The organism is Phytohabitans sp. LZ39, from assembly GCF_059359075.1.
This window is the reverse complement of record NZ_JCADBM010000029.1, coordinates 57,672-114,686: the sequence shown is the minus strand read 5'-3', so window position 1 is coordinate 114,686 and position 57,015 is coordinate 57,672. Positions and strand designations below refer to the sequence as shown.

The 57,015-nt window shown below is 69.9% G+C and carries 50 protein-coding genes, 1 tRNA gene and 5 pseudogenes (1 of these 56 cut by a window edge); 26 read left to right on the top strand and 30 right to left on the bottom strand.

Annotated elements, in window-relative coordinates; genetic code table 11:
• Positions 1–467 (top strand): annotated as a pseudogene (locus tag AC5L36_RS39480) (ABC transporter ATP-binding protein); its annotated part reaches 178 nt to the left of the window's first position; the annotation flags it as partial.
• 53 nt (positions 468–520) lie between these two features.
• Positions 521–1,255 (top strand): ABC transporter permease, encoded by a 735-nt coding sequence (locus AC5L36_RS39475; RefSeq protein ID WP_441223804.1) that lies wholly within the window; start codon positions 521–523, stop codon positions 1,253–1,255.
• A gap of 696 nt (positions 1,256–1,951) precedes the next feature.
• On the opposite strand, the gene AC5L36_RS39470 is transcribed toward AC5L36_RS39475, so the two are convergent.
• Together AC5L36_RS39470 and AC5L36_RS39465 are read right to left on the bottom strand one after the other, a co-directional pair.
• Positions 1,952–2,524, bottom strand: coding sequence for a hypothetical protein (locus AC5L36_RS39470; RefSeq protein ID WP_441223803.1), 573 nt, complete (start codon positions 2,522–2,524; stop codon positions 1,952–1,954).
• Positions 2,524–3,555, bottom strand: a complete 1,032-nt coding sequence (locus AC5L36_RS39465; protein WP_441223802.1) for a LuxR C-terminal-related transcriptional regulator — start codon at positions 3,553–3,555, stop codon at positions 2,524–2,526. The genes AC5L36_RS39470 and AC5L36_RS39465 overlap by 1 nt, the downstream gene beginning before the upstream one ends.
• A 355-nt stretch (positions 3,556–3,910) precedes the next feature.
• Here AC5L36_RS39465 and AC5L36_RS39460 point away from each other — a divergent pair, with 355 nt between their 5' ends.
• A complete protein-coding gene (locus tag AC5L36_RS39460) occupies positions 3,911–4,321 on the top strand; it encodes a VOC family protein (RefSeq protein WP_441223801.1) in 411 nt (136 codons plus the stop codon).
• A gap of 104 nt (positions 4,322–4,425) precedes the next feature.
• On the top strand, positions 4,426–4,719 hold the full coding sequence (locus AC5L36_RS39455) for a YiaA/YiaB family inner membrane protein (RefSeq protein WP_441223800.1): 294 nt from the start codon (positions 4,426–4,428) through the stop codon (positions 4,717–4,719).
• A gap of 81 nt (positions 4,720–4,800) precedes the next feature.
• Here the strand turns inward: AC5L36_RS39455 and AC5L36_RS39450 are convergent, their stop codons facing one another.
• Together AC5L36_RS39450 and AC5L36_RS39445 are read right to left on the bottom strand one after the other, a co-directional pair.
• On the bottom strand, positions 4,801–5,307 hold the full coding sequence (locus AC5L36_RS39450) for an NUDIX hydrolase (RefSeq protein ID WP_441223799.1): 507 nt from the start codon (positions 5,305–5,307) through the stop codon (positions 4,801–4,803).
• A gap of 4 nt (positions 5,308–5,311) precedes the next feature.
• The gene (locus AC5L36_RS39445) at positions 5,312–5,833 is read right to left on the bottom strand and encodes an AAA family ATPase (protein ID WP_441223798.1); all 522 of its coding nucleotides are present in this window, start codon (positions 5,831–5,833) and stop codon (positions 5,312–5,314) included.
• Positions 5,834–6,018: 185 nt separating this feature from the next.
• Between AC5L36_RS39445 and AC5L36_RS39440 the strand changes: the two genes are divergently transcribed.
• Complete coding sequence (locus AC5L36_RS39440; protein WP_441223797.1) at positions 6,019–6,411, top strand: effector-associated constant component EACC1; 393 nt, start codon at positions 6,019–6,021, stop codon at positions 6,409–6,411.
• A 31-nt stretch (positions 6,412–6,442) separates the two neighbouring features.
• Entirely contained in the window at positions 6,443–9,355 is a 2,913-nt protein-coding gene (locus AC5L36_RS39435; protein ID WP_441223796.1) for a caspase, EACC1-associated type, read from the top strand.
• 333 nt (positions 9,356–9,688) lie between these two features.
• On the opposite strand, the gene AC5L36_RS39430 is transcribed toward AC5L36_RS39435, so the two are convergent.
• The 7 genes and pseudogenes from AC5L36_RS39430 to AC5L36_RS39400 all read right to left on the bottom strand — a co-directional run bounded on the left by AC5L36_RS39430 (position 9,689) and on the right by AC5L36_RS39400 (position 19,331).
• On the bottom strand, positions 9,689–10,345 hold the full coding sequence (locus tag AC5L36_RS39430; protein ID WP_441223795.1) for a DUF3159 domain-containing protein: 657 nt from the start codon (positions 10,343–10,345) through the stop codon (positions 9,689–9,691).
• A gap of 38 nt (positions 10,346–10,383) precedes the next feature.
• A pseudogene (locus AC5L36_RS39425) lies at positions 10,384–12,655 on the bottom strand (transglutaminaseTgpA domain-containing protein); the annotation flags it as partial.
• Positions 12,603–13,733, bottom strand: a complete 1,131-nt coding sequence (locus tag AC5L36_RS39420; RefSeq protein WP_441223794.1) for a DUF58 domain-containing protein — start codon at positions 13,731–13,733, stop codon at positions 12,603–12,605. The pseudogene AC5L36_RS39425 and the gene AC5L36_RS39420, both read right to left, overlap by 53 nt.
• Before the next feature lie 194 nt (positions 13,734–13,927).
• Positions 13,928–14,929: pseudogene (locus AC5L36_RS39415) on the bottom strand (AAA family ATPase); the annotation flags it as partial.
• On the bottom strand, positions 14,929–17,523 hold the full coding sequence (locus AC5L36_RS39410; protein WP_441223825.1) for a fibronectin type III domain-containing protein: 2,595 nt from the start codon (positions 17,521–17,523) through the stop codon (positions 14,929–14,931). The pseudogene AC5L36_RS39415 and the gene AC5L36_RS39410, both read right to left, overlap by 1 nt.
• Before the next feature lie 263 nt (positions 17,524–17,786).
• On the bottom strand, positions 17,787–18,875 hold the full coding sequence (locus AC5L36_RS39405) for a fibronectin type III domain-containing protein (protein ID WP_441223793.1): 1,089 nt from the start codon (positions 18,873–18,875) through the stop codon (positions 17,787–17,789).
• Between the two features lie 54 nt (positions 18,876–18,929).
• Positions 18,930–19,331 carry a RidA family protein gene (locus AC5L36_RS39400; RefSeq protein ID WP_441223792.1) on the bottom strand — a complete coding sequence of 134 codons (402 nt, stop codon included), beginning with the start codon at positions 19,329–19,331 and terminating at the stop codon, positions 18,930–18,932.
• Between the two features lie 167 nt (positions 19,332–19,498).
• On the opposite strand from AC5L36_RS39400, the gene AC5L36_RS39395 reads away from it, so the two are divergent.
• Positions 19,499–19,582 (top strand) — tRNA-Leu (locus AC5L36_RS39395).
• Here the strand turns inward: AC5L36_RS39395 and AC5L36_RS39390 are convergent.
• The 3 genes from AC5L36_RS39390 to AC5L36_RS39380 form a co-directional block, all read right to left on the bottom strand.
• A complete protein-coding gene (locus AC5L36_RS39390; protein ID WP_441223791.1) occupies positions 19,564–20,049 on the bottom strand; it encodes a hypothetical protein in 486 nt (161 codons plus the stop codon). The genes AC5L36_RS39395 and AC5L36_RS39390 overlap by 19 nt on opposite strands.
• A 370-nt stretch (positions 20,050–20,419) precedes the next feature.
• Positions 20,420–21,436, bottom strand: a complete 1,017-nt coding sequence (locus tag AC5L36_RS39385; protein WP_441223790.1) for an alcohol dehydrogenase catalytic domain-containing protein — start codon at positions 21,434–21,436, stop codon at positions 20,420–20,422.
• A 341-nt stretch (positions 21,437–21,777) separates the two neighbouring features.
• Positions 21,778–22,338 (bottom strand): SAM-dependent methyltransferase, encoded by a 561-nt coding sequence (locus tag AC5L36_RS39380; protein WP_441223789.1) that lies wholly within the window; start codon positions 22,336–22,338, stop codon positions 21,778–21,780.
• 1,078 nt (positions 22,339–23,416) lie between these two features.
• Here AC5L36_RS39380 and AC5L36_RS39375 point away from each other — a divergent pair.
• On the top strand, positions 23,417–23,953 hold the full coding sequence (locus AC5L36_RS39375) for a tyrosine-type recombinase/integrase (RefSeq protein ID WP_441223788.1): 537 nt from the start codon (positions 23,417–23,419) through the stop codon (positions 23,951–23,953).
• Positions 23,954–24,155: 202 nt separating this feature from the next.
• Here AC5L36_RS39375 and AC5L36_RS39370 read toward each other — a convergent pair whose 3' ends face one another.
• Together AC5L36_RS39370 and AC5L36_RS39365 are read right to left on the bottom strand one after the other, a co-directional pair.
• Positions 24,156–25,364: a chymotrypsin family serine protease gene (locus AC5L36_RS39370; protein WP_441223787.1), complete on the bottom strand. Its 1,209-nt coding sequence runs from the start codon at positions 25,362–25,364 to the stop codon at positions 24,156–24,158.
• A 592-nt stretch (positions 25,365–25,956) separates the two neighbouring features.
• Positions 25,957–26,244 carry a hypothetical protein gene (locus AC5L36_RS39365; RefSeq protein ID WP_441223786.1) on the bottom strand — a complete coding sequence of 96 codons (288 nt, stop codon included), beginning with the start codon at positions 26,242–26,244 and terminating at the stop codon, positions 25,957–25,959.
• On the opposite strand from AC5L36_RS39365, the gene AC5L36_RS39360 reads away from it, so the two are divergent.
• From AC5L36_RS39360 to AC5L36_RS39350, 3 genes are read left to right on the top strand one after another with little or no spacing between them, the layout of a single operon-like run.
• Positions 26,146–26,763: an nSTAND1 domain-containing NTPase gene (locus AC5L36_RS39360; RefSeq protein WP_441223785.1), complete on the top strand. Its 618-nt coding sequence runs from the start codon at positions 26,146–26,148 to the stop codon at positions 26,761–26,763. The two genes, AC5L36_RS39365 and AC5L36_RS39360, sit on opposite strands and share 99 nt — an antisense overlap.
• Before the next feature lie 20 nt (positions 26,764–26,783).
• Positions 26,784–27,626: an AfsR/SARP family transcriptional regulator gene (locus tag AC5L36_RS39355; RefSeq protein ID WP_494909515.1), complete on the top strand. Its 843-nt coding sequence runs from the start codon at positions 26,784–26,786 to the stop codon at positions 27,624–27,626.
• Positions 27,611–28,381 carry an AAA family ATPase gene (locus AC5L36_RS39350; protein ID WP_441223783.1) on the top strand — a complete coding sequence of 257 codons (771 nt, stop codon included), beginning with the start codon at positions 27,611–27,613 and terminating at the stop codon, positions 28,379–28,381. Before AC5L36_RS39355 ends, AC5L36_RS39350 begins: the two co-directional genes overlap by 16 nt.
• Positions 28,382–28,470: 89 nt before the next feature.
• Here AC5L36_RS39350 and AC5L36_RS39345 read toward each other — a convergent pair.
• Positions 28,471–29,009, bottom strand: a pseudogene (locus AC5L36_RS39345) (IS5 family transposase); the annotation flags it as partial.
• An 89-nt stretch (positions 29,010–29,098) separates the two neighbouring features.
• Between AC5L36_RS39345 and AC5L36_RS39340 the strand changes: the two are divergent.
• The gene (locus AC5L36_RS39340; protein WP_441223782.1) at positions 29,099–29,242 is read left to right on the top strand and encodes a hypothetical protein; all 144 of its coding nucleotides are present in this window, start codon (positions 29,099–29,101) and stop codon (positions 29,240–29,242) included.
• Positions 29,243–29,338: 96 nt separating this feature from the next.
• Here the strand turns inward: AC5L36_RS39340 and AC5L36_RS39335 are convergent.
• Positions 29,339–29,467, bottom strand: a pseudogene (locus tag AC5L36_RS39335) (recombinase zinc ribbon domain-containing protein); the annotation flags it as partial.
• 251 nt (positions 29,468–29,718) lie between these two features.
• Between AC5L36_RS39335 and AC5L36_RS39330 the strand changes: the two are divergent.
• A complete protein-coding gene (locus AC5L36_RS39330) occupies positions 29,719–30,621 on the top strand; it encodes a hypothetical protein (protein WP_441223781.1) in 903 nt (300 codons plus the stop codon).
• A gap of 260 nt (positions 30,622–30,881) precedes the next feature.
• On the opposite strand, the gene AC5L36_RS39325 is transcribed toward AC5L36_RS39330, so the two are convergent.
• Both AC5L36_RS39325 and AC5L36_RS39320 read right to left on the bottom strand, forming a co-directional pair.
• The gene (locus AC5L36_RS39325) at positions 30,882–31,079 is read right to left on the bottom strand and encodes a hypothetical protein (RefSeq protein WP_441223780.1); all 198 of its coding nucleotides are present in this window, start codon (positions 31,077–31,079) and stop codon (positions 30,882–30,884) included.
• Positions 31,080–31,455: 376 nt separating this feature from the next.
• Complete coding sequence (locus tag AC5L36_RS39320; protein WP_441223779.1) at positions 31,456–31,761, bottom strand: hypothetical protein; 306 nt, start codon at positions 31,759–31,761, stop codon at positions 31,456–31,458.
• Between the two features lie 481 nt (positions 31,762–32,242).
• Between AC5L36_RS39320 and AC5L36_RS39315 the strand changes: the two genes are divergently transcribed.
• Positions 32,243–32,797, top strand: coding sequence for a hypothetical protein (locus AC5L36_RS39315; protein ID WP_441223778.1), 555 nt, complete (start codon positions 32,243–32,245; stop codon positions 32,795–32,797).
• A 298-nt stretch (positions 32,798–33,095) separates the two neighbouring features.
• Complete coding sequence (locus tag AC5L36_RS39310; RefSeq protein WP_441223777.1) at positions 33,096–33,287, top strand: hypothetical protein; 192 nt, start codon at positions 33,096–33,098, stop codon at positions 33,285–33,287.
• A gap of 340 nt (positions 33,288–33,627) precedes the next feature.
• Here AC5L36_RS39310 and AC5L36_RS39305 read toward each other — a convergent pair whose 3' ends face one another.
• The gene (locus tag AC5L36_RS39305; RefSeq protein ID WP_441223776.1) at positions 33,628–34,632 is read right to left on the bottom strand and encodes a LacI family DNA-binding transcriptional regulator; all 1,005 of its coding nucleotides are present in this window, start codon (positions 34,630–34,632) and stop codon (positions 33,628–33,630) included.
• An 81-nt stretch (positions 34,633–34,713) separates the two neighbouring features.
• Here AC5L36_RS39305 and AC5L36_RS39300 point away from each other — a divergent pair, with 81 nt between their 5' ends.
• From AC5L36_RS39300 to AC5L36_RS39260, 9 genes are all read left to right on the top strand, one after another.
• Positions 34,714–36,003: a polysaccharide pyruvyl transferase family protein gene (locus tag AC5L36_RS39300; RefSeq protein ID WP_441223775.1), complete on the top strand. Its 1,290-nt coding sequence runs from the start codon at positions 34,714–34,716 to the stop codon at positions 36,001–36,003.
• Positions 35,996–36,907, top strand: a complete 912-nt coding sequence (locus tag AC5L36_RS39295) for an ABC transporter permease (RefSeq protein WP_441223774.1) — start codon at positions 35,996–35,998, stop codon at positions 36,905–36,907. The genes AC5L36_RS39300 and AC5L36_RS39295 overlap by 8 nt, the downstream gene beginning before the upstream one ends.
• An 11-nt stretch (positions 36,908–36,918) precedes the next feature.
• On the top strand, positions 36,919–37,875 hold the full coding sequence (locus AC5L36_RS39290; RefSeq protein WP_441223773.1) for a carbohydrate ABC transporter permease: 957 nt from the start codon (positions 36,919–36,921) through the stop codon (positions 37,873–37,875).
• A gap of 32 nt (positions 37,876–37,907) precedes the next feature.
• On the top strand, positions 37,908–39,530 hold the full coding sequence (locus AC5L36_RS39285) for an extracellular solute-binding protein (protein ID WP_441223772.1): 1,623 nt from the start codon (positions 37,908–37,910) through the stop codon (positions 39,528–39,530).
• A 181-nt stretch (positions 39,531–39,711) separates the two neighbouring features.
• Entirely contained in the window at positions 39,712–43,206 is a 3,495-nt protein-coding gene (locus AC5L36_RS39280; protein ID WP_441223771.1) for an alginate lyase family protein, read from the top strand.
• Positions 43,207–43,421: 215 nt separating this feature from the next.
• On the top strand, positions 43,422–44,465 hold the full coding sequence (locus AC5L36_RS39275) for a hydroxyacid dehydrogenase (RefSeq protein ID WP_441223770.1): 1,044 nt from the start codon (positions 43,422–43,424) through the stop codon (positions 44,463–44,465).
• An 85-nt stretch (positions 44,466–44,550) separates the two neighbouring features.
• A complete protein-coding gene (locus tag AC5L36_RS39270; RefSeq protein WP_441223769.1) occupies positions 44,551–44,958 on the top strand; it encodes a trimeric intracellular cation channel family protein in 408 nt (135 codons plus the stop codon).
• A gap of 160 nt (positions 44,959–45,118) precedes the next feature.
• A complete protein-coding gene (locus AC5L36_RS39265) occupies positions 45,119–45,913 on the top strand; it encodes a site-specific integrase (RefSeq protein WP_441223768.1) in 795 nt (264 codons plus the stop codon).
• Between the two features lie 31 nt (positions 45,914–45,944).
• Positions 45,945–46,130: a hypothetical protein gene (locus AC5L36_RS39260; RefSeq protein WP_441223767.1), complete on the top strand. Its 186-nt coding sequence runs from the start codon at positions 45,945–45,947 to the stop codon at positions 46,128–46,130.
• Here the strand turns inward: AC5L36_RS39260 and AC5L36_RS39255 are convergent.
• The 3 genes from AC5L36_RS39255 to AC5L36_RS39245 form a co-directional block, all read right to left on the bottom strand.
• A complete protein-coding gene (locus AC5L36_RS39255; RefSeq protein WP_441223766.1) occupies positions 46,127–46,258 on the bottom strand; it encodes a hypothetical protein in 132 nt (43 codons plus the stop codon). The genes AC5L36_RS39260 and AC5L36_RS39255 overlap by 4 nt on opposite strands.
• Before the next feature lie 223 nt (positions 46,259–46,481).
• Positions 46,482–47,195, bottom strand: coding sequence for a DedA family protein (locus AC5L36_RS39250; RefSeq protein WP_441223765.1), 714 nt, complete (start codon positions 47,193–47,195; stop codon positions 46,482–46,484).
• Positions 47,196–47,462: 267 nt separating this feature from the next.
• Entirely contained in the window at positions 47,463–48,293 is an 831-nt protein-coding gene (locus AC5L36_RS39245; protein ID WP_441223764.1) for an SDR family NAD(P)-dependent oxidoreductase, read from the bottom strand.
• Positions 48,294–48,428: 135 nt separating this feature from the next.
• Here AC5L36_RS39245 and AC5L36_RS39240 point away from each other — a divergent pair, with 135 nt between their 5' ends.
• Positions 48,429–49,052 carry a TetR/AcrR family transcriptional regulator gene (locus AC5L36_RS39240; RefSeq protein ID WP_441223763.1) on the top strand — a complete coding sequence of 208 codons (624 nt, stop codon included), beginning with the start codon at positions 48,429–48,431 and terminating at the stop codon, positions 49,050–49,052.
• Between the two features lie 323 nt (positions 49,053–49,375).
• On the top strand, positions 49,376–49,795 hold the full coding sequence (locus tag AC5L36_RS39235) for a YfbO family protein (RefSeq protein ID WP_441223762.1): 420 nt from the start codon (positions 49,376–49,378) through the stop codon (positions 49,793–49,795).
• Between the two features lie 284 nt (positions 49,796–50,079).
• On the opposite strand, the gene AC5L36_RS39230 is transcribed toward AC5L36_RS39235, so the two are convergent.
• The 6 genes from AC5L36_RS39230 to AC5L36_RS39205 form a co-directional block, all read right to left on the bottom strand.
• Entirely contained in the window at positions 50,080–50,577 is a 498-nt protein-coding gene (locus tag AC5L36_RS39230) for a hypothetical protein (RefSeq protein ID WP_441223761.1), read from the bottom strand.
• 118 nt (positions 50,578–50,695) lie between these two features.
• The gene (locus tag AC5L36_RS39225) at positions 50,696–51,931 is read right to left on the bottom strand and encodes an FAD-dependent monooxygenase (RefSeq protein ID WP_441223760.1); all 1,236 of its coding nucleotides are present in this window, start codon (positions 51,929–51,931) and stop codon (positions 50,696–50,698) included.
• Entirely contained in the window at positions 51,928–53,322 is a 1,395-nt protein-coding gene (locus tag AC5L36_RS39220) for an MFS transporter (RefSeq protein ID WP_441223759.1), read from the bottom strand. Before AC5L36_RS39220 ends, AC5L36_RS39225 begins: the two co-directional genes overlap by 4 nt.
• A gap of 18 nt (positions 53,323–53,340) precedes the next feature.
• Positions 53,341–54,045, bottom strand: a complete 705-nt coding sequence (locus tag AC5L36_RS39215) for a YoaK family protein (protein ID WP_441223758.1) — start codon at positions 54,043–54,045, stop codon at positions 53,341–53,343.
• A 14-nt stretch (positions 54,046–54,059) separates the two neighbouring features.
• Positions 54,060–55,847 (bottom strand): gamma-glutamyltransferase family protein, encoded by a 1,788-nt coding sequence (locus AC5L36_RS39210; protein WP_441223757.1) that lies wholly within the window; start codon positions 55,845–55,847, stop codon positions 54,060–54,062.
• A gap of 19 nt (positions 55,848–55,866) precedes the next feature.
• Complete coding sequence (locus AC5L36_RS39205) at positions 55,867–56,979, bottom strand: DUF3500 domain-containing protein (RefSeq protein WP_441223756.1); 1,113 nt, start codon at positions 56,977–56,979, stop codon at positions 55,867–55,869.
• Positions 56,980–57,015: the final 36 nt, after the last annotated feature.

Sequence of the window (57,015 nt, the reverse complement as noted above, 5' to 3'; positions counted from 1 at the left end):
TCGACGGCACCCGCTACCGCGACCTGCGCCGGCCGCTGACGAAGGTCGGCGCGCTGCTGGAGGCGAAGTCCACGCACGGCGGGCGGCGGGCCTACCACCACCTGCTGTGGCTGGCGCGGACCAACGGCATACCGGCCTCGCGCGTGCGTGCGGTGCTTTCGCTAGTGGGTCTTGACGCGGTCGCCGGGCGGCGGGCCAAAGCCCTGTCGCTGGGGATGGCGCAGCGGCTGGGCATCGCGGCCGCGCTGCTCGGCGACCCGCCGGTGCTGCTGCTCGACGAGCCGGTCAACGGCCTGGACCCGGAGGGCGTGCGGTGGATCCGCGGCCTGCTGCGCGGGCTGGCGGGCGAGGGGCGCACGGTGTTCGTCTCCAGCCACCTGATGAGCGAGATGGAGGTGACCGCCGACCATCTGGTGGTGATCCATCGGGGTCGGCTGCTGGCCGATACGCCGCTGCCCGAGTTCGTGGCCGCGCACGGCTCGCTGGAGGCGGGTTTCCTTTCCCTGACGGCAGGTGTCCGATGATCTCCTTCGTTTCCGCCGAGCTGACCAAGCTGCGGACGGTGCGTTCGACGCCGTGGACGCTGGCCGCGTTCGTGGTGGTGAGCGCCGGCCTCGCGTACCTGCTGGAGCTGTCGCTGCGCGACGCCGAGCGCCGGGTCAACTACGACCCGCTGTTCGCCACATTTCTGCCGCTGACGATCGGGCAGATGGCGCTGGTGGTGTTCGGCGCGCTCGCGGTCACCGGCGAGTACTCCTCCGGCACCATCCGCGCCTCGCTGGCCGCCGTTCCCGACCGTGCCCGCTTCTACCTGGCCAAGCTGGCCGCCGTCACCGCGGTCGCGGCCGTCGCGTCGGTCGTGACGGTCGCGGCCACGCTGGCCTCGTCGCGGGTGTCGCCCTCCTCGCCCGGTGCTCTGCAAGCGTCCGCCGGCGCGTGCGTCTACCTGACGCTGATGTGCGCGTTCGCGTTCGGGGTGGCGGCGATGGTGCGGCACACCGCGTTGGTGCTCGGCGGGCTGTTGCCGGTGCTGTTCCTCGGCTCGCAGGGCCTCGGCAACATCCCGGTGATCCGCAAGGTGACCCAGTTTCTGCCCGACCAGACCGGCTGGGTGGTCATGCACCTGGCCGGCCCGCAGGACGAGGCCCGCTGGGCCCGCGACTACGGCGCGTGGACCGGGCTAGGGCTCCTGACACTGTGGACGGTCGCCGCGCTGCTCGGCGGCTACCTTGTGCTGCGCCGCCGCGACGCCTAGGAAGCCCCGCGACCACGATGTGCGTCGTGGTCCGGACCGTTGCTCCCGCGGCCTCACCCGTCCGCCGCTGGTCGCGCCGGTGGTAGACGTTTGTCCACAATGTCTGTTCCCGGATCGGCGCTCTGGGAAAACTCCGGGTTTCGTCGCCGCGGGTAACCGCTGCGGTGGTGTGAGCGGCGCGAGATTCGAGATCTAGGAGAGTTGGGGCGCTATTTCAACCCTAGGTCTCCTAGATCTCGAAGTCCCGATCGCTGGGCTGGTGACGCTGCGTCAGGATGGCGCCCGGTAGGGCCTGCGAGGGCCGCCTTCGGGGCTTGTTTCGCGGAGCTGGCAGTGGACGGCCGGGGTTTCGGCGAGCGCTGCGAGCCGCCGGCCGGGAGTGGTGCCCGCGGGAAAGCACCCCAAGAAAACGCTCCGCCGCGCTCCACATTTTCCCCGGGGACCCCGCGCATACGGTCCGCCGCTGACGCGGACATGGGCAAATGCGGGGTGGCCCCTCCAGGGAAGCAGAGCAAATGCATCCCGAGCGCACCCACCCCAGGCCGGGGCCGCAAGGGCCCGGCGCAGCCGCCGGGGTGAGCGTGACCCACGGCGGATGGGTGAGGCCGCGGGAGCGACGGCACGGACCACGACGGGCATCGCGGTAGCTCACATCTTTTGTCCAAGGCCGAAGCAACCCCGGCTCCGAAAGCTCTCCTAGATGCAGTTTCCACAGTGCTGGGTGATCGGTGCGATGTCGCCGGACTCGAGCTGGCCGGTCACCGGGATGGACCGGACGCGTTCGTCGTCTACCGGCAGGGGAGTGACCACCGGCGCCGCGTCCGGGGTCGGCCGGTCGACGGCGACGCAGGCGAGCCGGGCGTTGCGGTCGCGGATGAGGCAGATGGCGGTGAGCTGGCCGAGCTCGCTTTCCAGCTGGGTGTGTGCGGTGCTGGTCAGGTCACTGGTGACGGTGAACTCGGTCCTGCCGGCCAGCACCTTGTAGTCCTTCAGCCCGGTGCCGATACTGTCGTCGATCGGCAGCAGCGCCGTCTGCTGGTAGTAGTGCACGAAGCCGAACTTGGTGCCCGAGGGCGTCAACACGCATGGCCTGGCCCAGCCGCTGAGCACGACCAGTGGCCTCTTGCCGTCGAGTGAGCCGGCGTAGCCGGTGAACGCGCCGGAGGCGCAGGGTGCGGCGTAGTAGACGGTCTCGGCGGCGGCCGCCGGCGTGGAGGGCAGCAGCAGCGCGGCCACCGCGGCGACGGTGAGGAGCAGGCGGCGGGTCATCACTCTTCCTCCGCGGCGGCGGCCGGGCGGGCGGCGGGTTCGGCGGCCCGCAGCGCGCCGAGGGTCAGGCCGAGCTGGAAGCGGTTGTCGACGCCGAGGCGGTCCATCAGGCCGCGCAGGATGTTGGAGACCGAGCGGGTGCTGATGTGCAGCTCGCGGGCGGCGCTGGCGTCGGTGTGTCCGTTGGCCAGCAGCGTGATCAGTGTGTACTCGCGGGGGCTCAGCGCGGTCTGCGGCACTGCCCACTCCCATGGATCACGGGCTGCCTCCCAGTGGCGTTCGAAAAGGCTGACGAGCGCGGACACGACCGGGGCCTGCGCCACCTCGAGGTAGCCGTGTTCGAAGTTGTCGGGGTCGACGGGGAAGAACGCGACCTTGCGGTCGACGACGATGAGCTTCATCGGGACCGTGGCCACCTCGCGGTAGTCCGGTGTGCTTTCGGTGGGACGGCGTCCGTGTGGCAGCAGCGGGTCCGAGCGGGCCGCCTGCACGCCCAGGACCCGCATGTGTACGCCGCGGTTGAGCAGCATGCGGTCCATCGGCACGGCGGCGCGGGCCACCTCGGCGGTGAAGGCCTGCTCCGGGTTCATGGCCAGGTGCTCGTGGGTGGCCACGGCGTTGAGCTCGGCCACCCGGGCCCGGGTGAGGGCGCGGGTGCGCAGGTGTCGCAGCCCTTGGCCGTGGACCAGGTCTTCGACGGCGGTGCGCGGGCCGCCCGGCGGCGGGCTGGGTTTGCTGACCTGGCCGCGGCGCAGCGAGGCGAACACCTGTGCCGGCGGGGTGGCCCGCCAGAGCTGGCCGCGGCGGGTGGAGGCCGGGCCGAACCCGACCGCGTCGATCGCGGCCAGCTCGTCGAGGGCGCTGACCACCCGCCGCCGGGACAGGCCGAGGTCGCGCTCCAGGTCGGTGGCCGTGACCGGCCCGAAGGTCACCAGTGTCCGGTAGACCAGATCGGCGTCGGCGGACCGTCCCCAATGGACAAGGGACGGTATCGGCCGTCCCACGATCACCGCATCTCGCGAACGATGCATTTGCCCCCCTTGATGGGGTCCGGCCTGCCGCCGATGCCCCCGCGCATGCTTCGTAACACGCTGTCACGCGGTTGGACAAGAGCATCGTCCGAGTACACGGAGGGCGATGTGGGGTGCCGGGCGATGTGGGTGCGAAACCTGGCAACGCGGGCATGCGTAATCGCGCAACGGGGCTCCGCCGCCGCGTCGGGATCGACGCCAGTAGATCGGTGGGTGGCCGCGGGGGTCAACGAGAATGCGCATTCCTGTATCGCTTCCGCGCTGACCCGCGCAAGGGGGCGCCGGGGGCCCGACATTCGCCATACAGGCAGGATTCGAGAAGCACGGCTCGGCGCGGCGTCGTAACGTCCCGGTCATGACCATCTCAGTCCGAAGCATGTTTTTGGAAGTTGACGACCACGAGGCCGCGCTGGCCTTCTACCGCGACGCGCTGGGCTTCGAGGTCCGCCTCGACGTCGCCATGGAGGACGCCCGCTGGCTGACCGTCGGGCCGCCGTCCCAGCCCGAGTTCGGCATCGTGCTGACCACCGTCGGCGTCGGGCGCCCGCCCGAGGACGCGCAGGCGCTGCGCGAGCTGCTGGCCAAGGGGTCGCTGTCCGGCCTGCTGCTGTCCACCGACGACCTCGACGCGACGTTCGAGACGGTGCGGGCCAGCGGCGCCGAGGTGATCCAGGAGCCGATGGACATGCCGTACGGTCCGCGGGAGTGCGAGTTTCGTGACCCGGCGGGCAACAGTGTCCGGTTCAGCCAGCCGCCCAAGGAGTAGGCGCCACGCGGGTGTGGGTGCTCCGCGGTGATGAGTGTGGGTGCTCCGCGGTGCTGAGTACGAGAGCTCTGGGCCGCGGAGCCGCCCACGGCGAGCATTTACGCATGACCGCTCCAGTGCCCCGCAAAACCACCACCGCGTTCTTCGTGCAGGCGGGCCTGTCGTTCGGCGTCGCCCTGTTCGCGGCCTGTGTCGCGATCATCTACCTGCCCGTCGGCGTCTGGATCCGCGCGTTTCTCGGCCTCGCCCTGCTGTATGTGGTGACTTCCGCGTTCACGCTGGCCAAGTGCATCCGTGACCACCAGGAGACCACCGAGGTGGTGGGCCGCGTCGACCAGGCCCGCCTGGACAAGCTGCTCACCGAGCACGACCCGTTCAAAGTCCACACGGCGGCCTAGCGCGTTTCCGCGTCCGCTAGTGCGGTGGCCACAAAGGTTGGCCGGTTTCGCCGGCTCGGGTGAGCGTTTGTGGCCACCGCACTAGCTTTGCCGCGGGTGTTCGCGGAGGCGCCGGTAGGCCTCGAAGCCGTCCGGCACCCACTCCCACTCGTCAAGGCGCCGGTGCAGCTCGTCTTCGGTGAGGAAGGCCCACCAGTCGACCTCCTCCGGCTGCGGCCGCACCGGCCCGTCGACCCGCACCTCGTAGACCGCCGACCACCAGGTGTGCGCCGGCGTCTCGTAGAGGAAGCGGAACAGCGGGACCGGCGCCAGCGGCGTGTCGACGCCCAACTCCTCGGCCGCCTCCCGGCGGGCCGCCTCGTCGTAGCTCTCGCCGGCGCTGAGGACCCCGCCGACGAACATGTCATACAGCGACGGGAACACGAGCTTGTGCGCGGTGCGGCGGTGCACGAAGATCCGCCCGTCGGGGTCGCGGGCCAGCACGAACGCGGCCCGATGGCGCAGCCGCCTGGCGTACACCTCCGGCCGCGGCGCCTGCCCCACCACCACGTCGTGCTCGTCGACGATGTCCAGGATCTCGTCCGCCACGCCTTCAGATCCTAATCGCCCGGACCACCGCGGCCACCCGCCGCGGCAGCGGCCCGGCGGGTACGTCGACGAGCGTGAAGCCGAGCTCGCGGTAGGTCTGCTCGTGGACCCGTTCGAAGGCGAGCGAGTCCGCGAAGCTGATCCGCCGGGCCGCGGTCGGCTCGACGAAGCCCTGGTTGCGGACGAACAGGACGGTCCGCGCGTAGAAGTGGCCGGCCCGAGCGACCTCGTCGCGCAGCAGGCTGGTCGGCGGCAGACCGAGGTGGCGGCACAGGGCCAGCGTGCAGACCGGTGAACGGTCGAAGAAGGTCGTGCCGCCGGTCGACCGCGCGCGCCGCCGTTGCAGGGCGACGATCTCGTCGACGAAGCCCGGCTCGCGCCACGGCTCGGGCCGGCCCAGCGCGTGCTGTAGCGCGATGACGTCGGTCGCCGCCTCCTCGACCACGGCGTGGCCGTCCAGCTCGAGCTGGCGCAGGATCGCGGTCTTACCGGAGCCGGGCGTGCCGGTCAGGATGTACGCGGGCATGGTCGCCCCCTCGATGAATTGTGGGAAAGCCGAGAGCGGTGCTCGATCGGCGCGGCGCCACGCACAGGATAGCGGTTTGTCGGGTTGGCGACGGCACCCTTCCGGCGCGGCCGTCTAGATTGTCCGATGGTCCCGGCACCATCTATGCGCTCCCGCCGTGCACGATGCCGGCTGAAGGGTTGGCAATGAATAGCGACGTACGCGTCTACCTGGCCGAGGATGGTGCGGACGCCGAACGGATCGACGCGCTGACCGGTTACCTGCGGCAGGAGCTGCGCCAGCTCGACGTGCGGGACGTGAGCGCGCTGCGCGGGGGTGCGCCGCCGCCGGGCACCCGCGGTTTCGACGTGGCCGCGGTTGGCGCGCTGCTGGTGACGCTCGGCGAATCGGCGGTGGCCCTCAGCGGGGTCGTCACCACGATCAGGGCCTGGCTCGGTCGCGGCGCGGGCACCCGCCGCACGGTGCGGATCGAGATCGGCGGCGACGTGCTGGAGCTGTCCGAGGCGACGGCGAGCGACCAGGACCGGCTGGTCGCGCTGTTCGTGAGCCGGCACACCGGCACCGGCGGCGGGAGTTGACAGTGGACAGCGCCGGCGGCGGGAGTTGACAGTGGACGGCGAGCGCAAGGCGCTGATCGTCGCCAACGACGAGTACGAGCACGACGGCCTTCAACGCCTGTGGTCGGCCGCGGCGGACGCGGCCGCGCTGGCCGGCGTCCTCGGCGACCCGCAGATCGGCGGCTTCACCGTCGAGGTGGCGCGCAACCGCCCGGCCCACGACGTCGGCGTCCAGATCGAGGACCTGTTTTCCGAAAGCCGCCCCGACGACGTGCTGCTGCTGCACTTCTCCTGCCACGGGCTGAAGGACGAGTCCGGTGAGCTGTACTTCGCCACCCGCAACACCCGCCCCAACCGGCTCGGGTCGACCGCGATATCGGCGGCGTTCGTGCAGCGGTGCATGCGGGCCAGCCGCTCACGGAGCATCGTGCTGCTGCTGGACTGCTGCTACGGCGGTGCGTTCAGCCAGGGCGTCACGGTGCGCGCGTCCGGAGACGTCAACCTGCTGGACAGCTTTCCGGTGGGCCGGCTGGGCGGCGGGCGCGGCCGCGCGGTGATCACCGCGTCCAGCTCGATCGAGTACGCCTTCGAGGGCGACCAACTCGCCGACGCGCACGGCCCGAGCCCGTCCGTGTTCACCGCGGCGCTGGTCGAGGGCCTCGCGACCGGCAACGCGGACCGCGACGAGGACGGCTGGGTCTCCCTCAACGAGCTCTACGACTACGTCTTCGACAAGGTGCGCGAACGAAACCCGCACCAGACACCGAGCCGCGACGTCGAGATGCAGGGCGAGCTGTACCTGGCCCGCAGCCGCCGCCGGCGCATCCGGCCGATGGAGGTGCCACCCGACCTGCGGGCGGCGATGGTGGACACGAACATGTTCACCCGACTCGGCGCCGTCACCGAGCTGCGGTCGCGCCTGACCGGCGACAACCTCCAGGCCGCGGCCGGCGCGTTCGCCGCCTTGACCGAGATCGCCGGCACCGACATCCGCTACGTCGCCGAGGCCGCCCAGGCCGGCTTGCACGAGGCGGCCATCCAGCCGGATCCGCCCGCACTCCACTTCGGACCGTCCACACCGGACGCCGAGCGGGAGCACCGCACGCTGCGCCTGCTGGGGCCTCCGGTCGCCCGCGCCTGCACGCCTGACGCGTCCGACACGTGGATCCGGGTCGTGGAGACAGCGGACGGCTTCGACGTGTCGGTCGCGACGCCCCGGGCCGGCTCGCTGACCGGTCACATCACGTTCAGGGGGCCGACCGGCGAAGTCACCGTCCAGGTCGAGGTGGAGGCGGCGCCCGCGCCCGTCGCCGCGGAGCCGCAGGCGCCGGCGCCCGTCGCCGCGCAGCCGGTGGTGCCGGAGCCCGTCGCGGCGGAGCCGCAGTCGCCGACGGCGATGCCCGCGAATGTCGAACCAGAGCCGGCCACCCTCGAAGTGCCACCCGCACCCGTCGCGGCGGCGACGCAGGATCTGCGAGGGCTTCGTGACGAACCTGAAACCACCGCCGCCGCGCCGAAGCCCACCCCGACAGAGCCGCCGCCCGCCGCCGAGCCGCCGTCCGCCGCCGAGCCGCCGTCCGCCGCCGAGCCGCCGCCTGTCGCGGGGGAGCCGACCGCCGTCGCGGCAGAACCGACACCCGTCGCGGCCGAGCCGGCCCGCACCCCGGCTGATCCGGCCGTTACCGCGGCCGCGCCGACCCCCGTCGTGGCGGAGCCGACCCCCGTCGCGGGGGAGCCGACCCCCGCGCCGGCCGATCCGGCCGTCACGCCGGCCGCGCCGACCGCCGTCGTGGCCGAGCCACCGCCTACCGCGCCGGTGCGGCCAAAACCCCACGCGGCACCGACACCGTCGCGGAATCGACCGCCGGGCTGGCGGGCCGACCTGGTCCGGTCCGGCCGATTTCGGGCCGCCGTCGCCGGCGTCGCCGTGCTCGTCGTGTCGCTCGCGACCTTCCTGATCGTCTACGACGGCGAGCAGGCGGCCGATGAGGGCAGCGGCGGCGCCGCGGCGCCGAGCATCCGCACCGTCGCGTTCGCTCCCGACGGCAAGATGCTCGCGACCGGCAGCGACGACGGCTTCATCCGACTGTGGAATCCTCACACAGGTAAGCCCATCGGTGGCGGAGACCTGAACGCCGCGTCCGCCGGACTCACCAGCGTCGCGTTCAGCCCGGACGGCAATCTCCTGGCCAGCGCCAGCAACACCGCCCATACCATCCGGCTGTGGGACGTCGCCGAGAAGGATCTTGTCGGCGAGCCCTTGACCGGCCACAGCGGGTGGGTCTCCAGCCTCGCCTTCAGCCCGCTGGGCGAGACGCTCGCCAGCGGCAGCAGCGACGGCACGGTACGCATCTGGAATGTCGGCACGAAGAAGCCGATCGAGCCCAGCCCAGCCGCGGCGGCGCCGTCCCCGTCGGGCAGTGCCACCTCCGTCACCAGCGTCGCCTTCAGCCCTGACGGGAAGGTGCTTGTCAGCGGCGGCACCGACGAGGCCGTGCGGCGCTGGAACCCCGCGACCGGCGCATCGATCGGTAACCCCTTCAAATCCCGCGACATGGGATCCGTCGGGCAGGTGGGATTCAGCCCGGACGGCAAATGGCTCGTGGCCACCAGCAACAGCCGCAGGCTACAGCTGTTCTACCCGGCCACCGGCGACACCCTCATCCCGGCCGCGGACAACAGCTACGGGATCCAAGCCTTCGCCTTCAGCCCGGACGGCAAGTACTTCGCGGGCGCCTTCGAGAGCTCCGGCATGGTGCGCCTGTGGAATCCCGAGAGCTGGGACGAGATCGGCCCACCCCTCACCGGCCACCGAGGAGAGATCACCAGCCTCGCGTTCAGCCCGGACAGCAAGCTCCTGGCCGTCGGCACAGGAAACAACACCGTGCGCCTGTGGAACTCCACCACCGGCACGCTCGTCCGCGACATCCCAGGCTCCATCACCCCGTCGGCGACCCCTTCCTGAGAAGGCTTTTCCCGGATCCGCGTCAGCTGTAGACCGCCGCTCCCGCCGGAGACCGCTGCGGCCGGCGGCTCGCGGAGCGAGCCGAGATCCCCGACCTCCGCTGCCATGCCCGCGCCGCAAGCCCTCACCCCTGCCCAAGAGGGCAGCCCTCTTGGGCGTGAATTCCCGGCAGGGATCCCCGTATACCCGCCCAGACGGTGACCGGGCTGCCCTCTCGAGGGCAGGGGTGGGCGGGGTGAGCGGGACCGGCGGCGGACGGGTGAGGCCGCGGGAGCAGCGGTCTGGACCACGACGGACGTCGCGGTAGCTCGCATGTGTCTTGGAATGGATCGTCTAGGTGGGCGCGGGGGTCGCGGCGCGGGTGTCGGCGGTGACCGGGTGGCGCAGGCCCGGGTGGTCCGGTGGCAGCGAGCGGCGGATCACCCACCAGCTCACCGCGAGGCAGGCGGCGACCAGCGGCCAGGTCAGCGCCGCCCGGGCCACACCCAGCGCGGCGACCTGGTCGGCGGCGTAGAGCGGGAGGAAGACGGCCAGGCGCACGGCGTACTGGAGGACCCAGATCCAGCTGGCCCGGCCGTAGGCGCGCAGCAGGTCGGGGTCACGCCGCCAGCGGGTGCGCTGACGCAGCACCGCGCCGACGATGAGGCCGAGCAGGGGCCAGCGCAGCACGATGCTGAGGGTCCAGGCGAGGGCGCTGGCCGCGTTCGAGACGAGCTGGATCAGGAAGAAGTCGGCGGCGCGGCCGGTGCGGACGGCGATCAGCGCGGCCAGGCAGACGGCCAGCAGGCCGACGAGGGCGGCGCCGGGCTTGGCGCCGCGGGACAGCCGCCACCCGGCCACGGCCGCGCCGGCCGCTAGTGCGGCGATCACGCCGCCCCACAGTGACTGGCCGGTCGCGAGCCAGCCGGCGACGAACGCGAGCGGTGGCACCGTCGCGTCCACCGCTCCGCGCCGCCCGCCCAGCAGGTCGGCCAGCGACTCCTCCCTCACGTTAGGGAAGCCTAACTTAGCGGGGTGTCGCCGTCACGTCAGCGGCGCTTGTGCCAGTGCAGCGGGCCCGGGTGCAGTGACCACAGCAGGCGTCGCCACCAGGAGCGGCGGGCGCGCAGGTCCGCCGCGTACGCCACCGCCTGCGCGCCGGCCCGGCGGGCCTGGGCCTCGTCCGTGGCGAACGGTGCGAACGTCGCGTGGTTGACCAGCTCGGCCAGCTCCTCGATCGGTGGTGCGGCCTGCCGGAGGCGGGGGTTGGCGCGCCGACCCTCGGCCGCCACCTGGGCGTGCGCGGCCACCTCGGTCGCGTCGAGGTGCGGGCCGGCGGGCCGGCCGGCCAGGCGCAGCGCGTCGCTGACCTCCAGCCAGGCGCCGGCCACCCGCTGGGCCGGCGGGCCGTGCTCCAGCCGCCGGCGCCGCAGGCCGCGCCGCATGGTCAGGAGCACCGCGGCGGTGCCGCCGATCAGCAGCACCAGCAGGGTGCTCAGCCCGCCGGCCACGACCGCGCCGGTGAGCTGCCCCTTCGTGCCGCCCGGCGGGGCGGCCGCCGCGGCGGAGGCGCTGGGGGCGGCGGAGGCGGTGGGTGCCTCGGTGGGTGGCTCGCTCGGCGGCTCGGTGGGCGGCTTGAAGTCTTCCTCGACCGGGCGCGGCTCGGTGTCCGGCTTGGGCATCGGGTCGAACGGCACCCAACCCACGCCCTCGAACAGCACCTCCGGCCAGGCCAGCGCGTCCGCGCCGCGTACCGGTCCGGTGCCGGTGGCGGACTGGAAGCCGACGACCACCCGGGTCGGCAGGCCCATCAGCCGGCCGAGCAGCGCGTAGGCGGCGGCGAACTGCTCCGAGGTGCCCTCCTGCCCGCCGCCGCCGCGCGGGCCGAACAGGAAGAAGCCAAGGTTGGGGTAGGCGTGGCCGCTCGGCGCGTCGGCGACCACCCGGTAGTGCGTGGCCAGGAACTCCTCGATCGCCACCGCCCGCTGGTAGGGCGCGCCGTTTTCGTCGGCGATCTGGTCGGCCAGCCGCTGGATCTGCTCCGGCACGCCGTCGCCGACCCGCAGCACGCGGGCCACCGCCGCGCCGGAGGGCACGTCGGCGGCCGACAGCAGGCCGAGGTCGGGCTGCTCGCGGGTGGAGGTGACCGAGTAGGCCAGCCCGGACCGCAGCCCTTCCGGGCGGATGAGCGTGCCGCTGCCCGGGTCGTAGGCGACGCGGGCCCCGTCGATCGCGGTGGGCGTGGCCACGGTGGGCAGCAGCCGCCCGGTGAGGTCGGCGATCGTCACCCGCTGCCGCACGGTGTCTACTGTGGAGTCCGGTGCGACGGCCGGGGAGGGCAGCACCCGCCCGGCGGTGCGGTAGGTGGCGCCGACCCGCCAGGTGATGCCGTCGTAGTCGTTGAGCACCGCCAGCCGCAGCCGCACCGGCCCGCCCGGCTGGGCGTCGACGTCGAGCAGGTGCTGGTCGGGGTTGAGCGCCCAGCCCGAGATGCGGATCAGCGGGTTTTCGTCGAGGCTGTCGACCTGCGGCGGCTGCACGTACTTGCGCGGGTCGACCGGCCGCGTGCTGACCTGGTCGGCGACGAACGGGCCCACCACCGCGGCGAGCACGACGATCGCGGCCAGGCCCGCGGCGGCGCCGGCGGCCACCCGTACCCGCATGGCGGCCCGGACCGGCGCGGCGATGCCGTCGCCGGCCGCGGTCGGTGGTCGGCCGGTGATCGCCAGCCCGGCCGCCGCCGCGGCCGCGAACGCCAGCGTGGGCAGCACGGCGGCCTCGGCATTGGGGCCCACCACGTAGAGGGCGCCGGCGTAGAGCGCGGCCGGCGGCAGGTAGCCCAGCAGCACCCGGCCGGAGCGCACCGCGACCTCGGTGGCGGCGAGCCCGGCCAGCCACGCCCCGACCACCGGCACCAGCACGGTGTCGGGGGTGGGCTCGACCGGGATCATGGCGGTGAGCAGGCGGGGGATGCCGTTGCGGGCGGCGTCGGTGGCCACGTCGGCCAGCCCGCCGGGCAGGTCGGCGCGCTGCGCGGCCAGCCGCAGCGCGACGAGCGTGTAGACGGCCATGGCGGCCACCGACACCGGCGCGACAAGCCACGACGGCAGCCGCCGGGCCGCGGCGCTCACCCCGACCGAGCCGACCGCCGCGCCGACGACGAGCTGGGGCAGCAGCGGGCCGGCGTAGATCCGCGCCAGCGCCGCGCCACTCAACCCGATCAAAATCATGAGCACGACGGGTACCGGCGTCGCCTTCGCGATTTTCTTCACCACCGCTGGACGCCTTCCCACTCGGCGGCGAACTCGGCTCCGTCCTTGGCGTCGAGCACCACCATGCCGTCGACGGCGGCCGGGGTCGGGCCGTGCGAGCCGAACATGCCGACCACCACCGCCGGGAACGGGCCGCGCAGCGCGCCGACGAGGCCCAGGTCGGCGCCGCCGCCGGGGCCGGTGAGGAAGATCAGCGTGTCGCCGAGGCGCTGCTGGCGCAGGCGGGTGGTGGCCGCTCGCAGGTCGCCGTCGCGGTGCAGGTGTGCCTCGGCGAGCCGGTCGAGGAAGTTGGCGGTGCCGCCGCCGCCGGATACCAGCTGGAGGGTTACCGGCACGTCTTCGCGCACGGCCGCGGCCAGCACCGAGGCGGCCGCCTCGCACGCCGACTCGAAGGTCTCGTCGACGCTCTCCCGCGGGTGCGCCGAGGCGCGGTCGTCGAGCAGCACGACGAGCTGGGGGAGTGAGGTGTCGAGGTCTTCGCGCACCATCAGCTCGCCGACCCTGGCGCTGGTGCGCCAGTGCACGCGGCGCAGCTCGTCGCCGACCACGTACTCGCGCAACGAGTCGAACGTGATCGTGCCGTGTGGCACCCGGTCGAGCCGGCCGTCGAGGCTGCGCGCCACCCCGGCCGGTATCGCGGTGAGGTGGTGGATGCGCGGGTGTACCCACACGTTGGTGGTGTCGCCGTGGGCGCGGGCCAGCGAGACAAGGCCGAGCGCGTCGCGTCGGGTGACCCGCAGCGGGCCGACCGGGAGGACGCCGCGGCGCTGGGTCGGCACCGGGTAGCTGACCGTGGTGTCGTGGCCGGGACGCAGGCGCAGCAGCGGCACGGGCACCGGCTTGGCGCCGCACCGGTCTTCGGCGATCAGGCTGGCCGAGGCGAGCCGGCCGGTGTTGCGCACGGTCAGCGTCATCGTGGCCGGGTCGCCGCGGGCCACCCGCTCTGGGTCGGCGACGCGTTTGACCGAGAGCCCGGGGCGCCACGCCGCGTGGGCGAACGCGCAGCCGATCGCGATCGCCGCCGCGCTGCCCAGCAGGGTGAGCTCCGGGTAGCCGAACCAGAAGCCGGCCGCCAGCAGCACGCCCGCGCTGGCGAGCAGGCCGGCGCCGCGTGCGGTGAGCCTCATCCCGCCGGGTGGCGCCCGGGAGGCGTGCCGTACGTGCCGGGCGGGTTGGCGCCGCTCTGGTACGCGGCGCCGTTGGGGTGGGCCGTGCCGTTTTGGTGGGTCGTGCCGTTGGGATAGGCGGTGCCGTTTTGGTGGGTCGTGCCGTTGGGGTAGGCGGTGCCGTTTTGGTGTGCCGCGGGCGGCGGTTGCTGCGCGCCGTTGGGCAGTGGGACGGGCACCTGCTCCATCGCGTCGTTGAGCACGTCGGCGGGGGTGACCCCGCGCAGCTGGGCGTCGGAGGTGAGCAGCACCCGGTGCGCGAAGACCGGCTCCAGCAGCGTCTTCATGTCTTCGGGCAGCACGAAGCCGCGCCCCTCGATCAGCGCATAGGCGCACGCCGCCCGGGTCAGCGCGATCACGCCACGGGGGCTCACGCCGACCCGCACCTGCGGGTGGTTGCGGGTGGCCGCCGCCAGCCGCACCGCGTACGCGTACAGCGGGTCGGCGATGTGGACCCGCTGCGCCATCGCGACCATCTGGCCGATCATGTTGGTGTCGGCGATCGCCTCCAGGGCCTCCGGCGAACGCATCGTCGCGCCGCGCAGCACCTCGATCTCCACCGCCTCGCTCGGGTAGCCGACCGAGAGCTTGACCAGGAACCGGTCGAGCTGCGCCTCCGGCAGCCGGTAGGTGCCGTCCATCTCGACCGGGTTTTGCGTGGCGACCACCAGGAACGGTCGGGGCACCGGGTGCCGCACGCCGTCGACCGTGACGGTGCGTTCCTCCATGACCTCCAGCAGCGCGGACTGGGTCTTGGGGGAGGCGCGGTTGATCTCGTCGGCGATCACCACGTTGGCGAAGACCGGCCCGGGGTGGAACTCGAAGCCCCGGGTGGCCTGGTTGAAGATGGTCACGCCGGACACGTCGGAGGGCAGCAGGTCGGGCGTGAACTGGATGCGCCGCCACTGCCCCCGGATCGTGGCGGCCATCGCGCGGGCGAGCGTGGTCTTGCCGACGCCGGGCACGTCTTCGAGCAGCACGTGCCCCTGAGCGAACAGCGCGGTCAGCGCCAGCCGCACCACCTGCGGCTTGCCGAGCACGACCGAGCCGATGTTGTCGGCCAGCCGCGCGGCCAGCTGGGCGAAGCCCTGCACGTGCTGCGGGGTGAGCCCTTCCGGTGGGCTCGTCGCGTGGGTGTGGTTGACGGTCGCGGTCATCAGCACCCCGGCAGCGGATCGAGCTTGTTGGGTGCGTCCATGTGGACGTTGAACCAGGCGAACGACATGTACCGCTCCGCGCCACCCCACTTGATCTTGATCCAGTAGCTGGTGTGGTCGGTCTTGCCCGGGTTGTAGACGTAGTCGTTGACCGACTGGCCGGTGGTGTAGCAGACCGCTTCGATCTTCTGCCCGTTGCTGGCCCGGCCGACCTGGCTGCTGTTGAGCGAGGTGCTGGTGAACACGCCCATCCCGTTGTCCGGGTTGTTGCACCAGGTGTGCTGGCCCGGGTCGGTACTGGCGGTGTTGTTGACACACACCGAGGTGCCGACGACCGCCGGTGTGGCGCGGCTGCCGGTGTCGGTGGCGCTGCCGGCCGCGTTGGTCACGGTGACCGTGAAGTCGTACGCCGTGCTCGGCGTCAACCCGCCGACCGTGATCGAGTCGCAGCCACCGGCCTGAGTCTTGGCACCGACCTTGAGGCTGCACGTCACGTTGCCGCCACCGTTTTCGACGGCGAAGTTGACCGTCACGGACGTGTACTCGGCCGAGCTGCCGGTCACGGTCACCGACGGCTTGGCCACCGTGCGGCCGGTCGCGGTCGCCTCCGGACCCTCGCCGGCCTCGTTGACCGCGCGGACCTTGACCGTGACGTTGGCGCCCTCACCGAGCCCGGTGATGTCGGTGGCGGTGCCGGTGACCTCGGTGCGCTTGCCGTCCGCCTCCACCACGTACTTGGTGATCGGGCGCCCGTTTTCCGGCGGCGCGGCCCACACCGCGTGGAGCGTGCCGGCCTGGCCCTTGACCGTGGTGACGTCGAGCGTCGGCGGCCGGTCCGGCACCGCGAACGGCACCACGCTGTTGCTGACCGGGGACGCCTTCGACGCGCCGCCGCGCTCGTTGACCGAGACGACCTGGAAGGCGTACTGGTTGCCGTACTCCAGCTCGCCGGCCGGCACGACAAGCTCGGTCGAGGTCGACTCGCCGGCCGGTGCGGCGGCACCCGCGGCGACCGCGGTCACCGTGTACTTGCGGATGTCGACGCCCTGCCCGTTGGCCGCCGGCCACTTCACCACGACCGTGCCGTCCGGCTTGGCCTCGGCGGTCACGCTCGCCGGCGGGTCGGGCACCTCGGAGGTCGGCACGACCGGGTTGCTCTGCTTCTTGGGGCCGTTGCCCTTGGCGTTGACCGCGTACACCGAGAAGCGGTACTCCTGCCCGTTGACCAGGCCGGTGATCCGCACCGAACGCTGGTCGGCACCCACCTCGATGCTCTTGCCGTCGCCCTCCACCACGTACTTGGTGATGGCGGCGCCGTTGGGGCTGGCCGCCCGCCAGCCGACCGTCACCTCGGTGTTGCCGCCGGTCGCGATGACCTGGCGCGGCGCGCCTGGCTTGCCCACCGGCGGGTCCTTCTTCACCGGCGGCGGGGGAGGCGGCGGCGGGTCGCCACCGAGCACGTCGTTGGCGTACTTGTCGACCGTGCGTACCTGGCCCTTGTCGTCGACCACGGTCGCGTTTTGCGAGTTGGGCGCGTTGATGAACAGGTAGTTTTCCCGGACCTCCAGCTCCAGCGGCCCGTTCGCGCCCTTGATCTCGATCTTGTCGAGCAGCTGCCCGTTGGCGTCGAACACGTACACCGTGCCGGTCGAGGTGTCCGCGGCGTAGAAACGGTTGGCCCAGGCCACCGCCGGCTCCAGCGTGGCGCCGTCGCCGGGCACCGTGAAGTCGTGCACCTTGTCCGGGTCGACCACCCACACGTGGCGGGCGTCCGGCACCGTCACCGGCACCCGCGGCCCGTTGGTACGCGGCGGCAGCGAACCCACCCCGTCCATGGTCAGCGGGGTGGCCAGCTTTTCCTCGCCCTTGACCGTGGTCAGCGTCTTGGTGGTGCGGTTGAGCACCGCCACGCCGTCGTCCAGCGTGGAGATCGTCAGGTCGTGGCTGGGGTCGGCCACGTCGACGGTGCGCACGATCGCCGGACTGTGGCCACCGCCGGTGCCGCCGGACGCGGCCGGCGCGTCGGGCAACGGCGCCGCTGTCACCGCGGACACCGTGCCCTCGCTGGGCACGGCCACCCACAGGTTGCCACCGCCGTCGAACGAGCCACCGGTGATGCCCGGCGGGTAGTGCACCTCTTCGCCGATCGGCACCAGCGAGCGCGGGTCGAGCTGGCGCACCACACCCTGCACCGCGTCGACCACGAACGCCTTGTCGTCTTGCAAGGCCACGCTCACACCCACCCCGGCGACCGTCTTGGTCGTCGCGGTCACCTGGAGCGTGGCCAAATCGAGGGAGCTGACCTGGCCGGTGTTGAGGTCGCGCAGGATCAGGAAACGGTCGGTCTGCGACACCTGCATGCGGTGCCCCTGGCCGCGCGGGATCTGGAGCCGGGTGTCGACCCGGCCGGTCACACCGTTGACCCGGGCCATCTCGCTGCGCAGCGAGCTCCACAGCCACGAGCTGGCGTCGTAGCTGGCCACCGCGTGGTCAGCCGCGCCCAGACCCAGGATCGTCAGGCCCATCGCCGCGACGAGCCCCAGCACGGTGGCGATCGTGACGATGCCGCCGCGCTTGAGTTTCTTTCTCTGCACCGGGCTCGCGCCCGCGACCTCCGCTATGCCGTTGCCTGTGGTGACCACAGTCGGCCGCCCTCCCCACCCCGTGAACGCGGGCCGGCGTCCTCCCGCGCTGCTCGTCGTTGCGTTCCTCCCCGAATGCCGCGTGCCATCATAGGGCGTGCGTTGGGTAGGCGGGAACCCGCTGTGGATACGTCCCACCAAGGCTGTGGATAACCCCACTGACCGTGGTATCAGCCCAGGTCGCGCCAGCTGCGAGTGATCTTCACGATTGTGGATTAACCCGGGGTCGGCGTATTACGCTCCGTACACACCTGGCCCGACGCAGCGTATTCGTCGGTGCTGTAGACAGCGAGAACCGTGAAACAGTAGCCCAACCGCGGGTTCAACCCGTTGATCGTCGCGCTGGTCTCACCCGGATTGATCGTCGCCATCGCCTTGTGCTGCCGGCCCGCCTGCGCGCCGGCCACGATGAACGGCACCGTCCCCTCCGTCGGGTCCTTCCAGGTCACCGTGATCGCGTTGCCGTCCACCCGCACCTTCAGGTCGGTCGGCGGCTCACCGGCCAACCGCGGCCCGGTGCTGACCGCCGCCGGCGGCGGCGTGTCGCCGTCACCCCCACCACCGGTGAAGACCACCTGGATCGCCACGAACCCCGCAGCCAGGACAGCCGCGGCCGCCGCGATGATCGCCGCCACGGTCGCCCCGCGCACCTTCCGCGGCTGCCGGCTCACGTGGTACGTCGGCTCGGACTCCACCCGGTATGCCGGCGGCGGCGGTGTGTAGACCGGCGCGGGCGGCGTTGGAGGCGCGGCTGGCACCGCGGGGGCCGGCCGCGCCGGTGGTGTGTTCGGCAGCGCGAACGCCGCCGACGAGGGGAACTGCATCGGCGGCGGCGCCGGCGGCTCCTCCGACGGGATCGTCAGCTCCACCGACGGCGGCGCCTCACCCAGATACTCCCGCGCCGCCCGCACCGTCCAGTGGTCGTCGCCGAACACCGTCGGCCCCAGCGTCGCCACCCGCCCGAACGCCCGCCGCGCCTCGTGCCGGTTACCCAGCTCCTCGGCAACCCCACCCAGGTCGAACGAGATCGACAACATCAGCGGATGCCCATCGCCCAGATGCAGCTGACCCGCCGCGTAAGCCTCCTCCAGCACCCGCCGCGCCGCCATCGGATCACCCGCCTCCCGATGCAGGCCGGCCAGCACCTGCCCGGTCGCGATCACATCCGGGCTGTCCTCACCGAGCGCGGCCTTGGCGCCCTCCAGGGTCTGGTCGAGCATCACCCGAGCACCGGCGAGATCACCCGCGTCACGCAGCGCACGGGCGTTCTGCTGGGCGGTAGCGAGCGGAGACGGCTGGGACACGCCCGTCATGCTGCCTGGCGGCCGGCGCGTCGCGCCACCCGGGTCGGGTTTCGGCTACGGGAGGGCGGCGGTGACGTCGAGCTCGATCAGCTGGCCGGTGAAGCCCAGCTGGGCCACACCCAGCAGCGTGCTGGCCGTCGTGAACGCCGCAGCCAGCGGCGAAGCCTGAAACCGGGCCCACACCCGCGACAGCACCGCCTGCTCCCCACTGACCACGTAGATCACCGTCCGCACCACCTGCTCCGGCCCGGCGCCCGCGGCCGCTAGCGCGGCCATCGTGTTCGCCGCCACCTGGTCGACCTGCGCGTCGAAGTCCCCCAACCCCACCAGCACCCCGTCCGCCCCGAGCGGACACTGACCCGCGAGGTAGGCGGTACGCCCCGCCGACACCACCGTGACGTGGTGATAACCGGGAGTAACGTGCAACACGTCCGGGTTGATCCGGGTGATCGACATGGCCCCCAGTGTGGCTACCCAACCACCGCCCCGCCGCCGGTTTTCCACCCAGCGCGCCCGCCGTGCAAACCCCCACCCACGCCGTGTACAGTGATCCCCCGTGCGGCCCTCGGGTGGCGATAGGACGGTGCGCCCGTTCCGACGCCACCGGTAGAGTGGACGCACAAGTCCGGGTGGCGGAATGGCAGACGCGCTAGCTTGAGGTGCTAGTGCCCGTATAGGGCGTGGGGGTTCAAGTCCCCCCTCGGACACGACCCGAACCCCAACGGTGCGTGGCAAGATCGATATCTGCCCGCACCGTTTGTGTTTCTGCTAGGTAGGTCAGGCGTAGCCCGAGGCTGCGGTAGACCTCCAGCTTGTGTTCCGGCTGGGCCTCTCGGAGCGCGGTGACGAGGTCGCCGAGTTCGTCGAGGATGGCGACGATTTTTTCCTCGGTGAGGCGGCCAATGTCGGTTGCAATGTTGGTGGTGGTTGCCGATGGCTGGCGTTCCTTGGCGCGTTGGCGTTCGGCCTGAGTTTCGGCGATCCAGCCGGCCACCACCGCGGGGTCTGCGCCCGCGTCGAGCGCGACCCGGTAGCGGGCCAGCTTCGCATCACACTCGGCCACCGTCGGTCCCTCCGGCGTCGGCGGACCAGTAGTCGCTGTGCCCGCGGTGGCTTGGTCGAGGATCTTGGCGATCGTGTGACGGCGCTGCAAGGGTCCGAACTCGTACAACACGGTACGACCGCACCGTAGCCTGGACCTGCGGCCGCCGCGCCCGGCTTCCGGGGTGGCTGGTCGAGCCGGGCGCCGTCGAGTCGTCGGTGCAACGGGTCGATGTCTTGGGTGGCCTGATCCACGAATACCGCCGCGCCGCTTGAGGTTTGCCGGCACTTCCGCTGTGCTCGTCGTAGACCTCGTGGCCCCTACCACCCTGACCGGCAGCCGGGGCTGAACCAGCAGCGGTCGGTCCTCAACGCCCGAGAACTGCGGAACCGCGAGCTGGCACCCCACACCATTGTGTGCGATGACGCCGCGGAGCCTACCGGCCGCGTGGCTCGTCTATGGTGCCGATGTGAACTCGACCTACCGGTGGACCGCTCGCCGGTCAGTAGGTGACAACGGCGCGGAAACGGACCTTTCCAGCCGTCACGCGGTCGACCGCCTCAGCGATCTTCTCCTTGGGGAAGACCTCGACTTGGGGGGTGACGGCGCCGTGTGCTGCCAGGTCGAGGGCCTCGACGAGGTATGGCAGGCCGTTGTGGGTGGCACCGAGGATTGACTGGCCCCTGGCGAAGAACTGTCGCGAGGCGTCGATGGTGAAGGAACCCGACGGGTCGATGGTCGCGAGCACCATGCGGCCGTTGATCCGAAGGCCCGCAAGGCATTCGGTGGCGGCCTCGTACGAAGTAGCGGTGACGACGACGACGTCCGCGCCACCGATCCTCGCGAGAGCCTCACCGCTGGAAACGACGTGGTCGGCACCGAGTTCGCGGGCAAGTTCGTGCTTGTCCGGGGTGCGGGTCACCGCCACGGTTTCGAAGCCGCAGGCTTTGCTGAACTGCACGGCCAGGTGGCCAAGGCCGCCGATGCCGACCACCGCGACCCGTTCGTGCGGTCGCGGATCCGCGGCCCGCAGCGCCGACCACGAGGTGTACCCGGCGCACAGCAGCGGCGCAGCCATCTCGTAGGGCAGCGCCTCCGGTAGCAGCACCGTGGACGACGCGGGCACCACCAGGTACTCGGCGTGGCCGCCGGTTCTGGTCAGCCCGGTCATCGCCGGGCTGTCGCAGTTCATGCCGGTGATGCCGGTGACCGGGAGGTTGAGCCGGCAGTGATCGCACGAGCCGCAGCCGCCCTGGATCCAGGTGGCGCCGACCCGGTCACCGACCTTGCGCGCGGCCACCCCGGCGCCGACCTCGACGACTTCACCGGCGGGCTCGTGCCCGACGATGGTCGGATCGATCGGCGGATACGGAAACGTACCGTTGGTGAGCGACACATCATTGCTGCACAGACCGCTCGCGTGCACGCGGATGAGCACCTCGCCTGGACCCGGCACGGGCGTGCGAACCTCACGCAACTCCCAGGTCTCACCGGCCGCGGGACACACTGATGCCAGCATCACGAGGACACCTTTCCGAGCTTGACCGGCCGGTTGAGCCGGCCGTTACCGACAAATGGAATCGCTTCAGTCATCGTTGGTTCGGCTTTCTGCGGACACGATGACGTACCCGATCTGGTCCTTTCGCGGCGCGAATAACCCATGCTGCTTCTGGAGAAGTCGGCGATGGCGCCCTCACCGAACTTCGTGGCCACCTCACCGCGCCGGACCATCGCGGCCTCCAGGAACTTCGCCCTATTGCCGTACACCCCTCGGGCCGTACTGGGTGTACTCCTCGATCTCGAAACCAGCGGCCCGCAGGTGCGTGTTCCACTCCGTGAGGGACGGCAGGACGTTCAGCTTCAGGCTCGCCATGAACCTGGCCAGCCGCTGCGGGTCACCTGTCGATTCGAGGCTGAAGTCGGAGAGCGACAGCCGGCCGCCCGGCCGCAGCACCCGGTACAGTTCGCCGAGTACCTGGTCCAGGTCCGTGCGTTCTGAAGCGACTCCAGCGCCAGCACCGCGTCGAACGTGTCGTCCGGGTAGTCCAGCTTCATGAGGTCGCCATACGCGGACTGCGCCAGCCCGCCGACGCCGCTCGCCTCGGCCCGCTTGTTGGCCTTCTCCACTTCGAATGCACTCACCGTGACGCCGGTAATCCGGACCTCGAACTGCCGGGCAAGGTACGCCGCTGTCTCGCCGGGACCACAACCCGCGTCCAGCACGTGCTCGCCCGCACGCAGGCCGAGGGTGTCGGTCACCTCGCGACTTATCCGCGCCACGGCCTCGGTCAACGATGCGCTGTCGTCATCGTCGTACCAATAGTGCATGTGGACTTGGCCGTTGCGGAACTCATCCTCGATCGGCGACCGTTCGTCGTAGTGCCTCCCGATGTCCGCCGGGTCGGGGAGCTCTGTAGCCATGGATCACTCCCAACGCTTGGGGTGCTCGCGACCCCACACCCTCATAGTGGCGGCGGTCGCGTGCGGCCACATATCTGTCGTTGCTGTCCTGAGCCTCGATGATTCGCGTCTTATGCGGCCGGGTCTGCCGATGATGCTGATCGTTGGTGGTCGATCTTTGTGGGTGTCGGGCATCGTGGTGGGCCGTCTGTCGCGGCGATGGGCGTGGTCTCCTTGTTTCCTCCGGTTGTCGGTATGGCGGCTGAGCTGGTCAGCCGGGTGCGGGATGGCCGTGATCCGGTCGAACGCGGTGATGATCTGTTTGGCCCAGGGCCAAGTGGTGGGGATGCGTAGCCAGCGGCGGCGTTGGCCTCGGGTGAGTCGGCGGCGCCGAGCGATCAGGAAGGCGGCGACACCTACCACCACGAGGAGGGCACCGACCGCGGCGGCGACACCCGTCGACGCGCCTGTCGCGGGCGAGCCGCCTCCGCCGGCACCGGAGTCGTTGATGACGATCTTGGCGGTGTCGTTCGACGTATCGAGGTCGCGCTCGAACGTCGGGAGGTCATGGCCGTTGATGGCGACGGTGCCGGTGGCGTCCGTGACGACCCGATCCGCAGCTCGAGCTCCATCAGGTGGGCCTCGCCCGCTGGCCGTCCGGCCACGCCGGCTGGACCAGTGCCCCCGCGGCCAGGGCCCAGGGCCAACGTGCCCCCGGCCGCGCCGCCGCCGACCAACAGCGCACGGGGAACGCTGCGCGTATCCCACCAGGTCAGCACACCGGCTGCCGCCCCGATCAGCGCGGCAGCCAGCAGCGCGATCGCCGCCCACACCGCCACCATCGACCCATTCATAGTTCTCGATCCCATTCGACACTCTCTTGGCAGGCCCGTGGCATGCCTGATGCCAAGGTTGTCCGCGCTGTCGTGCCGAAAGTAGTGCGCCGCCCGGTTGCTATCAGCCCGGTAGAGTCGGGGCTGCTATTGCCAATACCCTGACTCGATCCCATTCGGCTCGACTGGTCAGTGCCTCGGTATGCCACAAATCGGCGTTGTGCTGGCCGCTCATCGCGGCGAGCTGTTCGTCCAGCTGGGTCAAGATGGGCAGAGCCGCGTCGTTAAGCCAGCCACGCTCGACGAACGCCGGCAGAAGCCGGAAGCCATCGTCAAACTCTGCGCGATCTCGCGGCAAGGGCGGCAAAGTCGTGCTCGTCCCACTCCCACCCGCGATAGCCCGGGCGATCGACCGTGCCGTCGACGGTCGCCTCGACGGGCCCATTCTGCGCAACAGTCTCGGCGCGCGGATGGACCGGCATGCTGCCACCCGCCGGCTCAAGCACCTGGCCGCTACAGCTGGGATCCGGATGCCGAGGATGCATCCTCACATGCTCAGACATAGGTACGTGACGACCATGCTGGACGCCGGCGTGAGCCTGCGCGACGTGCAGATCGCTGCCCGGCACGCCGACCCCCCGCACCACCATGCGGTACGACCGCGCCCGCAAGAACCTCGACCGCTATCCGAACTACATCCTCGCTGCGTTCATGGCCTCTGGAACGTAGCCGGACTCACGACTTTGCCGAGGGCAGTGCGCTCGATCACGCGAGGAGAGCGCATGAAGAGCTATTTGCCGTGACCGAAATGGATATGTTCAGCACCGCGCTCCGCCCGATCGCCGCGGTCGCCGTGGCGGCCCGCGCACCCTGGCCGCGCATCGGCGACCACCATCGGCCCGTCTTACGGGCCGGCGCCGTTCCGACCTGGCCGGTAGGGATAGTGAGCCGGGTCGCCCCGTTGCTGAGCGGGACAGCTCAGCAACGGGGCCGGTGGGACCGCTGCTAGCCGGTCACCGGGACGACGCTCCATTCGATCGCGGCCGTGCCGAAGTCCTGCCAGACCATCGAGCTGCCGGCGACGCCGCTGATCACACCCTTGGCTACCACCTGCTCGACGCCGGTCACCCCGAACACCGGGCCACCGCTGTCACCGCCCCGCGCGGCGGTCAGGCCGTCGACCTGCGTTGACTGGATCAGGTTCTCGTAGCACTCGAAGGTGCCGTACATGTCGGTGTCGCAGTACGAGGCGAAGAACGCGTCCACGCGGTGGTTGCAGATGACCCCGCTGACCGAGCCGGAGCTGCATAGCCACTCCCCGCCGTACACCCAGTCCCAGTATGCGACGCCCTTGGTGAACTCCCCGGTGCCGACGCCGCCGTCGAACATGCGCCCGCCGGCGTCGGTACCGATGAGCAGGATGTCGTAGCCGCGGTGCTCGAAGCTCGTACCGCCCAGGTAGCGACTGCCGTCGCCGTTGTTCCAGCCGGTGGACGGCCGTCCACAGTGGCCGGCGGTGAGCATGTACTCCCGGTTGTCGACGGTGCTGCGTACACCGAAGCCGGTGGTACAGAACCAGTTGGTCTCGTTGTTGACGATGCGTGCCCCGCCGTAGTACGGCGCGGTGTCGTTGATCCGGGCCGTCTGCTCGAGCCGCGGCTGCTGCTCGATCCGGACCGGCACCCCGACGTCGAAGAGCCTGGCGGCTTCCCGCGTCGCCGGCCGGTCGGTGCCGACGACCAGCCCGCTGCCGTCCATCGCGATCTTGACGGTGTGCGCCGGTCCGTCCGGCCGCTTCCGGATCTGCTCGATGACGGTGTGGGACGCGGCTTTCAGGTCGGCGAGCGAGAACCTGGCCGGTCGCACCTCGACCGGTGCGGTACGGCCGGCCCGCGCGACCGCCGTGCTGACCGCCGGCGGCGGCGTTCCCTTGTACCACAACACGACCGCGCCGTCCCGCAGCTCGATCCCGCTGTACCCGGTGGCGCCGGTGCGCTCGACGGCCCAGCGCACCTCGCTGGCGGCCGCCTTGGCGCGGTCCTGTGCCCGCATCCGCTCCCGCACGTCCGGCGGGAGGTAGCTGAACGGCTGTGCCTCCACAGTGGTGTCCGGCTTCGCCGGCGCCGTGGCGTTCGAGGCGCTCGCGGGCGTGCCGGCGACGAGCGTCGCGACGCCCAGGGCGGCGAACACGATCGCTGTACGTGTACGTCTCACCTGTCCTCCTCAGTTGCCGGCCACGGGCGTTCCGTGGCTGTCGAAAGTGTTCGCGACCGCCGGAGCCCATTGACGAAATCGAACGGAACTGGACGCCGGTGACCAGTCGGGTGACGGCTTCCTCGTTGTCGCGAACCGGATATTTGGGTTGTTCACCACCCGACCCATCGTCGAGCCTGGATGTCGAAGTTTCCGATTCGCGGCGGTGTCCGGTCCCAGCCGGCACATGCGGGGCCAGCACTACCCACTCGGCGTCGCTGGTATCCGACCGGTACGGGCGCAGCACGCGCAGGTTGGTGCTGTGCGGCAGAAGCGCACCATGCTCCGGTCCGTCTGGCCGGGGCACACGTGGCTGTCCCGACCCCTCCGGCGGGACCGGGGCCACCGTCCGATATGGACTACCTGTGGCCAAGCGACCGGCTCGGCCGCTGCCTCCACGCTAGCCGCCTTTGGGCCGGGGGCAGGGTCACCGACGCAAGCGGCGCCCCGGCGACCGCTACGACCGCGGCGGCGGCGGAGATCCGTCGGTCGAGCCCCTGGATCGCCGAGCCGGTCGGGCGTCGTAGGCGCCGGCGCCCCAACCCTCGACGAACTAACGACACTGGCCACTATGCGCGCGCTTCGTGGTCAGCGTCCGCTTCGATGTAGCCACGCGCTTCCGGTCGGTGGGTGCGGGGGCCGGCCAGTATGCGGGCGAGTGCCGACAGGTCTGCTCCAAGGCGTTCGAGCGCTTGGTGGTGGCCAGCCACAGCGCGGCCTCGTTCATCGCGCCGGACAGCAGGTGGGCGAGTGGTGCCATCGGCTGCGCGGCGATCGTCCCGTCCGCGACGAGGTCGTCGAGTGCCTCGGCGAGGTGGCGCGAGGAGGCTGCCTCGTCCATCGCCCGCCACTCGGCCCGGCTGCCGGCGGCGGTCCAGATCCTTGGCGTAAGGGTCCTCGGCGACGACGGCGTCGCTCCACCGCGGCAGCCCCAGCGCCGCCACGCTGGGGATGTGCCGCGTCGTGGTCGTGTCCGGCGCCAGCGGCACCGGCAAGTCGTCGCTGCTGCGGGCCCGGTCTGATCCCGCGCCTGGGCGCCGCCTCGGCGCGGCCGGCGTGGCAGCCGGTGCTGATGACGGCGGGCCGGCGACCCGCGTCCGAGCTGGCCTGGCGGATGGGTGAGATCGCCGCGAGGACCCCGCACGAGGTGGCTTTGGCGGTGGTGGTCGACCAGTTCGAGGAGCTTTTCACCCGCGGCGCCGACGACGCCGAGCAAGCCGAGTTCCTCGCGAGGCTGCGGGCGCTCGTGCGGGCGTCGGCAGGCTGCAAATCGCCGACCAATGGTCGCGGCGTCCGCGGTTGGCTGAGCTTGGTTCGGCCGCGCCGCGCCGACACCGAAAGACGCGACGGGGGTGCGTGATGTCAGGAGCGGGGTTCCGGTTGCTCGGCCCGGTGGAGGTGTTCAGCCGTGACGGTGCCGTTGCATTGGGTGGCCCGCGAGGCCAATGCATCGCCGCGGCGCTGCTAATGGAACCGAATCTCGTTGTGTCGGTCGACCGTCTGGTGGCTGCGGCATGGGGCGACAATCCGCCCGCCACGGCCCGGACTCAGGTGCAGAACCGGGTGTCGACGTTGCGCCGGCTGCTGCGGCCGGACGACGACGGTGCGGGTGCTATCACGAGGCAGGGTTCCGGATATGTGATCCACGCCGGAGACGGGCAGGTGGACGCGCAACGGTTCGGTCGCCTTATCGCCGACGCCGACGCGTTGATCGCACAGGGCCGCCAGTCCGCGGCGGCAGCGGCGCTGAGCAGCGCGCTGGGGCTCTGGCGGGGGCCGGCTCTCGACGGCTTGCACACGCCGGCTCTGGCGGCCTCGGCGCAGCGGTTGGAAGGGGAGCGGGCGCAGGCGCTGGAGACCAGGATCGAGTTCGACCTGGCCGCCGGCCGCCAAGGTGAGCTGCTGGGCCAACTGACCACGCTGACGCACGCCCACCCGTACCGGGAACGGCTGTGGGGATTCCTGATGCTCGCGCAGTATCGCGCCGGTCGGCAGGAGGCGGCGTTGGCTACCTTCCGGCACACCCGGGCGTTGCTCGTGGAGCAACTCGGCGTCGAGCCCGGCATCGAACTCCAGCGTCTGCATGAGGCGATTCTTGGTGGTGACGACGACCGGGCGGCGTCCTGCGTCCTGCGTCGGGAGGCATTGCCGGGTCCGGTTCCGGTTGCAGTGTCTACGCCGCCGGGTGTGGTGGTGGTTCCCCGTCATTGCCCACTGATGTGAAGGGGTTCACCGGTCGCAACCGGGAGATCGCGGCGCTGGACGCCTTGCTGGAGTCGGCTGGCGACGGCGCCTCGGCTGTCGCTGTCGGGATCGTCGCGGGGTCGGCCGGGGTAGGCAAGACGTCGCTGGCCGTCCATTGGGCGCACCGCGTCGCCGACCGGTTCCCGGACGGGCACCTCTACGTCGATCTGCGCGGGTACGCGCAGGGGCCACCGATGCGGCCGGTCGAGGCGCTGGGCCAGTTCCTGCGCGCCCTGGGCATGCCGTCCACGGCGGTGCCGGTCGAGGTCACCGAAGCGGCCGCCCTGTACCGGTCGCGGTTGGCCGGCCAGCGGGTGCTGGTGGTGCTGGACAACGCCGCCTCAGTGGACCAGATACGGCCGCTGTTGCCCGGAAGCGCCGGCTGCCTCGTCCTGGTCACCGCCCGCACCCGGCTCAGCGGGTTGATCGCGCGGGAGGGCGCGCAGCGCTTCGCGCTCGACGTGTTGACCGCCGAGGAGGCGCGCACCCTGCTCGGCCGGGCCATCGGCACCGAACGGGTCCGGGCGGAGGAGCCGGCCGTGGACGAGTTGGCCCGGGCATGCGCCTACCTTCCGTTGGCGCTGCGGATCGCCGCCGCGAACCTCACCGAGGAGCCGCGTCGAAGCATCGCAACCTACGTCGCCGAACTCACCACGGGCAACCGGCTCGCGACGCTGCATATGCGTATCCAAACGCAGACGTACGACGGAAACGCCTGCTCAGGTAGCTTCTGAGGGTGGTTCTTACGGTCCCGAAGGTGTGTCGACGCTCAAGCTGTCTCGCTCACCATCGGATCGCGCCTAGGGCCTGTACCAAAGTCGGTTCAGAGCCATTCGTTGATCGCGGCGATGTGCACGGTGGCTTCGTAGCGAACCGCTAGTTTGTCGTATCTGGTGGCCACGGCTCGGTTGCGTTTGAGTCGGTTGATGCCGCATTCCACGGCGTGGCGCTTGTAGGTCTCGGGGTCGAAGGTCGGTGGCCGGCCGCCCTTGGACCCGAGCTTGCGCCGGTTGGCGTCCTGGTCGGTCTTGGATGGGATGGTCGCTTTGATTCCGCGTCGGCGCAGGTAGCGGCGGGTGCCTTTGCTGGTGTACGCCTTGTCCGCCAGGGCCCGGTCCGGGCGGGTCCGGGGTCGGCCGTCGCCCAGCCGGGGGGTACCCGGATCCCCTCAAGCACCGCGATGAACCGTGGGTTGTCCCCGCGTTGCCCGGCGGTCAGCACGATCGACAGTGGCTTTTGGCCCTGCTCGCAGCCCAGGTGCAGCTTCGTGGTCAGCCCGCCGCGCGGTGCTACGCGGTCGTGTCCACGCCCTTGCGGATGCGGGGTTCGTCGCTTGTGAGGATCTGTCGGATTTCGTTGCTGAGTGCGGCGAGGTCGTTTGGGCTGAGTGCTTGCGGTGGTTGGTCGATTTGGAGTTGGAGGTCGGCCTTGCGGCCGCGTAGGTGCCGGGTTTGGTCTTTGAGGCGGGTGAGCCGGTCGCGGATCTGGGCGTCATCGTCGTTGAGGGTGCCGCGTTCGAAGGCGATCAGATAGCGGTCGGTCGCTGTGGCGGTGTTTTGAAGTTCGCGTTCGACGGCGGCGAGTTGGTTGCGTAGGTCGCTGGTGGCGGCGGTGTGGCGTTCTTGGAAGGTTGCGACGGCTTGGGTGATGAGGTCGTCGCGGGTGGTGTAGAAGTCGAGCAGGGCGGTGGCGATGGCTTGTTCGAGTTCGTCGGCGTTGAGGCGGTGGACGTCGCAGCCGGCTTTGGTGCCGTAGCGGGCGCGGCTCCAGCAGGTGTAGTAGCGGTAGGTCTTGTAGCGGCCTTTGGCAGCGGTGCCGATGTAGTGCCGCCGAGGCGCGGCTCCCGTTGGGTATCGGTTTGTTCTGAGTTTGAGTGGTCCGACCTGCCATCGTGGAAAGGCGCCGGGCTCACGACCGACCTTGAGACCGGGCTAACCGGAGGCCCGATCCGTGCCGGGGCACCGGTGCTGAGCCAGTCAGCCATTTGCGCAGGTTGGGCACCGGCGGTCCGTGGCGCTAGCCTCTGTGCGTCCACCTAGGTTCGTCCGTTCGGGAAGTGGCGGGAGCAGCGGTGTCGGATCCACTCGCGCAGTGGCATAAGAGCATCTACTTCGTGCTACTCGGTCTGAGCGACATTGACCTGAAGGACAGCGGTGTGCGGCTCGACTACTCGCGTGAGTCCTTGGCGGCGTTGGAGCGGGTGGTCCTGGATCGCTTGGCCGTGACGGAGGCTGGGCAGCGGTTCATCCTGCGGGAGACTTTCCACGGTTTCGAGGCGTACGTGGGTGAGACCCTTATGCGGGTGGCCGGTGGGCAGTGGGCTTGGAGAGACCGTGGGTCGCCGCCGCAGCATGAGGGTGACGGGCCGGTCGCGTGTGCGGATCCCGTCCTGGGGTTGGTGCCGGTGGCGCCGCTGGATCTGTTGCTCGACGCCCTGACGACGAGGTCCGGTGATCGGCTGGTCGGGGTGTACGACCGGTGGGCGGGTGCTGTCGAGCAGTTTCGGGCGGGGGATCCTTCGTGGCGGCCGGTGAAGCAGCGGACGATGGCGGACCCGCCGGAGCAGGAGACGGCCGCCCTGCGGGAGTGGCTGGCGGAGCAGGAGGCGGGGTTTCCGCGGTGGGTGGCTGAGTACGGCGCCGGTAGGGTATGGGACTTCGAGCCCGCGAGTCTTCCCGCGGTCGAGGAGGCGTTGCGCCGGTCGGTGGCGTCCAGCGAAGAGCTGAACGCGCCGGAGCACCGGCGGCTCAGGGACGGGGCGGCGTGGTATCTGGGCGAGACCTTCCGGCGCGGCCTCGGCGGAGAATGGGTCAAAACAAGGGCGGCGGGTAACCGAAACTTTCCTCGAGTCGAAGGCCTGGGACCGCGACACGCGTCCCGGATCACGCCGGTACTCGGGCTGGAAGCCGTCCTGGACACTCCCGGCTACCTGACCGAGCGCTACGCGCTCGCTTCCAGATCCGTTCGACAATGACGGCCGACAACAGCCGGCCAGGTGGGCGCGCTCGGTGGCACTTGGACTGACACCGGCCGGTTCGCTGGTCAGGACCAGCCTCCACCCCGCCGCCACCCGGCGGCACCACGCCGAAGGCATCCGCTGATCCGCCGCGGCGATCTGTACGGTAGAGATCGCTACCCTGCTCAAGCAATGAGGTGGGGGCAGGCCGTTGCCAGCCCTGACGTGTTGGCCCGCCGGGTCCAGCTCGGTGACGAAGCGGGTGGGCCGCACCCGTCTCAGATTCTGACCTTCTCCGTCGCGCCGACGCGTTGCCGTTCAGGGGAGTGTCGCTGCTGTCGGCGCGCCGCCACGATCGTCAACAGCCCGAGGGTCGCCGCCACCCAGAACGGCGCGTACGGCACGACCCATGCGCCGGCCAGCCCGACGACCAGCAACACGATCTCGGGCACCGCCGAGACCCGCCGCACGGGCACCGGCCGCAAGCTGTGCCGGTGTCAGCTCTCCGCCGTTCGAGATCAGCCTGTCGGAGGTGAGCAGCGCCTCGAGTCGGGCGGCGTGCGCCTGCCCCTGGGGGCCGCTCATTTGATGATGCCGGCCGCGTCGAGGTGACTGATCTGGTCCCTCTGGAGCGGCGTTGATTGGGCCTCGTCGTTGCGCTTGCTGTGCTTGAGCGGCATGTGATAGGTGCCCCGGTGCCCATCGATCGACCAGCGAATGCCTTCGTGTCTGGCGTACGGATCAGCAGCGGAAATAGCGCCATATGCCTCGTCGGGTGGCGGCCGGGGCGGGATGGCAACCGCTCTAGGGGGACGGGCCCCCGCCCCGGCCTACGGCGCGTGGCCAAACCCGTCAGTGCCGCGCCCGGGTCACCATGACCAGCCCGGCGATGAAAGACCCGAGCAGGACGGGTGAGAGCACCAAGAGGACGCCCCAAGCCACGAGGCCGAGATAGCCGTACGCAGCCGAGCCGTGCGTCGGGTCGGCATCGGCGACCGCGAGGAGCCCCACGCCGAGCGCGACGCCGATCACGGTGAAGGCGACCGGTGCCCACAGCAGCACCTGGGCCCACACGTGGTAGGCCCGGCTACGCGTGGTCGGGGAGGAGGGCATCGGCGGCGTGCCTGGCCGAGGGGGATATGCGACCTGGTCGTTCACGCCGCAGTTGTACCAGCCGTGGTGGAGACTTACCACCCGGTCCCCGCGGATGATGATCAGCGAGTACATCGCCAGGTCACACGGTCGCTACCTGGCGCTGCCGCTTCCGCTGTCGGTCGGCTCCGCTGCGCCTCGATAGCCGACCGGATCGGTGGGTTGGCACTTTATTGGTCGTAGGAGCTGATTGTGGAGTTGGGTGTAGGCGGCGGTGTCCCGGCCGAGGCGATCGCCGATCCGGCCCTCCACCGCACGTTCGGATTGGGTGTCAGCCATTGTTACGATCTTGGCCATGCGTCCCGAACCCGCCCCACCAGGCCGGATCCGGCCCGCCGCAGGACGAGCGGCCGACCAGCGATTCACCCAAACGCCTCCGGTCGGGTTCGATTCGTACGGATTGGGTCCAGCCGCGGCGCCGCCGGCCGGTTCCACCCGCTGGGCGGGAGCCTGGCCGGCGGGCAAGTCGGCTACAAGGACGGCGCTGGTGGTGCTGCTTGGCCTGGCTTTCATCGGGCTGAATACCGCCATCGCGTACGCCGCGGTAGGGTCGAAGGTCATTTCGATCGTGACCGGAGTCGTCTTCTGCCTGGTCTTTCTGATCGTCGTACGTTTGCTGCACCGGGCGATGTGGCTGTCTTTGCTCTCGTTCATTCCCGGCCTGTTCGTGCTCGTGGGGTCGGTGGAACTCGCCCCCGACCTGGCGCTGGAGAATCGCGGCGTCCGTCAGGAGGTAACCGTCGTCGACGCTGAGGTCGCCGGTAAGCAGCACACATTTACGCTTGAGGGTGAGGATGGGCCGCTCGGCGAGCCGCTGATCTTTCGGGGCAGCGCCCCCGGCTACCAGGTCGGCGACACCCTGACCGTTCTCACCGATCCGGACGGTGTGATCGCGCTCAAGGAGGCCGATCGGGTCGACCCCACCGCCATGCTGAGGTCGCTGGTTCTCGGTGGCAGCGGCTGGACTTTCATCGCACTCATGGCCGGATGGCGTGGGCACGTCCGCCGCCGGGAAGGCCGGTTCGACACCCTGGTGATATAGCGCGAGCTGATCCAGCGGGAACGAATGAGCCGCACCACGCCTTCCGGTTACACGGACGCGTCGGTGATTCCTTCGACTCATGTGAAGTCAATTGCGGAGTGTTGCGTCTACTCGATCGAGGCCGTCTGACCACGGCCGGGCGGGGACGACGCGAACGCCTACCCGTGCTGCCCGAGCCGATAGCTCCGCTTCCATCTTCGCAACGTGGCCAACGTGGACCGGCTGGTGTTCGGGCATGTGCTGTACGCGCTGACCCATCCGAGGGCGTATGAGTTTGTTGGCCGCGCCTGGTCCGGATGTGGACGCGGAGGCGTTGCGCGCCGAACGCAAGGCGATCCGCACCCGGCTGGACCTGATAGCCGAAGACGAAGTGCTCGGGCTGAAGACCCGCGTCCAGGTGATCTCCGCAACCGAGCGCGGCAACGCCCGCATCGCCGAGATCGACGAGTTGTTGAACGCCTCGGTGACCACCGACCGTTGGCCGCGGTGATCAACGCGCCGGACCCGGTAGCCGCATGGGACGGGTTGGAGCTGGCCGACTAACGCCTGTTCATCGACCGGTTGTGCACGGTGACGATGCTGCCGTCCGGGCGGCGCGGGCGAGGCGTCGACCCGACCACGGTGGACATCGCCCCCAAGCACACGCTCGGCCTGGGCGCCTGGCTGGCGAGGCGCTGTCGTAGCAGCAGGCCGGGGTAACCGGGGTAATGAACCGAGGTGACTGCGACGAGCGGTGGACATGCCGACCAGGCTCCCCGGTGCACCAGGTCACAGCCTACCGACCAGCAGGACCGCCGCCGCGATGTCATGCGCACCAACGGCAGCGAGGTTCACGTGCCCGGCGGGTTCAGGGCGGTCGCTGAGTCTCGGACTACCAGTTCGGGCTCGGGGTCGGTGATGAGACCGCCCGTGCCCGGCCGTCCTGCGATCAGGTCGTACAGCGCCTCGACGCCGGCCCAGCCGAGTTGGTACATGGGCATCCGAACCGCGGTCACGGCCGGGCGTAGGTGTTGCATCAGGTCGACGTCGTGGATGCCGATCACCGACAGTTGGTCGGGGATGGCGATGCCGAGGTCGTGTGCGGCGGCTAGGACCCCGACCGCGCTCATGATGTTGTTGACGACGATGGCTGTCGGTGCGGTTGCCGCCTGCATGGCCTGCCGGAGCCCGTCGGCGCCGGCCTGCTCGCCGAACCCGGTGGCCAGGTGTGGGGCCGGTGCCAGCCCAGCGGAGTCCATCGCCTGCTGGTAGCCCAGGTAGCGCTGCTGGGAGATGTATCCCGATCCCCCGATGAAGACGATGTGGCGGTGGCGGAGGTTGACCAGGAACCGGGTCGCGATCTCGCCTGCGCGGCGATCGTCGATGTCGATCCAGGGATGTTCCTGATTGTGTTCCAGGACGAGGATCGGCTTGGGGTGGGAGCGGAGTTCGGCCATAACGTCGTCGTCCAGCAGCCCTTCGCCGCGGATCAGGATGCCGTCGACCGTGCCCTGGCTCAGTAGTCGGGTCAGGAGCTGGCTGCCGGAGCGCATCGTCTCGGCATCGCCCAGCAGGACCGTCGCGCCGTGCTCCGCCGCCGCCTCGTAGACCCCATGCCGCAGCGGTCCGAAGACCGGATTGTCAAGCTTGTTGAGGATCATCGCGATCATGCCGGTTTGGTTGAGTCGAAGCGAGCGCGCCGCCTGGTTCGGCTGGTAGCCGAGTTGCTGCATCGCCCGCAGCACCCGGGTGCGGGTGGATTCCCTCATCCGGGTGTGGCTCGTGCCGTTGACCACCGCCGACACCACCGCGAGCGACACCCCAGCAGCTCGGGCGACGTCACGTTGCGTTGCCACGTTGCGAACCTCCTCGGATCTTGACGTAACGTCTCACCACGGCCTACGTTGAATTAACGATACGTCACCGAAGGAGCATGCATGACATCGACCCGTCACACCGTCCTCCTGCGGTCGTCCTGGGCGACGGTGAACATCGGCGACGTGGCTCACTCCCCTGGTGTCGTGCGGGCGTTCCAGCGGTTCGCCCCCGAGGTCGAGGTCATCCTCTGGCCGGTGCGGCTGGAGGAGCGCGAGCGATCCATGCTGCGACACGCGTTGCCCGATCTGCGCGTCGTCGACGGCACTCTCGACGGCGACGGGCCGAGCACCCCGGAGTTGGCCGCCGCCATCGACGGCGCGGACGTCCTGATGCACGGATCGGGTGCCGACGCCTTCCAGAGCACCGAGATCGACTGGTGGCGCCGGCACGTGGGCCGCCCGTACGGGTACTTCGGGGTCACCGTGGATCCGCTGTGCCCACCGACCGTGGCGACGTTGCCGGAGCTGGCCCGGATGGTCGATCTGCTCCCGCCGTCCTATCTCGACGACGACGTCAAGGACCGCCTCGACGGCGCCGACTTCGTCTACTGCCGCGAAACGTTGACCCTCGCGACCTTGCGCAGCCAGAAGGTAACCCGGCCCGACCTCGCCTTCGGGCCGGATGGCACGTTCGCGTTCGACCATACTGACGCCGTCGCGGCCGCCCGCCTGCTGGAGGGTCTCGGCCTGGAGCCCGGTCGGTTCGCCTGCTTCGTCCCGCGGCTGCGTTACAGCCCCTACGCGAAGATCTACGGCACGGACCCGACCCGCGAGCAGATGCGCCGCGACGCGGTCAACCGGGCGACCGTGACGCACGACCTGGCGGTGCTGGCGGCGGCGATCGAGACCTGGGTACGTGTCAGCGGCCTGCCGGCAATCGTGGTGCCCGAGATGAGCTACGCCGTCGAGCTGGCGCACGAGCACCTTCCCAGCCTGGTCAGTCCACAGACACTCGGGCAGGTCCGGCTCCTGGACCGCTACTGGCCGCTGGAGGAGGCGACCGGTGTCTACGCCGCCTCGTCGCTGGTGGTCAGCATGGAGTGTCATTCGCCGATCCTGGCCGCACGGCACGCGATCCCGACCATCTACCTTCGACAGCCGACCGAGACGACCAAGTCCCAGATGTTCGCCGACCTCGGCGCTCCGGACCTGGTGATCGAGCTCGACCATCGCGCTGCGGCAATGGTGGTCGCGGCGGTCACCGACATCGCAACCGACCCGGCGCCTGCGGTCGCCCGGAGCAGGAGGGTCGCGGCGAACGCCGACGACTGGCTGCGGGCGGCGGTGCGGGCCTGCGTGGGGGGCCAACCCATCGGCTTGCCTGCACCGGTGGGGAACGGCGATGCATAGCCTGCGCAACCGCTGGCGGCGCGACCGGGTCCTGCTGCTGCTCGCGCTTCCCGGGGTCACGGCGCTGCTGCTGTTTCACTATCTGCCGCTTGGCGGGAACATCATCGCGTTCCAGGACTTCCAGCCGTTCCTGGGAATCTGGCACAGCCCCTACGTCGGGCTGGACAACTTCGAGCCCGTGCTTACCGGCGACCCGGTGTTCCTCAACGCGCTCGTCAACACGCTGATCATCACGCTGATCCAGGTCGTCTTCGTGTTCCCGCTGCCGATCTGCCTCGCGTTGATCCTGAACGCGACGATCAGCGAGCGACTCAAACGCCTGACCCAGTCGATCCTCTACATGCCGCACTTCCTGTCGTGGGTGATCGTGGTCGCCCTGTTCCAGCAGATGTTCGGCAACGGCGGGATGCTCAACGGCTGGCTGCGCTCGGCCGACCTGTCCACATTCCACATCGTCGGCGTGCCCGAGTTGTTCAAGCTCATGATCACATCACAGGTGATCTGGAAGGACACCGGCTGGTCGACGATCATCTTCCTCGCCGCACTGTCCAGAGTGGATCCGACACAGATGGAGGCTGCGGTGGTGGACGGCGCCTCGGCGGTGCGCCGCCTGTGGCACGTGACCCTGCCGTCCATCCGCCCAGTGGTCGTCCTGCTGCTGATCCTGCGGCTCGGTGACTCGCTGTCCGTCGGGTTCGAGCAGATCATCCTACAGCAGGCCCAGGTCGGCGCCGGTGCCAGCGAGGTGCTCGACACATACGTCTACAACCACGGGATCGTCGGCGGGGACTGGGGCACCGCGGCCGCGGTGGGGCTGATCAAAGGCATTGTCGGTGTCGCGCTCGTGCTCGGCGCGAACCGGGCGGCCCACGCGCTGGGCGAGCAGGGGGTGTACGCCAAGTGACGGGCGGACCTGTGTCGGCTGCGGTGTCCGTGGCGCGCCCCGCCGGTGGCGCGGGACCGCGGCGGCCACGCTCGGGCCGTGGCCAGCGCCCGGCCTGGATGGGTGAGCCCAGCAAGCTGGGGATCGGTGCGCGGGGACTCGTGCTCGGCGTGGGCTGCCTGGCGGTGGTGGTTCCGTTCTGGGCCGTGCTGATGACCAGCATCGCGTCCCCGGAGGAGATCAGCAGGGCGGGCGGCTTCGTGCTGTGGACGCGCGAACCGACGCTGGACGCCTACCGGGCCGTCCTGTCCGGCGGAATCGTCACCCGTGCGCTGATGGTGAGCGCCGGCATCACCGCGGTCGGCACGGCACTCAGCCTCGTCGCCACGATCGCTCTGGCGTACGCGCTGTCGAGGCCAGGTTCGTTGCTGCACAAGCCGATCCTGCTGATGACGGTGTTCACCTTGCTGTTCAACCCGGGCATCATCCCGATGTACCTGACGGTCAAGCAGCTCGGCCTGCTGGACAACTACCTGGCACTGATCCTGCCGGTGCTGGTGAACGCGTTCAACGTCATCGTCATGCGCGCATTCTTCCTGGAAATCCCCGGCGAGCTGCTGGAAAGCGCCTTTATGGACGGTGCCGGGGAGGTGCGCATCCTGCTGCGGATCGTGCTGCCGCTGTCGAAGGCGGTCGTCTCCGTGATCGGACTGTTCTACGCGGTGGCGTACTGGAACGCGTTCTTCTCCGCGATGTTGTACCTGCAGTCGCCGGAAAAGTGGCCGCTGCAACTGGTGCTGCGCACCTACGTCGTCAACAACACCCCGATCGGGTCCGACCAGCTCAGCTCCAACCTGGAGAACCTGCCACCGCAAATCTCCGTCCAGATGGCGATTCTTGTCATCTCCATCCTGCCCATCCTGCTCATCTATCCCTTCATCCAAAAGCACTTCGCCAAGGGACTCATGGTCGGCGCCGTCAAGGGCTGATCGGTCGTCCACACAATGTGGAAGGAGACGTCATGGCACCTACCCTCAGCCGTCGTCGCGTCCTGGCACTCGGCGCGGCAGCGGGGCTTGGCCCGCTGCTCGGGGCATGCGGCGACGGCGGGTCGAGCTCGTCGAACGGCTCGACCGGGCCGGTCAAGCTGCCCACCTACAAGCCCGTCACCGCGGCAACGCCCGACCTGGCCGCCGAGCCGGCCGGGGTGTCGCCGGGATACTTCACATACCCGACCGCCTCCAGCGCGGCGTCGCAGCCGGTGCAGGGCGAGGCCGTCACGGCGCTGACGTACACGTACGACCCGATCGCCCCCGCGCTCGGCTCGAACCCCTACTGGCAGAACCTCAACGACAAACTCGGCACCGAGCTGAAGATCACGTACGTCGCGTCGGCGGACTACAAGAGCAAGGTCGCCACCACCATCGCCGGTGGCGACCTGCCGGACATGGTCGCCATCCAGGGCGTCGTCGAGCAGATGCCGGCCATGCTGAAGGCGACATTCACCGACCTGACCGAGTACCTGTCCGGGGACGCGGTCCTTGCCTACCCGAACCTCGCCGGCCTGCCCACCGACGCGTGGCGCAGCACCGTCTACGACCAACGGATCTGGGGCATCCCGGTGCCGCGGGCGCGGATCGGCACCGTGCTGTACGCCAGGGCCGACCTGCTGGCCAAGGCCGGACTCAGCCTCCAACCCACGTCGTGGGACGAGTTCAAGCAGATGGCGGCCGCGTTGACCGACGAGCGGGCCGGCCGCTGGGCGTTCGGGCAGATCCCGTTCAACACGATCCTGGAGATGAACGGGATCACCGGAAACTGGCCCGGCGGCGCCGGCGCCTGGCAGGCCAAGGACGGCGTCTTCACCCACACCGGGACGACACCGCAGTTCGGCCAGGCCCTCCAGGACGCCGTCGAACTGGTGAAGTCCGGGGTGGTACATCCCGACCAGGCGGGCGCGCCCAACACCAAGCGCAACGCGTGGATGCTGGCCGGCACGACCTCGTTCACCGTCGGCGGGTACGCCGGGTGGGGCAAGTTCTACGGCCAGGCCAAAGACGTGACCGGCTTCCGTCTGACCGGCATGCTCTCGCCCACCCGGGATGGCACGGGGACGCGGGTACGCACGCCCGGTCCGACGCTGTCCAGCTTCACCGCCATCGCCAAGACCGACGACGCCGACCGGATCAAGCAGATCCTCAAGGTCCTCGACTGGTTGTGCTCACCCTTCGGCAGCAGCGAGTACATGGCCCTGCGGTACGGCGTCGAGGGCCAGACGTTCAACCGCAACGGCTCCGACCCGACCCTCACCGAGGCCGGCCGCAGCCAGGCATTCCTGCCCGTGCGGTACCTCGCCGAGGCATCGCCCGTCATCTACGAGCCCGGTAACCGCCAGGCCGTGCAGGACCAGTACGACCACCAGGTCGCCGGCGTCCCGCTCGCCGTCCCGGACCCGACCCTCGGGCTGTACTCGGAGACCGCCGCCAGCAAGGCGGCCAGCGAGCAGCAGGCACTGGACTCGGTCCTGCTGGAGATCCAGCTCGGCAACAAACCCGTATCGGCGTGGCAGCCGGCCATCAAGCAGTTCATGGACCGGGTGGGCAACAAAATCAAGGCGGAGTACGAGGAGCAGGCGGGTCGCTGACGAGCCGGACACGGCGGCCGGTCCGGCGTACCCGTTCGGCTCCGGCCCGAGCCGTGAAAGTGCACCCACCCGGGTCGAGCAGCACCAGCCGGGCCGCGAACTCCGCGGACTGCTTTCGGCGCTCCCGGGCGCGTGCGAAGGACTTCAGCTAACACTCTCACGGGTAAGGGAGAAGACCATAGTGAGACGAAGCTATTTTCCCTGGTACACGCATCGCCAGGCCCGTGCGAGGGCCGCTGCGACGCTCGTGCTGGCTCTGGTGGCAACGGTCCTGTCGCCGGGCAGGGCCGCCGCGGCCGACATGTCGGATCTCGGCGAACTGCTCGACCTGACGCGTCCAGAACTCGCCGCGGTGGCGGCAGAGCTCGCCGCCGGTGATGAAGCGGGCGCCGCGGGCGAGCTCAAAGTGTTCTACGCGGGCCGTACCGACGTTCATTACCTGCCGCAGAGCGCGGACGCGGGCGGCGGTGACGCGAGCGCCGATGAGCTCGCGGCGGGGATCTTCCGGTTCGGCGCCGAGACCCGCGACTTCTACAACGACGCCCAGCAGCGGATCGACGTCAACTGGCAGGACGCCTGGGGTGGGACGCAGACCACCCCGGGCGGCGCGCAGGTTTTGATGAGTGACCTCGCGTTCATGCCCAGACTGGTCAGCGCTTACGCGTTCGAGAGTGACCCGGTAAAGCGTGCGGCGTACGCGGCGGCGTGGATGGACATCTCGCTCGACTTCTTCGCCGACAATCAGAGCTGGCCGCAGGGCCGCAACCTGTCGGCCGCCAAGCGGCTTTCACAGCTGGTCAGTGCGTTTTCAGAGTTCCGGACCGCCCCGGGCATCGACGCGAGTGATCTCGTGGCGTACCTGTCCGGCGTGCACGCCACGACGAAGTTCCTCACTGGCGTGATGCAGATACATGTCGGGAACAACTGGTACGTCTCCATGGCCCGCGCGGTCTACGCGGCAGCCGTGTTTCTGCCCGAGTTCTCGGCATCGCCCGGCTGGGAGTGGTTCGCGGTGCGCTCGCTCGAGCGGTTCCTGCGCGCGCACGTGAAAGGCGACGGTGTGTACCGCGAGCCGGCGTTCAACTATCAGGCATACGTGGCGGATCTGCTCAACACCGTCATCAGATTAGCGGATGCCAACGGGCGGACCCTTCCTGATTCGATCGCCCAGACGGCGGACTGGATCGCGGATGCGCTGTTCGCGACCCGTCAACCGAATCTTGAGGTCGCGATGGTGGGCGACTCGCCGAACGCCGATGCCGGTACGGCCGCCATCGGCAGAACCGGCGCACGCAACTCCTGGCCCGATTTCACCTGGGTCGCCTCGGGTCGAACGGAGGGGACCGCCCCGACGCTGCCGTCCACGGTGTATCCGATCAGCTTCGCGGTACAGCGTTCCGGGTGGGACGCCGACGCGCGGTACATGCTGATCAACAACCAGAATTCCAGCTACACCGCCTCGCATCGGCATCCGGACGACCTCAGCCTGGTGATGGCGGCGTACGGGCGTCCGCTGATCGTCGACTCCGGCGTGGGGGACTACAGCGCGACTCCGACGAACGACTGGATGCGCCGCACCACCGAGGCGCACAACACCATCGAGGTCGACGGACTCCCGCAGACCGCCGGCGTCCCCCGCACGACGTCCCTGTGGCGCTCGAACGCGGGCCTCGACATCTACCGCGGTACGACGATGGGCTACCGGCCGGTCGTGCACGATCGCGCCGTCTACTTCATCAAGCCCGGCTACTGGGTCGTCTCCGACGACCTCACGGGTGACACCGCCGCGCACGATTACCGGCAGCTCTGGCACTTCCCTGGTGATCCGGTCACGGTCAACCCGAATACGAAGGTCGCCACGGTCGGCTTCGACACCGTGCCCGGAGCCGCACCGGTTGCCGGCGTGCACCTCGTCCCGGTAGCCCCGGCCGGCGCCGCGCTCACCCCCACTGTCCACGAGGACGGCGCCGTACGCGTTGGCGATCAGGTACTCACGGACGTCGACTACCTGTCGTACGACTGGCGCGCCACCGGGTCGACGGGACTGGACACGGTGGTGGTTCCCGGCAAGGCCGGCGCGGCGCCCGCGGTGACGGCGAAGCGCATCGCTATGCCCGGGGTGGGTCACTCCGTGGCGACCGCGATGGAAATCGGCCTGCCGGACGCGACCGGACGCTTCTACCTTTCGCGGGAGGCGAATCCCGCGTCGAGGGCGTTCGGGGCCGCCACGACCAACGCCGAGACCGCTTACCTCGAGCGTGCTTCGGGCGGCGGGCTTACCCGGTACGCGTTGACCCGCGGGTCGTCGCTGGTCGACCACGGTGCCACCGTTATCGCCGCATCCGCGCCGGTGTCCGACGTCAGTGTGGAGCTGCGAGGCGCGACCGCCCGGATCTCGCTGGGGGACCCGTTCACCGGCACGCTCTCCATCAACGCGCCCAACGTCAAGGCGTTGACGGTGAACGGGACCCCGACCGCGTTCACCCGCACGGGCGACCTCATCACCGTGTCGGTCCAGGCGTCGTTGTCCCCGACGCCTGTGCTCAATGACGAGTTCGCCGATGCCAGCCTGGACCGCACCGTCTACGACTTCAACGGATCCTTTGACGGCTGGACGCCGGTGCAGGGCACCTGGGCGCTAACCGGCGCCGGTCCGGACACGCAGTTGGCACAGACCTCGACCGCGGACATCGTGTCGCTCGCGGCGCTGCAAGATGTACCGGATGACGTGGTTATGGCCGCGGACATCGCTCCCGGGGCAAGCGGCCAGACGACGGCCCGTACCGGTCTCGCGTTCCGCTACCACGATTCCCGAAACTACTATCGGGCCAATGTATTCAACTCCTCGTCGGGAGCGACGCTGCAACTCGTGAAGATATACAACGCGACGACCACGATTCTCGCGGAGACCGCCCTGCCCGTCGGCGCCAACACCCCGCACAAGCTGATCGTTTCCGCGATCGGGAAGCATCTGACCGCCAAAGTCGGCGACACGTCGATCTCCGCGGACGACACACAGCTGCCGACGGGTGGTGCCGCCGCCTTCACGCATCGGCGGGCCGCGACCTTCGACAACATCGTGATCAGGGAAGGGATCGATCAGGCCAATTGGCGAGCAATAGCAGGGGCGGTGTCCGTCGCCTCGGGTCAGTTGCACCTCACACCTCCTGCCGGTGACAGGGCGCACGTCCTAGCCGACTCGACACTGCCGTCGCGCTTCTCCGAGGCGTGCGACTATATTGCGGAGACCACGGTCACGATCAACGGATCCGTCGGTAACGCGGGGATCTCGCTGCGAGACACCACGGACGCGTACGGGTACCGGATCCACCTCGGCAAGACGAGCCAAGGAACCCAGTACGCGAGTATCGTCCGCGAGGCCCACGCGTCGGGTCCGGTCACGGTGGGCACGGTATCCGTCAGCAACCCCTTGACCGGCCCCGTTCGACTGGGTGCGGCGATTCACGGCGACCGCATCACCGTGACGTTGAACGGCGTCGAGATCCTGAAGGCTCGCGACACCGTTGTCCGCAGCGGCGGCGTCGGGCTTTACGCATCCACGCAGAGCACCTTCGAGAACATCACTGTCGCTCAGTCCTGCCAGCGGGAACGCCTCCGGCCAAACACGCCCGGCACCGGCAAGCGCCCGGACCGCAACGACGGAGCTGGCGGGTAGCGGCGTTGCCGGCAGCGCGACCGCCGCGGATGGGTTAGCCGCTGACCCGTCGCGCTCGACTCGATCGCCGGCTGTGTCCGCGCAAAGCACGAGGTTGGTGCGCCGCCCACACCTACGGCGGCGCACCGACCCTGGTGCCGGCACGCGGGCGATGACTCGCGTCGGTACTGCCGGGCTTTCCCACTCAGCCTGGCCGATCACGAAGGAGCTGTGCGTTGTCCCCATCACCCCGAGCCTCGTCACCGGTGCTCGCCGACGCGCCGCACCGTCCGTCGGCGCTGCTGGTCATGCCGCGCGACCTGGTCGACGACGTATACGGACCGGACGAACGCGCCCGCCTGGACCGCCTGGTTCGCTGGGCCGGCCCGGACGCGACGGTCGAGCAGGTCAGCACGCGACCGGCGCTACTGGCCGACGTCGAGCTGCTCGTCACCGGTTGGGGCGGCCCCCGCCTTGACCGCACTCTGCTATCCCACGCGGCCAGGCTCCGTGCGGTCTTCTACGGCGGTGGATCGGTGCGGCCGATCGTCACCGACGAGTTCTGGGCCGCCGGCATCCAGATCGTGTCGGCCGCCGCCGCCAACGCGGTGCCAGTCGCCGAGTTCACATTCGCGCAGGTGACGCTGGCACTTAAGCACGCCCACCGCTTCGAACGCGCGGTACGCCGGCTCGGCCGGTTCCCATCCCAGCCGACGGCGCCCGGAACGTTCGGCTCGACGGTCGGCATACTGTCACTCGGCCTGATCGGCCGCCTGGTGGCCCAACGGCTGTCCACACTCGACGTTCATGTGCTTGCCGCCGACCCGTACGTAGACGCCGCGAGTGCGGCCGCTCTCGGCGTCGAGCTCGTGGGAATCGAGGAACTGTTTCATCGCGCCGACGTGATCACTGTGCACACGCCGTCCCTGCCACAGACCTCGGGACTGATCACCGAGGAACTGCTCGCCTCCATGCGCGAGGGTGCCACAATCATCAACACCGCACGCGGTGCGGTGCTGGACGAGCCGGCGCTGATCCGGGTCCTGCGCCGGCGTCAGGACGTACTCGCGCTCCTCGACGTGACCTATCCCGAGCCACCCGAGCCGGGCTCGCCGCTCTATATGCTGCCCAACGTGGTGCTAACCCCACACATCGCCGGCAGTATCGGACTCGAGCGGCGCCGCGTCGGTCGGCTGGTAGTAGACGAGGTCGGTCGCTTCGTCGCGGGCCAGCCGCTGCTACACGAGGTCCGCGCTGCCGAAACGGCGCTACGCGCATGACCGTTCGCCGTCGGCGTACCCAGCCGATCCCTGGCGGTAGTTTGTCGCCCCTATGGTGGTAGGTAGAGGCTAAGAGTGTGACCCCATGTCGTTTCAGGTGACGCTGTGGATAGAGCTCCTCGCCGCCGGGCTCGGCGGCCTCCAAGGCGCCCTGTTCGCGGCCGGCGAGAGGCACCGCCGCATCGACATACTCGGCGTCATCGTCATCGGGCTCGCCGTATCGCTCGGCGGCAGCCTGCTCCGCGACATACTGCTCAACCAGCCCTCCGTCGTGATCCGGAAAAACTGGTACCTGCCGGTGGCCGGCGCCTCAGCGATCCTCGGCATGCTGCTGCAGCCGCTACTCGCGCGAGCGGACCCGCCGATCTACGGTCCAATGGCAATGTGGACGTCAGGCTGCTGCTCGTGTGGGGTTACGGTATCGATCCGGCCTCGGACACCGATTTTCCGCATGGGTGCGCAGTTTCCCGTGTTGGTGTTCAAAGCCACTTGAACACCTGCTTCTGTACTCGTGCCCGGGTTCGGGGCCGGTCGTATGGGCACGGCGGTGGTCCGTATGACCATCGCGCCGGTGCCGCCCGTGATCCCGGCCTCCCCTCGTGGTGGCCGTCTTAGCGCTGGCCCGGTGCTGCGGCCCGCTTCCGCTGCCCGCCGTGGCGGCCGCCCGGCTGCTGCTCGAGAGGATGGGCATCTCCCCGGCCGACCTGCTCGAGGTACGACCACCGCGGCCCGTGGCGCCGACGTTTGCCGAGTACGTGCCGGTTGTCGCGGCCGCGGTGTCGCCGGGGACGCTGCGCGCGTACGGCTCGTACTGGAACCGGGTGGTGCAAGCATGGGGCGATCGGCGGATCGACGAGCCCCGCCCGTCCGAGATCGAGCAGCTCCGCGTCCAGGCGCAGGCCAACGTGGTGGTACGAAGCAACTCCAGAGGTGGGCGGTCGGCCGCCGAGAACCTGGTGGCCGCATTGCGCTGCCTGTACCGGAAGGCAGTCGATGACGGCTATCTGGACGCCGCCGACAACCCGGCATTGAAAGTCGCCAAACCGCGCCGGCTACCGAGCACCCGGCGAGCGATCGGCGACACGCGCCTGGCGGAGATCAACGAGGTCGCGGCGACGACCGGTAATGACCCGGCCCTGGACAGCCTGCTGATCCGGCTACACACGGAAACTGCCTGCCGGCGCGGCGGCGCGCTCGCGCTTCGACCGCGGGACCTGGACACCGACCAATGCCTGGTCTTCCTTCGTGAGAAGGGTGGCACGTCTCGCTGGCAACCGGTCTCGCCAACCTTGATGCGGCACCTGGTCGCGCACCACGCGGAAAGAGGTGACGGCGACCGGAACGGGCCGTTGCTGCGCTACCGCAACGGCCGGCCATTACCGGTCATGCTGCTCGTCGGGAGGGTTGGCGGGGCCGGGTTCGGTAGCGGGCCAGGCGTCTGGTCATGATGATGACCATGGCCCACTGGACCATGGCGGCGTGGTGTTCGGGCAGGGCTTCGTAGTCGCGCACGGTGCGCCGGCAGCGGTTGATCCAGGCAAAGGTCCGCTCGGCCACCCATCGGCGTGGCAGGACCTGGCCGAAGTCTCGCGACTGAATGACACCGACGGCCTTTTGGAGCTGCTCTTCCTGATCGATGGCGCGAACAAGAGCAGCCAACCCTAAACAACCGCGACGAATGAAACCCGCCAGAAGCACAGGGTGGGATGGGTGGCCTTGGCCTGGTCGAGCAGGTGGGTGCCGATGACGTTGTCGCTGAGGCTGGCGGCGGTGACGATGACGGCGAGCAGCAAGCCGAGGGTGTCGGCGATTCGTGAGTTTCTGAACCAGACATATTCCGCAGCGCAAAGAAGGAAGGGCTCCGTGTAACGGAGGGCGGGTTAACCCCGCCCTCCGTGTGATGTTGTGGCGGAACAGCCGGTAGAGGTCGACACGGTCCACGCCGTTTGGCACGCCGACGGAGCCTGTCGTGCCGCCGGACCGGACGAGGTCGTTCGCGAGGTCGAGGGCAAGGCCCTAGGCGGCGCTGGCCGCCGCGGCTGTGGCTTTCGCGGGAGAACGTCGTACCCAGCGCCGGAGCAGGATCGCTGCGCCGCTGACCGTGAGGATCAGAGCGACGATCGCCAGGGATGCCTGGGACATGAGCGCGGAGAGGTTGTCTAGGGAGCCACCACCCAGATAGCCGACCAGCACGTACGAGGTCGACCACGCTAGGCCCGCCGGCACGCTCCATCGCGCGAATCCCCAGACGGAGGTTTGCCCTTCGCCGACAAGGCGGGGTACGAGAGTCCGGGCACCCATGATCCAGCGGGCCAGGAAGATCGTCCGGCCGCCGTGACGGGCGACCAGCCGCGCGGCGCGGGGGCGGTGGACGGTCCCGATGGACCGCTGGATTCGGCCGTACACGCGGGTCCAGTACTGGTGCGGCTTGTCGCTTGCCGGGTGGCCACCGGCAGAGGGCTGCCGCGTGGCGGGCCCGCGTCGTGCCCGCCGTCGTCCGACGAAGTAACCGATCGCGTCACCGCAGATGACCGCCGACGCCGCCGTTGCCAACACTATGGGCAGCGGGACCACCCCGGTGTAGGCGAGGAATCCCAGTACCAGTGCCGCGGTGACACTGGGAAGGACCACGCCGGCGAGCAGCGCCGGTTCGCCGATGAGGATCGCCGCCGCGACAATTAGCTGGATCGGTGCGGGCGGGGTCGTCAGGATACTCAGAACGCTGGTCATAGCGGTACACTCCAATGTGGTCGGTCGGGCATGGACGCCCCCCGCCACAAGACGATCATCGGTGTCGTCTTGTGTGGTTTGCCGGACCCGGTGCGCGCGTGAAGGGCGGATGGGCGGGTGCCTTATCGCCTAGCGCCCGGGGAGCCGTGCGTACGTGACCTGCGGCCCCGATCGCATCGCGGCGATGCCGGCGGCCCGGGCGTCGAGGTGTAGACCTTCGTGCAGCGACCAGTGAGGCAGTCGACGCGCATATCAGGTGTTCAGGGCCTACGCCGCCTGCGGCTGCTTCGGCTCCGCCGGTGCGGGCGTGTCCAGGACTGACCGGGTGACCAGCTTGGCGATCGCGGTGACGAGTCGGCGGGGGCGTCGGGGTGTGAGGTGCGCGTTGAGGGAGTTGCCGAGGCCTGGTACGACGTACGCCCGGTCGCGGTCGAGGGCGGCGAGGGCGGCGTGCACGACCGTGTGCGCGGGCATCATTTTCCCGCCCAGGGCGGCTCGTTCGCCGACTGTGTCGAAGAAGGAGGTCTGGGTCGGGCCTGGGCAAAGCGCCAGGACACGTACGCCGCGGCCGCGGTATTCCGATCGCAGCGCGAGGCTGAAGTTGAGCACGAATGTCTTGCCCGCGCTGTAGGTGGCGAAGTAGGGCGAGGGTTGGAATCCTGCCGTCGAGGCGACGTTGATGACCGAGCCTCGGCCCCTGGCGAGCATGCCGGGAACGAGGGCGCGGGTAAGGCCGACGAGGGCCACGACGTTGACCATCAGTTGCTCCTGGTCCCGCCCGTCGGGGATCTGTTCGAACCGGCCGGCGGTGCCGAAGCCGGCGTTGTTGACCAGTACATCAATGGTGAGCCCGGCCGCGGCGAGGTCCGCGCTGATCCGGGTCGTGGCGTCCGGTGCGGTGAGGTCCTGGACGATTACCTCGACCCGTACGCCATGCGTGGCGCGTAGGTGCTCGGCGTGTCGTTGCAGGCGGTCCGCGGAGCGGGCCACGAGGACGAGATTGTGTCCACGCTCGGCGAGTTGGGTGGCGAATTCAGCGCCGAGTCCTGCCGATGCCCCGGTGACGAGGGCGGTGCGGGTCTGCTCATGGTTTTCCATCAACTTCTCCATCCACTAGATGTACGACTGAAGCGTAGCAGTTTCTTGGCTATATGCAACAGAGGTGTTGCAGATTGATAGAAATAGGCAACGGTCGTGTACCGTTCAGCCAGACGTGAAGTAGAGGAGAGTGCGATGACCAGGCCGTTGCGCGCCGACGCCGAGCGCAGCGTGCGCTCGATCCTGGAGGCTGCCGACCGGGTGCTCAGCACCAACCCAGCCGCGTCGTTGGAGCAGGTCGCCGAGGCCGCTGGGGTGGCTCGCACGACGATCCACCGGCGGTTCGCCAATCGGCAGGCGCTTGTTGACGCCATGGCCGCCATGGCCGTGCAGCAGCTGCTCGACGCCGTCGAGTCCGGCCGGCCGGAGACAGCGCCCCCGCTGGTGGCGTTGCATCAGATCACCGTCAACGTCCTGCGGACCAAGGTCAGCTGGGGGTTCGCGCTCGGACAGCCAGCCCCTTCCGGTTCACTCGTCGCCCAGATGCAGCAGCAGGTGGTACACCGCTGCCTGGAGCTGTTGGGTCGCGTGCGGGACCTCGGCGTGCTCGACGCGCAGGCAGATCTCGACTGGACCCGACGGGTGTACTACGCGCTCATCGGCGAGTCCCTACACGGCGACGACGCCGAGACCGACCCCGACGTCCTGGCCAGCCGGATCATCGACACGCTCCTATACGGCGCCGGCCCGCGACAACATAGTTCCCATCCAGCCGCCGCTATCGTCAACGACCCCCGCGAGCTTGACGGGGTTCAGTGAAGCCAACCGTCGTTCTCCAGACTTCGGCCGTCCCAGCAGACAGCACCCTTGTCTGCTTTCACGGAGCTCCCGTCGACTTCAGTCGCGCTGTACACCTCACGCCTACTCTCGGTTAGCGGCAGGAGTTGGCCAAGACGCATCCGCTTCATCCTGGACTTCGCCGGCCATGCCTGCGCGGCGAGTGCGACCGCTCAACGCCCGACCTTGAACGATGAAGCTCCGCCCCAACATGGACCGACCGGCTGTAGTCGACACTGCGCGCCCCCAACTACCCACGATCAAGGTGCGACCGATCCTGGTCATCAACCACCCGGGAGAACACCGTGCTCCATGAATTGCTCGCCGAGATTGCCAGCCAACGCGGATACGACTCTGCGGACGGGCCGGAACCGGTCGTCAGCCTGGAGATGTTCTTCGACGGCAACAACGACATCGGATCGATCGGCTGCAACCTGACCGAGCATCCCGGCCCGGAACGCTTCTACGCGATCCTTCGCACCATCCGCGACCGGGCGGACGTTCTCGACGTCTGGGTCGGCATCAGCGAGGTCATGGACGACAACGAGTGGCCCTTCAGCGACCACGTCTACGTGGTCACCACCGCCGCCGCCTCCGAAGTCGCCGCCTGGGCACGGGAACTCCAACCGGAGGAGCCGACCACCGAATGGTGGACGGGCAAACCCCCAGCCCACCCGATTCACATCCCGGCCGGCGCCAGGTTGATAACCCTGTGGTGGGACTGACCGCTGCCGCTGTAAGAGCCGTTTGAATAACCCGTTGGGGCGGTGGTCCCGGGCGCCTTGGTCGATGTTCGCGTGGGTCGTGGACGGCGTGTCGCGCTGACGTGAGGCGGGGTCGTTAGGTACGAGAACTGGCGACCAAACCACGCCTCACCCCAACGACCCCTGCCATGAGTTTCTACCTTGTCGCGGGCGCTGGTGCACCTACCACCCCGGCGCCTGCCGGGCCATGCACGCAGCCGGCCACCGGCGCCACAAGCAACCTGACCGCGTTATTCAAACCGCTCTTAGACGCCTCGCGTCCAGAACTCGAGCGCCGAGCCGTTGAAATCGGGATCGCCTGCGAGGAAGAACTCGTCCCACTTCGGCCCGTTGGACAGCTCCCAGTGCTCGACTGCGATGCCGTCCTCGAACCGCCACGCGCCCATCCCCACGCGCGTCCACACGACGTCGCCGCGCGCCGTTCGGAACGTGCCGTGAACGATGCCGTAGTAGTCGTCGGCGAGGATCTGATCGAAGCCCAGGGGCTGCACGTTCACGTCCGAGAGCATCGCCCGGCGCTTGTGGTACTTCGTCAGGAAGTCCATGCCGGCGGTAACAGTGAGCCGCACGCCGCCGGTGTGGATGATCATGTTCGGCGACATGCGACTCATGATCACCTGCGCGTGCTCCTTCTGGCGGCGCTCCCGCTCGTCCTCGTCGAGGTTCGGATCGGACGCAATCGCGGCACCGCCACGGTAGACATCCGACAGCCACTGGGCGTTCGGATGTGTTTCGGTCAGCATGCTGTTTTCCTATCTGTGAGCGAGTGTCCGACGGACGGCGGCACGCCGTTCAGGTGAGGCCGTAGCCCAAGTCGTGAGACGTCCGCGAACTCGGTGGCGATGCCATGGCGCCCGCCCGCTAGGAGCTCGAGCCGAGCATCCGGGATCCTGTGTACGTTCTGGCCGTGAATTCGGGCAGGGTGAGGGCCGAGTGGGCCGGTCGTCCGGTCGCGGGGGGCATGGCGCTGAGCTTGCGCAGCCTGTTGTTGCGCTGCTCCAGTTCCTGGGCGGTGGTCGGGAAGAGTGTGGCACCGCCCTTGCCGGCCAGCCCCTGGTTCATGGTCACGAAGTCACGGGTGTTGTCTTCGTAGGCGGCGAAGCCCGTGGCGTGGTCCCGGTCGGCCAGGTGACCGGCGAGCATGTACGCGCCGACGAGCGCGAGGCTGGTGCCCTGTCCGGTGAGGAACGAGGGCGCGTACGCGGCGTCGCCCACCAGCGCGACCCTGCCGCTGGACCAGTGGGGCATGTGGATCTGGCTGACTCCGTCGAAGAACAGGTCGTCCGCGTCGTGCATGGCGGCCAGCATGCCTGGGATCTCCCATCCGGCGTCGGCGAAGACCGTGGCGAGCAGTTTCCGCTGGGCGTCCGGGTTCGAGAACGCGTGGAACGGCGGTTCCGGCTGGGCGACGTTCAGGAAGGCGTGCACGTCGTCGTTGTCCCCCACGGCGTAGAGTGCCGCGGCTCTGCCTGGGGTGTTCCACATCACGGTCTCGTGGGAGAGCCCGAAGGTGTTGCGCATGGTGAACACGGCGAAGCAGTAGCCGAGGTACCGGTGGAACTGCTCTTCGGGGCCGAACAACAACTCCCGGGTACGTGAGTGCACGCCGTCGGCGCCGAATACCATGTCGAACGTGCGCCGGCTGCCTCCGCGAAAGCTGACGTCGACGCCGTGGCCGGTCTGGTCGAGGGTGTCGATGGAGTCGTTGAACAAGAACTCCACGTCGTCACGGACCGCCGTGTAAAGAGCGTCGGTCAGGTCCCCGCGCCGCACCTCCAGGTCCCGTCCCTCGACACCGCCGGTGACGGCGTGCGGTTTGAGCGAGACCACCTCGCTGCCGTCGCTGTTGAGGAAGGTCAGCCGGCGCAGGTCGATGTGTGCGTCTCGCAGCCGCGGGAGGATCCCCATCCGCTGGACGACCTCGAGCGCGGTGCCGCGCACGTCGATGGGATAACCGCCGCCGCGAAGTGTGCCCGCCTTCTCTACCACCGTGACCGCGTATCCGTAGCGGTTGAGCCAGAACGCGAGGGTGGGTCCCGCGATGCTGGCCCCGGATATGAGGACCTTGCGCCTCGGCGCGGTACGGGTACCCGTCATTGCTTGACTCCTTTGTTCATGGAACGGGTGACAACCAGGGACAGCGCCGTGACGACGCTCGCGATGACGAAGGCGGCGACGTAGGCGGATTCGGCCGGGACGTCCGATCCATTGGGGGTGCCGGCTGTGAGGACGGCGCCGCCGATCTGTGCGCCGGTGGCGAAGCCGAGCACGCGGATCACCAGGACCAGGCTCGTGGCGGTACCGGTGGTGCCATGGTCGACGGAGGTGGCGGTCTTGATGACCAGCGCCGTGATGCAGGCGCCATTGGCGAGGCTGATCAGCGCCTTGCCGACGATGAGGTGCCAGACCTCGGTGTGGACGAACGCCATGCCGATCAGGCTGGCCGTCATGACGGCGATGCCGGCGGCGACCACGGCGGTCGAGCCGAAACGCCGCGCCGCGAGCCCGCCCAGCGGCCCGCTGATCGCCGCCATCGCGGCGGCGGGCAACAGGTACCGCCCGATGTCGGTGGAACTGGCCCCGAAGCCGTACCCGTCGCCGGACACCGCGAGCAGCTGCGGAACGAGATAGATCGACAGCGCGGCACCTACGCAAAGGGCGTATGTGAGCACATAGGATCGCCAGATCGCGGGCGTGGCGAGCAGGCGAAGGTCGAACATCGGCGAGGCCGCACGGCGTTCGACGGCTATCCATCCGGTCACGAAGGCGGCCAGAAGCACGACGGCGACGACGAGCAGGAGTGGCTGGGAGGGCATGTCGGGCGCCGTGGCGAGCGCGAACATGAGCGTGAGCACGATGCCGCTCAGGAGGGCCACGCCGGGCCAGTCGATCCGAGCGTCCGACCGGGTCGGCTGATCGTCCGGCAACAGCCTGTGGACGAACACGGTGGCCACGACGACCGCGAACGTCGGTATCGCGAACATCCAGTGCCGGGACAGCCCTTCCGCGATGGGTCCGGCGATCAGCGTCCCCAGCATGCCGCCGCCCACGAAGAAGCCGCTGACCATGCCGATGGCCACCGGAGACTCTTCCGCTGGGAGGAGCTTGCGGATCAGGATGAACGAGAGTGGCATCGCGCCCACCATCGCGCCTTCCAGGACCTGCCCGAGCAGCAGCACCGGCAGGTTCGGCGCCAGCGAGGACACCAGGCCGCCGGCCGAGACCACGACCATCAGCCAGATCATGACCCGTTTACCGCCGTGACGGTCACCAAGGACGCCTGCGATGGGCGCGGTAAGAGCACCGGTGACGAGCATCGCGATGCTCAGTAGTGCCCCCTGGGCGGGGCTGATCGACAGTTCGCGCTGCAACAGCGGGAGTGTCGGTGACACCACCGACTCCAGGGTTCCGATGGCGCCAGCCAGGATGCTGACGGCCCCGACAGCGGACCTTCCGATGCGGAGCGGGGGAGCCAGAGGCGCGGTCATGGACGTCCCTACCTTTCCTCAGGGGCTGATCGCGATTGGAGACATGGCCGATGCGGTCGTGGCTGCCGCCCCGCGGTCGGTGGAGCGAGCGGAGGCGTGGCCGAGGCCGGTCACCGCCAGCACGACGAGCGCTGCCGCTACTACCGCGAGACCTTCGTGCACCTGGCACAGCGCCGCGCCGGTGACCGCGCCGATGGCGATGAGCGTGACGGCCGCGCCTCGACGCAACGCCGCTTGACCGCGGGCCGCTCCCAGCCGGGAGTCGGCCGCGAGGCCGGTCAGCACGGAGGTGACGACCACCGTCGTGACGTCCTTCACGCCCAGGTGGCGGGCCGTCGCCGCCTGTACGCCCATGGCCAGGGCGAGCGACGACGTCATCGACGCGCGGGCGGTAGGGGCTCCCACCCCGGTCACGGCCATGCTGAGCGCCGTGGCGGCCAGAACCAGTCCGACGCCGCCCAGCAGGACCGTGCACCGGGGGCTCCAGTTCGGCGCGGCGGTGCGCAGCACCCGCCCGGCAACGGCTGCGCCGACGAGAAAGGACACCAGCGCCACGACCGGACCGAGGACCGGCAGCCCCGTCCTGCCTGTGGCCGCCATGCCGAGGATGACCACGTTGCCGGTCATGTTGCCCCCGAACACGTTGTCCAGGCGCAGGTACCCGACAGCGTCCACGACGCCCGTCGCGAAGGTAAGGGCGAGCATCAGCCCCAGAGGCGTCACGCGCTGTCGCACGCTCACCGCCCCGCCGCGTAACCCTGTGCACCGCGCGGGTTCGCCGCCGCCTGGAGGACGCCGCTGTCCGGATCACGTGTGACGACTGACAGCCGGCCCTGGCTCCACGGTCCGGAGACGGTCACGTCGTGGCCACGTTCGCGCAACTCGTCGACGACGGCCCCGCCCGCTCGTTCCTCGACCACCAATCCGCCGGGCGTCCAGGTCCGCGGCCAGAACGAACTCGGTACCGAGGTGGTGTGGAACGCGGGTGCGTCGATCGCCTCCTGCGGATCCAGCCCGAGGGCGAGCGTGCGCACCAGGTAGATCAGTTGCCATTGGTCTTGCTGGTCACCCCCCGGTGTGCCGAGCGCGGCCACGGGCCGGCCGTCGCGCAGCAGCAAGGTCGGAGACAGCGTCGTGCGGGGCCGCCGTCCCGGCGCCAGGCGTGACGGGGCGGCCGGGTCCAGCCATGTCATCTGGAGCCGTGTGCCGAGCGCGAAACCGAGTTCCGGCACGGCGGGGGAGGACTGGAGCCACCCTCCCGACGGTGTGGCGGAGATGATGTTTCCCCAGCGGTCCACGACGTCGATGTGGCAGGTGTCGCCCCGGGTCTGCCCGGTCTGTTGCACGGTGGGTTCTCCCACGCCGTCGGCCCGAACCGCGTGCTGATCGGTGACCAGCGGTGGTGTGTACGGTGTGACGCCGATGTCACCGGGCCTGAACGCGGTCGACGCGACCGGGCCGATCAGGCCGGCACGCTCCTTGCCGTACCGCGGGGACAGCAGGCGGCGCACCACGGCCTGCGCATCCGCCGGATCCAGGTCTCCGTAGAACGCCTCCCGGTCGGCCATGGCCAGCTTCAAAGCCTCGGTGATGGTGTGTATGCCCCCGGCGGTCGACGGATCGATCTGTTCGTCGTCGAAGTGGTCGAGCATGGACAGGGCCTCCAGCAGCACGGGACCCTGGGACCACAAGCCCGCCTTCGCCACCGTGATCCCCCGGAACTCCGCGGTGAGCGCGGGCTCGACGGACGGAAGGAAGTCGGCGAAGTCGGCGGCGGTGACCACTCCGGCGTGGTCCCCGCCCGAGGAATGTCGATGCGGCGTCGCCGCGAACTTCGCCACGGCGGCCGCCACGAACCCGGTTCGCCAGGCGCGCCGCGCGGATTCGATCCGGGCTGTCCTCGTCTCGCCGGCGCCGCTGGTGCTCAGCCGGCGCAGGGTCTGGGCGTAGGCGGGGTTGCCGAGGGTCGCATTCGGTTGCGGGACTTGTCCTCCGGGCATCCACAGCGCGTACGACGTCGGCCAGTGCGTCCGGAAGAGATCCTCGACCGTGGCCAGGACGCGTGCCAACTGGGGTACGACCGGAACTCCGTGCTCCGCATAGTCGATCGCGTAGGCCAGGACGTCGGTGAGCTCCCAGGTGCCGAACTCGGCGAGCAGCCAGAGCCAGGAGTCGACGGCGCCCGGGACGGCGGCGGCCAGGGCGCCCGCGCCCGGGACGTGGTCCAGCCCTTCGGCCCGGAAGTGCTCGATCGTGGCTCCCCGCGGGGCATGGCCTTGCCCCGCCAGCACGAGCGGAGACGATCCCGCCGCGGTCGCGAACACGGCGACGAGGTCACCGCCCGGCCCGTTGAGATGGGGTTCGGCCACGTGCAGCACGAAGGCGCCGGCCGTCGCCGCGTCGAACGCGTTTCCGCCCCGCTCCAGCACGGACTGGGCCGTCGCGGAGGCCAGCCAGTGCGTCGACGCGCACATGCCAAAGGATCCCCGCAGCGTGGGACGCGTCTTGTGGGCTGGAGCGTCCATGTCTGTCACGTCCCGTTTCTCATCGCGGGTGGTGGGCGGCGTGATGGGCGGCGAGGACGTCGCCGCCGAAGTCGGTCTCCGGGTCCCGCCACACGGCGTGGGCGTGGTTGACGCCGCGGTGGATGTTGGTCCACTCGACGAGCAGCCGCGGGCCTTGCAGGCGGTAGTAGTGCGGCTCTCCCGCCGCGGTGGAGCCGGCCCAGGCGAGGTGCACGGCGTCCAGCGCCGCCGGGTCGTCGTAGCGGGGCAGCGGGGAAACCCCGGCCGGTACGCGGTCGAGGTAGGTGCCGAGCAGGGCCCGCAGCAGCTCCCGCTGCGCGGCGTCGAGTTCGGCGCCCGGCACGCCCTTGGGCATCGGGGTCAGGGCCACCGCCCGCTGGTCCGTACCGTCGAGGCCGGTGGCCGGGTCCTCGGCACGGTCCGGGGTGTGCTGGCCGGGGCGCCAGAGCTCGCGGCGCTTCACCACGCGGTCGTGGATCCGGGTGCTGTTGCCCGCCACGATGTCGTTCGGAGCGCGTGCCAGCAGCACCGCGCGGGCGGCGAGCTCGGGGCGCAGTGAGCGAACCAGCTCGCGGGCCAGCTCCTCGGCCGACCCCAGCGGGCGCAGCGTCGCGCCGCCCAGCAGCGGCGACACGGCCGGGTCCGCGCCCAGGAAGCACGGCGTGGTGGCGGCGACGCGCCCGTCCACCACGAGGTTGTTGAGCGAGACGTGGTGGCCGCCGAACCGCCATCCCCACGGTCGCCGCCCGCCGGGCTCGCCGAAGACCCGCAGGTAGTACATGCCGGGGTCGCGGGTGCGTTCCCGCCCCCAGTTCACCGAGAAGCTCTCGACGCGGTCGAGCACGTTTTCCAGGCCGAGCACGGTGGCGACGGTGGTGTACCCGGCCTCGGACAGTCCGCTCGCGACCAGCCGCATCACCAGCCGATGCTGGGCAGGACGCTGTTGGTGAAAGGTGAGCCCGCCGTGATCGGTGGGCGTGTAGAACCAGCGGGTGCGCTCGGCCTCGGCCACACCGTCGGCGCCCGGCGCCGGACCGACCGCCACCGTGCGCTGGTCCGCGTCCAGGGAGTCCAGCCACGCCTGGGCGGCCTCGGCCATACGGCTCCCGACCTCGCCAGCGGCGTCAGTCATTGTGGCGGACCTGCATCGGTCGCGGGCACGCCCTTG

Bases quoted from the DNA above. Each gene is read 5' to 3' on its own strand.
- AC5L36_RS39470 (WP_441223803.1), bottom strand. From the start codon at position 2,524: ATGACCCGCCGCCTGCTCCTCACCGTCGCCGCGGTGGCCGCGCTGCTG.
- AC5L36_RS39440 (WP_441223797.1), top strand. From the start codon at position 6,019: ATGAATAGCGACGTACGCGTCTACCTGGCCGAGGATGGTGCGGACGCC.
- AC5L36_RS39295 (WP_441223774.1), top strand. From the start codon at position 35,996: ATGCATAGCCTGCGCAACCGCTGGCGGCGCGACCGGGTCCTGCTGCTG.
- AC5L36_RS39375 (WP_441223788.1), top strand. From the start codon at position 23,417: ATGGGCAGAGCCGCGTCGTTAAGCCAGCCACGCTCGACGAACGCCGGC.
- AC5L36_RS39250 (WP_441223765.1), bottom strand. From the start codon at position 47,195: ATGACCAGCGTTCTGAGTATCCTGACGACCCCGCCCGCACCGATCCAG.
- AC5L36_RS39365 (WP_441223786.1), bottom strand. From the start codon at position 26,244: ATGGACGAGGCAGCCTCCTCGCGCCACCTCGCCGAGGCACTCGACGAC.
- AC5L36_RS39270 (WP_441223769.1), top strand. From the start codon at position 44,551: ATGTCGTTTCAGGTGACGCTGTGGATAGAGCTCCTCGCCGCCGGGCTC.
- AC5L36_RS39455 (WP_441223800.1), top strand. From the start codon at position 4,426: ATGACCGCTCCAGTGCCCCGCAAAACCACCACCGCGTTCTTCGTGCAG.
- AC5L36_RS39445 (WP_441223798.1), bottom strand. From the start codon at position 5,833: ATGCCCGCGTACATCCTGACCGGCACGCCCGGCTCCGGTAAGACCGCG.
- AC5L36_RS39285 (WP_441223772.1), top strand. From the start codon at position 37,908: ATGGCACCTACCCTCAGCCGTCGTCGCGTCCTGGCACTCGGCGCGGCA.
- AC5L36_RS39300 (WP_441223775.1), top strand. From the start codon at position 34,714: ATGACATCGACCCGTCACACCGTCCTCCTGCGGTCGTCCTGGGCGACG.
- AC5L36_RS39380 (WP_441223789.1), bottom strand. From the start codon at position 22,338: ATGGCTACAGAGCTCCCCGACCCGGCGGACATCGGGAGGCACTACGAC.
- AC5L36_RS39210 (WP_441223757.1), bottom strand. From the start codon at position 55,847: ATGGACGCTCCAGCCCACAAGACGCGTCCCACGCTGCGGGGATCCTTT.
- AC5L36_RS39400 (WP_441223792.1), bottom strand. From the start codon at position 19,331: ATGTCGATCACCCGGATCAACCCGGACGTGTTGCACGTTACTCCCGGT.
- AC5L36_RS39220 (WP_441223759.1), bottom strand. From the start codon at position 53,322: ATGACCGCGCCTCTGGCTCCCCCGCTCCGCATCGGAAGGTCCGCTGTC.
- AC5L36_RS39245 (WP_441223764.1), bottom strand. From the start codon at position 48,293: ATGGAAAACCATGAGCAGACCCGCACCGCCCTCGTCACCGGGGCATCG.
- AC5L36_RS39240 (WP_441223763.1), top strand. From the start codon at position 48,429: ATGACCAGGCCGTTGCGCGCCGACGCCGAGCGCAGCGTGCGCTCGATC.
- AC5L36_RS39460 (WP_441223801.1), top strand. From the start codon at position 3,911: ATGACCATCTCAGTCCGAAGCATGTTTTTGGAAGTTGACGACCACGAG.
- AC5L36_RS39475 (WP_441223804.1), top strand. From the start codon at position 521: ATGATCTCCTTCGTTTCCGCCGAGCTGACCAAGCTGCGGACGGTGCGT.
- AC5L36_RS39230 (WP_441223761.1), bottom strand. From the start codon at position 50,577: ATGCTGACCGAAACACATCCGAACGCCCAGTGGCTGTCGGATGTCTAC.
- AC5L36_RS39465 (WP_441223802.1), bottom strand. From the start codon at position 3,555: ATGCATCGTTCGCGAGATGCGGTGATCGTGGGACGGCCGATACCGTCC.
- AC5L36_RS39420 (WP_441223794.1), bottom strand. From the start codon at position 13,733: ATGAGGCTCACCGCACGCGGCGCCGGCCTGCTCGCCAGCGCGGGCGTG.
- AC5L36_RS39225 (WP_441223760.1), bottom strand. From the start codon at position 51,931: ATGACGGGTACCCGTACCGCGCCGAGGCGCAAGGTCCTCATATCCGGG.
- AC5L36_RS39205 (WP_441223756.1), bottom strand. From the start codon at position 56,979: ATGACTGACGCCGCTGGCGAGGTCGGGAGCCGTATGGCCGAGGCCGCC.
- AC5L36_RS39385 (WP_441223790.1), bottom strand. From the start codon at position 21,436: ATGCTGGCATCAGTGTGTCCCGCGGCCGGTGAGACCTGGGAGTTGCGT.